The organism is Nonomuraea sp. NPDC050227 (assembly GCF_044459705.1).
In the GTDB taxonomy this organism is placed as follows: domain Bacteria; phylum Actinomycetota; class Actinomycetes; order Streptosporangiales; family Streptosporangiaceae; genus Nonomuraea.
This window is the reverse complement of sequence record NZ_JBITJF010000014.1, coordinates 167337-223671: the sequence shown is the minus strand read 5'-3', so window position 1 is coordinate 223671 and position 56335 is coordinate 167337. Positions and strand designations below refer to the sequence as shown.

Sequence of the window (56335 nt, the reverse complement as noted above, 5' to 3'; positions counted from 1 at the left end):
CTTGGCGTGGGCGACCGCGCCCAGCAGCACGCCGCTGTCGCCCAGCGCGCTGGCCACCACCCGCGGGCGCAGCGGCCCGAGCTCGGCGATGCGGCGCTCCACGGACGCGCCCAGCAGGTCGAGGTTGCGCCCCACTCCCCCGCTCAGCACGATCACCTCCGGATCGAGCACGGCGGCCACGGCCACCAGCAACCCGCCGATGCGCCGGCCCTCGGCCTCCACGACCGACCTGGCCGCCACGTTCCCCTCGGCGGCGGCGGCGAAGACCTCCCTCGCCGTCTCCAGCTCCAGCCCCGCCGCCCGGGCGGCGCGCACCACACCGGGCGCGGAGGTGGCCGCCTCGGTGGCCCCGTGCGTGAAGGGGTCGCCGTCGTACGCGGCAGGGGCGGTGGCGGGGGGTTCCTCGGCGGCCGGGATGTAGGAGACCTCGCCCGCCGCCCCCCTCGCCCCGACGTACAGCTCGCCGTTGATCACGATGCCCATGCCGACGCCGGTGCCGATGGACACCAGGGCGAAGTTGACCTTGCCCCGCCCGGCCCCGTGGACGTGCTCGCCGACGGCGGCCAGGTTGATGTCGTTCTCGATGACGAGGTCGACGCCCAGGGCGGCGTGCAACCGGTCGGCCAGGTCAGGCGGGCCGGGCAGGTTGGGGGCGAAGTCGAGGCCGCCGCGCACGGGGTCGTACACACCGGGTGAGCCCACCACCGCGCAGGTGATCGAGCGCCACTCGACCTCGGCCTCGCGGGCCGCCGCCCCGGCCAGCTCGCCGACCAGCTCGGCCAGCTCGGCCGAGGTGCGGGCGGTGTTGCGGCCGTCGGTACGCCCCGCGAACGCGCCGCACAGGTCGGCCACGGCCACCCTGATCCAGTCGCGGCCGATGTCGATGCCGGCGACGTGGGTCGAGGCGGCGTTCACGTCGTAGAGCGAGGAGACCGGGCCGGGCCGTCCGGACACCTCGCCCACCAGGTGGACCAGGCCGTCCTCGGCCAGCCCCGCCAGGGCGGCCGAGACCGTGGGCTTGGACAGGCCGGTGCTCTTGGCCAGGTCGGCGCGCGAGGCGGGGCCGTGCTCGTGCAGCTGGTCGAGCAGACGGCGCTCGTTGAGCACCCGCAGCAGCCGTGGATTCGCCAGGTCGCGTCGCATGTCCGGCCTCCCTCCGAGGTGCACTCTAGCCAACACGCCTGATAGTAAACTACCTTTCTTACCAAGCGGGGGCGGGCATCTTCTGAGAGGACGAAGTGCGATGCACCGAGCTTGGCGACTCATCCCCGCGGCGGCGGTCCTGCTGGCCGCCGCCTGCGGGAACAGCACCACCACCGGCACGACGGCCACTCAGGCCGACGGGCCGCGGCAGGGCGGGACGATCGCTCTGTTCCTGCCTGAATCCAAGACCACCCGGTACGAAGCCTTCGACCGCCCGCTGTTCGAGGCCAAGGTCAAGGCGTTGTGCCCCGCCTGCAAGGTGATCTACGGCAACGCCGAGCAGGACGCGGCCAAACAACAACAACAGGTCGAGGCCGCGCTCACCCAGGACGCCGACGTGCTCGTCCTGGACGCCGTGGACGCCAACGCGGTCGCGCCCCTGGTCAACCAGGCCAGGCAGAAGAAGGTCCCGGTGGTCGCCTACGACCGGCTGATCTCGGGGATCGACTACGCCTACTACGTCTCGTTCAACAACGTACGGGTGGGCGAGATGCAGGGTCAGGCGCTGCTCGACGCCATGAACGCCAAGGGCACCACGGCCAAGGGCCAGATCGTGATGATCCACGGCTCGCCCACCGACCCAAGCTCGGCCGACTACAAGAAGGGCGCCAAGAGCGTCCTGGACGGCAGGGTCAAGGTCGGCAGGGAGTTCGACACCCCCGACTGGAGCCCCGACAAGGCACAGCAGCAGATGGAGCAGGCGATCACCGCCATCGGCCGGGACCAGATCGTCGGCGTGCTGTCGGCCAACGACGGCATGGCGGGCGGCGCCATCGCGGCCATGAAGCGCGCCGGCTACAAGGAGCTGCCGCCCATCACCGGTCAGGACGCCGAGCTGGCCGCCGTGCAGCGCATCCTCACCGGCGAGCAGTACATGACCATCTACCTGGACATCAGGAGAGAGGCGGAGAAGGCCGCCGAGCTGGCCGTCGCCCTGACCAAGGGCGAGCAGCCCGCCGCCACCTCCAAGGTGAACAACGGCACGGCCGACATCCCGGCCTTTCTCCTCGACCCCATCGCGGTCACCGCCGACAAGATCAAGGACACCATCGTGAAGGACGGGTTCTACAAGGCCGACCAGATCTGCACGGCCGAGGTCAAGGCCGCCTGCGCGAAGGCGGGCATCGAGTAGATGATCGCGGCGACCGGGATCTCCAAACGGTACGGAGCGGTGCGGGCGCTCGACGGGGCAGGGCTGGAGCTGCGTCCCGGCGAGGTCGTGGCGCTCATGGGCGACAACGGCGCGGGCAAGTCGACGCTGGTCAAGACCATCTCCGGCGCGGTCGTGCCGGACGAGGGCCAGATCACGGTGGACGGCGCGCCGGTGCGCGTCGCCACCCCGCACGACGCGCAGGCGCTCGGCATCTCGACCGTCTACCAGGATCTCGCGCTCTGCGAGAACCTCGACGTCGTGGCCAACCTGTTCCTCGGCGCCGAACGCCGCCGCTGGTCGGTGCTGCGCCACCTGAGCATGGAACGCGCGACCCGCGACCTGCTCGCCCAGCTCGACGTGCGCATCGGCGACATCAGGGTGCCGGTGTCGACCTTGTCGGGCGGCCAGCGGCAGTCGGTGGCCATCGCCAGGGCGCTGCTCGGCGAACCCCGGCTGGTCATCCTGGACGAGCCGACCGCCGCGCTCGGCGTCGAGCAGACGGCCCAGGTGCTGGCGCTGATCCGGCGGTTGCGCGAGCGCGGGCTCGCGGTGCTGGTCATCTCGCACAACCTCGCCGACGTGCGCGAGGTGAGCGACCGGGTGGTGGTGCTGCGTCTCGGACGCAACGCCGGTGAGTTCCGTACGGCCGAGGCCTCCCGCGAGGAGATCGTGGCCGCGATCACAGGAGCGGGCGAATGACGGCGATGCCGATCACGGTGACCGGACGGCTGCGCCAGGGAGAGGCCGGCGCCTGGCCGGTGGTCGGCGGTCTGGTGGCGATCACGATCGTGTTCAGCACGCTCAACGAACGTTTCCTGTCACCCGAGAACCTCACCAACCTGGCACTCCAGATGGCCGCCACGGGCACGATCGCGCTCGGCGTCATCATGGTGCTGCTGCTCGGCGAGATCGACCTGTCGGCCGGCTCGGTCAGCGGCCTGTGCGCCACGATCATGACGATCGCGCACGTCAAGCAGGGGTGGAACGCCCTGCTGGCCATCCTGCTCGCGCTGGCGGCCGGCGCGGCGATCGGGCTGCTGCACGGGCTCATGCTGACCAAGCTGCGCATGCCGTCGTTCGTGGTCACGCTGGCCGGGCTGATGGGCTGGCTCGGGCTGCTGCTCTACCTGCTGCGCCAGGGCGGGACGATCAACCTGCCGTTCAACGGGTTCATCTCGGGGCTGAGCGACACCTGGCTGCCGGGATGGCTGTCCTGGGCACTGGTGATCGGGCTGGCCGGCGGTCACGCCGCGATCGCCACGCTGGCCAGGCGGGCACGGCTGGCCGCCGGGCTGCCCGTGGCGCCGGCCTGGCAGGTCCCCGTGACGGCGGGCGGGCTGGCGGTCGTGCTCGGCGCGGCGGTGGCGGTCATGTCGGCCGACCGCGGCGTGCCGCTGCTGCTGGTGCTCTTCGGCGCACTGGTGGTCCTGCTCGACCTGGTCCTGCGGCACACCGCGTTCGGCCGCCACCTGTACGCCGTCGGCGGCAACGCCGAGGCCGCCAGGCGGGCGGGCATCAACGTGACCAGGATCAGGATCCTGGCGTTCGTGCTGGCCTCGACGCTGGCGGCGGCGGGCGGCGTGCTGGCCGCCAGCCGGCTGTCGGCGGTCAACCAGGGGTCGGGCGGCAGCGACATCCTGCTCATGGCCATCGCCACGGCGGTCATCGGCGGCACGTCCCTGTTCGGCGGACGCGGACGGGCCTACGCCGCGCTGCTCGGGGTGCTGGTCATCCAGTCGATCACCAACGGCATGTACCTGCTGAGCGTGGACTCCTCCGTCCGGTTCATGGTGACGGCCGGCGTGCTGGCCCTGGCGGTGGCGATCGACTCGCTGGCCCGCAGGGGCGCCGCGCGGTGAGCCGGGTCCTGGGCATCGACGTCGGCGGGACCAAGGTCGCGATCGGGGTCTCGGGCTCCGACGGGCCCGTGGTCGCCGGCCGCACCCGGCTGGAGACCGGCCCGGACACGCTCGTCCGGGCCCTCGCCGCGGCCCGCGCCCTGGACGGGCGGCCGGCCGCGGTCGGCTTCTCCACCTGCGGGGTGATCAGGGACGGCGTGGTGCGCCTGGCGCCGAACGTCCCCGGCTGGGAGGGGCTGGAGCTGCCCAGGCTGCTGCGCGAGGAGTTCGGCGCGACGCCGGTGGCCATCGACAACGACGTGAACGCGGCGGCGGCGGCCGAGCTGCGGTGGGGCGCGCTGCGCGGCGTCTCCACGGGCGTCTATCTCAACCTCGGCACCGGCCTGGCGGCGGCCCTGGTGGTCGGCGGCCGGGTGGTGCCCGGCGCGCACGGCGCGGCGGGCGAGATCGGCTACCTCCAGGTCACGCCGGGGCAGGCGGCCTTCGCCGACGGGCGGGTGCCGCTGGAGGAACTCGTCTCCGGCGCCGGGCTGGCGGCCAGGGGCGGCGCGCTGCTCGGCCGCGCGACCACGGCGGAGGAGGTGCTCGCCGCGCGTTCCGGGCCGCTGGCGGAGCTGGTGGCGCAGGCGTTGTCGGTGCTGACCATGACCGTGGCGAACCTGTGCGTCACCCTCGACCCCGAGGTGCTGGTCGTGGGCGGCGGCATGATGGGCGCGGCCGGGCTGATCGTGCCCAGGCTGGCCGGGGAGGTGCGGCGCGCCGTGCCGTTCCCGCCGGAGATCCGGCCCGGCCGGTTCACGGACGACGCGCCGCTGCTCGGCGCGCTCGCCCTGGCCCACGCCGCGGCGCGGGCCTGAGGGCGGCGCTACCGGGCGGAGTTCTGGGGGGCGCCGCCGTTGTCCCTGCGGTCGAGGGCGGTCTGCAGGGCCTCGGCGGCCTCGTTCTCGTTCTCTTCGGTACGGTTCCAGGCGTACATCTCGTACATGTCGCTCATCTCGTTTCGCTGGCGCGTTCCAGAAAAGGGGGCGTCGGACCCCGGTCGCGAATCCGACCGGGCCTGCTCTCGCGGGTCCGGGTCACGGACCGGGCGAAGGGAAGGGACTGACCGGCCGACGGCATCACCACTCACCGCGGCGGGTCGTCGGCCTGCCCTAACAGGCCCCGCCGCGGCAGGTAATGAGTACGAGAACCTGGCGCATTTCCATCCACGGTACCCGGCGGCTGTTTCGCTGTCTCGTTGGATGTCCTACTATCTCGCATTCTGAGACAAGAAAAGGCCGCCACCCGGAACGGTCCAGGTGACGGCCTTCCCCCGGATCGGGGGCTCAGTCCTCAGGTCGCGAGGTCAGTCCTCCAGGTCGACCGAACGGCCGCTCTCGGCGCCGATCTCGGCCGCGATCTGGTCGATCACGGCGGCCGGGATGGCCGAGTCGACGGTCAGCGCGATGAGCGCCTTGCCGCCCTTGACGTCGCGGGCCACCTGCATCGAGGCGATGTTCACGCCGGCCTCGCCGAGCAGCCGGCCGACCACGCCGACGACGCCGGGACGGTCGGTGTAGGCGAAGAACGACAGGTGGGCCGTCGGCTCGATCTCCATCTCGTAGCCGTTGACCTCGACGATCTTGGTGATCTGCCGGGGGCCGGACAGCGTGCCGGAGACCGAGATCTGGCGGCCGTCGGCGAGCACGCCGCGCACGGTCACCACGTTGCGCCAGTCGGGGCTCTCGGAGCTGGTCACCAGCTCCACGCTGATGCCCCGCTCCTTGGCCAGCAGCGGCGCGTTGACGTACGTGACCTGCTCCTCGATCACGTCGGCGAACACGCCCTTGAGCGCGGCCAGCTCGATGACCCGCACGTCCTGGGAGGCGATCTCGCCGCGGACCTCGACGTCGAGCTTGGTGGCGACCTCGCCGGCCAGGGCGGTGAACACCCGGCCCAGCTTCTCGGCCAGCGGCAGGCCCGGCTTGACGTCCTCGGCCACCGCGCCGCCCTGCACGTTGACCGCGTCGGGCACGAACTCGCCCGCCAGCGCCAGCTTCACGCTCCGCGCGACCTGCGTGCCGGCCTTCTCCTGGGCCTCGTGCGTGGAGGCGCCCAGGTGCGGCGTGGCGACGACCTGGTCCAGCTCGAACAGGGGGCTGTCGGTGCACGGCTCCTTGGCGAAGACGTCGAGGCCGGCGCCCGCGACGCGGCCCTCCTTGATCGCCGAGTAGAGCGCGGCCTCGTCCACGATGCCGCCGCGGGCCACGTTGATGATCCGCACGGACGGCTTGACCTCGTGCAGCTCCTTGTCGCCGATGAGCCCGAGGGTCTCCTTCGACTTCGGCAGGTGCACGGTGATGAAATCGGCCTGCTTGAGCACCTCTTCGAGGCTGAGCAGCTTGACGCCCATCTGCGCGGCGCGGGCCGGCGGCAGGTAGGGGTCGTAGGCGATCAGCTCGACGCCGAACGGCTGGAGCCGCTGGGCCACGAGCTGGCCGATCTTGCCGAGGCCGAGGATGCCGACGACCTTCTCGTCCAGCTCGACGCCGGTGTACTTGGAGCGCTTCCACTCGCCGTTCTTCAGCGCGGCGTGGGCCTGGGCGGTGTTGCGAGCGCTGGCCAGGATGAGCGCGATGGTCTGCTCGGCGGCGCTGGTGATGTTGGAGGTCGGCGCGTTGACGACCATGACACCGGCCTTGGTGGCGGCCTCGACGTCGACGTTGTCGAGGCCGACGCCGGCGCGGGCGACCACGCGCAGCTTCGGCGCGGCGGCGATGGCCTCGGCGTCGACCTGCGTGGCGGAGCGCACGATCAGGGCGTCCACGTCGGCGAGGGCGGGCAGAAGCTGGGAACGGTCCGCTCCGTCGGTGTGGCGGACCTCGAAATCGGCGCCGAGCACGGCGAGGCCGGCCTCGGACAGCTCCTCTGCGACCAGAACGACGGGCTTGTTCACAGGCGTGGATCCTTAGGGGCATGCGGCGGGCTGGAGGGACACGTCGCTGGGCCCCTCGGATCCCTCAGAGTCTATCCGCGCTTGTGAACGCGTTCACGAGGGACCCACGATTTGAGACGGCCCCGCTCGGCGTCGCGACGCCCTGGACGCGGCTCCGGTACCCAGGCGGCAGCAAAGTCATCCACTCTGCACACATCTTTGTCTTGATCGGGGGATTTATTGGCCATTAGCCTGATAAGCCGTGGCCGACTACCTATGGTTCGTCATATGAGCATCGGGAATCCTGCGCTTGCCGACGTGCTCGCACAGCATGGCATGCCTCATCGCCTGCTGGCGGCCCTCGCCGACGGTGGAGTCCTGGTGGCAGTGCGACCAGATCGATCGGTCGTCCTTGGGACGACCCAGGCGGGTGACCGGGTTCTGCTCGGGTACACCAGCCCTGCTACCTACGCCAGGCACCGCGGCAGCCATTCCCTGTCGGTGTGCGACGCCGACACCATCCTGGACATCCAGCGCGTCACCGGCGTGCCGGAGATCGTGATCGACGCCGCGGGCCCCGCAGCCGCGGCCGTGCCCATCGACGATCTCCAGCGCTTCCTCACCGGCACGCGTTCGGGGCCCACACCCGTGCTGTCGGGGGCGGCGCCCGCCGCCTACGCGACCGGCGCCATGGCCACCGTCTCGCGCGTGCCCGCGCTGGCGCAGGTGGCCCCGCCCACCCCGCAGGCGCCCGCGCTGCCATGGGTTCCCGCGCCCCGGCCCCACCTGTCGGGGCCGATGCAGCAGGTGGACCCCGGCTACCGCCGGTGCACGCACCCGATCCTGCCGGCGCTGCGACAGGCCATCGCGCAACTGCTGGGCGACTTCCCGCTCGTGCACCACGTGTGGATCTCCGAGGCCGGCACCGCGTCCGGGGCGACCGGGATCATGCTGCACGTCAAGGTGCACATGTCGGCCGCCGAGGACGTCGTCCGCGACCTGCACCGCCTGGTACGCGCCCGCCTGCCGCAGTTCGCGGCCAGCGGCGCGCCGATCCTCATGGCCAGGGTCGCCGACGCGCGCAGCGAGCGCCGGATGATCGAGATCGGCGCGCACGTGGTCTGCGCCAACGTGCGCGAGTAGCCGACGCGGGCGAGTAGTCGGCAGGGCCCGGGAAACTGGGCCCTACCGAACAAGCCCTCGCTCGGCTTGAATGGGCCTCATGATCACATCGCCGGTGAGCGCGCCCACGGTCTCCAGGGGCGTGCGCCTCGGCTACGGCGTGGGCTCGTTCTGCACGGCCACGGTCAGCGCCGTGCCCGGCCTGCTCCTGCTGTACTACATGACCAACTTCCTGGCCGTGCCCGCGTGGCTGGCCGGGGTGGTGGTCACCGCGCCCAAGGTCTGGGACCTGATCATCAACCCGCTGGTCGGCCGCTGGTCGGACCGGACCGTCTCGCGGATGGGGCCGCGCCGCCCCTGGCTGCTGGCCGGGTCGCTGACGCTGCCCGTCGCGTTCTTCCTCGTCTTCGCCGGGCCGCCGCTGACCGGGGTCCCGGCCGCCCTGTACGTCGGGCTCTGCTTCATGGCGACGGCGACCGCGTACGCGCTGTACGAGGTGCCGTACAAGGCCATGCCCGGCGAGATGACCGACGACTACCACGAGCGCACCTCGCTGCTGCAGTGGCGGATGGTCTTCATCGGCGCGGCCACCGCGATCAGCGGCGTGCTGGCCCCGATGATCGCCACTGGTCAGGGCGACGAGGGCACGCTCGGCAGCTACCGGCTGATGGGCCTGACGATCGCCCTCATCCTGCTGGCCTCGATGCTCGGCTCGTTCTTCGGCACCGCCCGCGCCCCCATGACCGGCGCGCCGGAGGCCGACCACGGCGGGTGGCGCGAGCAGCTCGCGGCGATCAGGGGCAACCGGGCGTTCCTGTGGCTGACCGTCATGGCCTGCCTGCAGATGCTCGCCGTCAGCATGATGCTGGCCGCGGCGCCGTACTTCGCGTCGTACACGCTGGGGTCGCCGAAGAGCACGCAGACGCTCTTCGCCGCGCTGGTCGGGCCGATGCTGCTGACCATGCCGCTGTGGGTGTGGCTGGCCCGGCGCTTCGACAAGCGCGGCGCGATGATCCTGGCCGCGCTGCTGTTCGGCGGCGGCACGGCGGCGGCCATGGCGACCCCGCTGTTCGGCCCCCTGTACGCCCACCTGACCATCCTGCTCGTCGGCATCGGCATCGCCGGGGTCGAGCTCATGCTGTTCTCGATGCTGGCCGACGTGGTCGCCGCCGACGCCGCCGAGTCGGGCAAGCGGCGGGCCGGCGTGCTGACCGGGCTGTGGACGGCCATCGAGAGCGGCGTCAGCTCGTTCGGGGCGCTGATCTTCGGGGTCATCCTGTCGATCGGCGGGTTCGTCGAGTCCGACGCGAGCACGCCCGTCCAGCAGCCGGACAGCGCCGTGACCGCGGTCCTGGTCGGGCAGACCGCGGTCCCGGCGCTGATCATCTTCCTGTCCGTGCTGGTGACGCTGCGGTACCGGCTCAGGCCACCCGACGGGCCAGCACCAGGCGTGTCCGGGTGAGCAGCCCGGCCACCAGGGCCGCCACCAGCGGCAGGCCCAGCACGACCACGGCCAGGAACGACCAGGGGACGTCGATCGCGCCCGGCCCCGCCAGCAGCGCGTTCATGCCGGAGGCGCCGGTCCTGGTCATCGGCCAGGTCAGCGCGACACCGGCCACCGCGCCGGCGACGAGGCCGGTCGCCGCGCCCAGGCCCGCGATGTAGGCGGCCTGGGCGGCCACCACCAGCCTGCGCACCCGGGGCGCGGCGCCGACCGCCGACAGGTTGTTCAGGTCGGGGCGCATGTCGGCCGCCGCCAGCCCGGTGGCCGCGAACGTGCCCCCGAGCACGAGGACCAGCGCCGCGCCGAGCAGCACCAGCAGGGCGACGGCGCGGTCCTCCGCCCTCCCCCGCTCGACGTGGAGGTACAGGTTGCCGTTCACCTCACCCCGCAGGTCGGCCTCCATGCGCCGTTCGTCCTGCGGCGGGGACGCGGTGTAGAGCACCCGCTCGACCGTGCCGAGGCCGGCCTTGGCCAGCGCCTGCGGCGGGATCACGGCGCCCGCCTGCCGGGGGTCGGCGCCGCTCGACACCACGGCCGGGATCCGGACCCGCTTCCGCTCCTTGATGGTGTCGGAGCCCCAGTCGCTCACGGTCAGCTCGATCGTGCCGTCGCGCACCACGTCCGTGCTGAACGCCACGGCCTTGCCCGCCGCCAGCGCGGCGGCCGCCTGCGGGTCCCGGCGCTTCTGGAGGAAGGCGAGCAGGTCCGCGCCGCCGATCGGCGGCTGGTCGTAGAGCCGCTGCGCGCATGCCGGCTCGCACGTCCGCGGCACGGTCAACCAGAGGTCCCTGCCCTTGGCGTCCGTCGCCTCGTGCCCGGTGACGATGTCGGTGCCGGGGAAGCGGGCGCGGACGGCGTCCTTCAGCCGGGCCCACGTCGGGCCGTCCATCTTCGTGGCGCCGCCGATCACCGTGGTGCCCAGCGGGAACACCGTGACGTTCTGCTCCTCCTGCTGGGTGTACGCGCTGCTGCTGCCGATGCCGAGCGCGACCGCCCCCATGGTCGCCGCCATGACGGCGGCGGTGGCCGACGCCGTACGGACGCGGTGGCGCGCGGCGTCGCGCACGGACAGGCGCAGCGGGAGCGGCAGCCGGGCGGCGATCCGCGAGGTGGCCTGGACCAGCCACGGCGTCAACGCCACCATGCCGAACACGAACGGCACGAAGGCCGCGATCATCGTCACCTGACCCCTGGTCATGGCGTATCCGATCGCGCCCAGCCCGGCCGTCACCAGCACGATCCCGAGCACGGGACGCCGGGCCCGCCCGCGGGCCTCGGCGGCCCGGCCGGCCAGCACCTGCGCGGTGTTCTGCCGGCTCGCCTGCACCGCGGGCACGATCGCCGCGATCAGCCCGCTGACCAGGCCGAGCGCCGCCACGCCGAGCACCGGCAGCCACGGCACGTCGGCCGGCCCGTGCGACCAGTCCAGTTCCCTGGCCGCGATCGACTCGCCGAGCAGGCCGGGACCGATGCCCAGGACGACCCCGAGCACGGCCGCCGCACCGCCGAGCACCAGGCCGTCGGCCAGCACGATCATGCGCAGGTGCCGGGGCGACCCGCCCTGTGCGGAGATCACCGCCAGCTCCCTGCGCCGCCGCCGCAGCCCCACCGCGAACGCCGGCCCGGCCAGCAGCACGGTCTCCATGACGACGAACACGATCACCACGCCGAGCTGGACCAGGTCGCGGGTGTCATTCGGGTTCCCGCGGGAGCCGTCGTCCTTGTGGGCGTCGAGCACCGCGCGGGAGGTGACGCCGAGGCCCGCGTCATTGAGCTGCGACACCTTCGACCGCATGACCGGACCGGCGGTGTCGACCAGCCAGCCGCTGCTGTTGCCGTCGTTCTGGTGGACGAGCACCCCTTCGGGCAGGGCCAGCAGTTCCAGGATGCCGGGCCGGTTGGGGTTCTCGGCGACGCCGACCACCTTCACGGTGCGGTCCGGCCGCCGCACGGTGAGCGTGTCGCCCACCCGGACGCCCAGGTCGGCCATCTTCGGCGAGATCGCCACCTCGCCGGGCGCGGCGGCGTAGCGGCCCTGCTTCAGGGTGCGCATCCCGGCCGTCATGGGGTCGCGCAGATCGATCTCCACGACGTCCGCCTGGTTGAAGCCGTCGGGCAGCCGGACGTTGGCCGGGCTCGTCTGGAAGCGCAGCAGGCGGCCGGGGAGCAGCGTGTTGATCTCCGCGGGGGTCCACGGCCGCTGTGAGGTGCCGCTCTTCGGCTGGTACGCGGAGTCGCCGCTGTAGTCCTGCCGGACCGGGGTGCGGTACGGGAAGGTGAGCAGGCGGGCGTCGGCCGCCCCTAAGTGCGTGACCGCCCGCTCCTTCGGGGTGACGCTGGTCGTGGCGGCGCCGGTGAGCACCGCCGTGATCACCAGGACGGGCAGGCCGATCATCACCATGATCAGGGCGCTGCGGCCCTTGAAGCGCGACGCGTCCCTGCGGGAGATGCGCAGGGCGGCGAGGAAGGCGCTCATCGCGAGCTCTCCATCCGCACCGCCGACGCCTCGGCGATCAGGCCGTCCCGCAGGTAGACCACCCGGTCCGCCCAGGCCGCGTAGCGCGGCTCGTGGGTGACCAGCAGCACCGCCGCGCCCTCGTCGCAGCGGTTGCGCAGCAGGTGCAGGATCTCGTCGCCGGTGGCCGTGTCGAGCGCGCCGGTCGGCTCGTCGGCCAGCAGCAGCCGCCGTTCGCCGACCAGCGCCCTGGCGATGGCCACGCGCTGGCGCTGGCCGCCGGACAGCTCCTCGGGAAACCGGTCGGCGATCTGGTCGACGCCCACGTCGGCCAGGACGGCCAGCGCCTCCCGGCGGGCCTGGCCGGCGCGCACGCCGTCCAGTTCCCTGGGCAGCATCACGTTCTCGGCGGCCGTCAGGGACGGGATCAGGTTGAGGTCCTGGAAGACGTACCCGACGCTGCCGCGTCGCAGCGCGGCCAGGTCACGGACCCCGGCCAGGTCGCGGCCCTCGATCAGGACCGTGCCCGACGTGGGCCGGTCGAGGCCGCCGGCCAGGTTGAGCAGCGTCGACTTCCCCGAGCCCGACGGGCCCATGACCGCGACGAGCTCCCCTTGTGCCACCTCCAGGCTCACGCCGCGCAGGGCGTGCACCTGGCCGTGCTCGCGGGTCACGTCCCGCAGCTCCACCACAGTCATTGGTTCTTCTCCTTGACAACGGCCTCGCAGTGGTCGAGCCAGCGCTGCTCGGCCTCGGCCTTGAAGATCATCGATTCCAGGACGAGCCGCTGGGCGAGGCCGTCACCGGCGGCCCTCTTGGCCCTGGTCAGGTCCTGGAGCGTGCGCATGGTCGCCATTCGCTGGGCCAGGATGACCGCGCCCACGTCCACGTCGGTGGCGGCGACGGCCATCGCGATCTTGATGGCGAGTTCGTCCCGAGGCCGGTCGGAGTGGTCGACGGGGGTGCTGAACCATCGCTCCAGTTCCTCCCGACCGGCCTCGGTGATCGTGTAGACGGCCCTGCCCTGCTCGTCGGCTCCACCCGGCGCCACCAGGCCGTCACGTTCCAGGCGGGCGAGCGTCGTGTAGACCTGGCCGATGTTGAGCGGCCAGGTCGCCCCCGTCGACGCCTCGAACTCCACCCGGAGCTGATAGCCGTAACGCGGTGCGCTGCTCAGCAGGGCGAGCAGTCCGTGTCTGATCGACATGGATACTGAGTATGCATACTGAGTATGGCCATCGCAACTGATCCGCGTATTCTGGACACGGAACGCCGTTCAGGCCGATACTCGGGACATGAGCTCCACCCAGCCGCCGTTCCGCGCCTCCGACGGGGAACGCGACCGCGCGATCGACGAGCTCAAGCACCGGGCCGTGGAGGGCCGGATCTCCCATGACACCTTCGTCGGCCGGGTCGACCAGGCGCTGCGGGCGCGCAACCAGCACGAGCTCGACGAACTGGTCGCCGACCTGCCGCGCCGGCCCACGATCAGGCAGCGGCTGACGGACGCGGTCTCGTCGGTGTCGGAACTCACCACCCGGTTGCAGGCGGCCTGGCGGCGGCCGCGGCTGCCCCGGCTGGCGTTGCCGGACGACGACCGGCTGCGTTACGTCGTGGGCCGGGGGTCGGCCTGCGACCTCGTCCTGTCGGACCTGACGGTGTCGCGCGTGCACGCCGAGCTGCGGCGGGAGGGCGACGGCGGCTGGCTGCTGGTCGATCTCGGCTCGCTCAACGGCACCCGGCTCAACGGGTGGCGGCTGGTGGGGCCCGTCCGGGTCAAGTCGGGCGACGAGATCTCCTTCGGCGACTGCGGCTTCCTCCTCGCCTCCGGCCAACCTTCCGCCTGACCCCCGCCCCTTCTCCGGGCCCCGCGCCGAGCCGGCTTCAGAAATACGGATATTTGCGGATTACACGGCGACTGCGCTGATTCATGCTCACATGCGATCCCCCAGTCCCTTGGAGACCACATGCGGCGCACCTCAGCCTCCCTCCTCGCGGGCACGCTCGTCGCGGCACTCGCGTGGGCGTCCGGCCCCTCCACACCGGCGGTCGCCCTCGACCCCTCGCCCGGCGTGGCCGACCTGACCCAGGACATCAACCAGATCCTCGGCGACTCCCGGCTCACGATCGCCAGGGCGGGCGTCGTCGTGAAGAGCGCCGCGAACGGCGAGCAGCTCTACGCCACCGACGCCGGCAAGCTGCTGACCCCGGCGTCCAACACCAAGCTGTTCACCTCGGCGGCGGCGGTGGAGACGCTCGGCCTGGACTACCGCTTCCCGACCACCGTGCTGAACGCCGGCCGCAAGGTCGGCTCTGTGCTCACCGGCGACCTCGTGCTGCGCGGCACCGGCGACCCGACCATGCTCGCCGAGGACTACGACGCGCTGGCGGCCAAGGTCGCGGCGGCCGGCGTCAAGGTCGTCACGGGCAAGCTGATCGCCGACGACACCTGGTTCGACGGCCAGCGGCTCGGCACCGACTGGGCCTGGGACGACGAGACCGCCTACTACGCGGCGCCGATCTCCGCGCTGACCGCCTCCCCCGACCGCGACTACGACGCCGGCTCGGTGATCGTCTCGGTCGAGGCGGACGGCGGCCAGGTCAAGGTCTCGACGACCCCGGCGACCGACTACCTGAAGATCGTCAACAAGGCCACCGCAGGCGCCGAGACCGACGTCCTCATCGAGCGGCAGCACGGCACGCGGACGGTCGTGATCACCGGCACGGTCGCCGACCCGTACCAGGAGTGGGTCGCGGTGGACGACCCCACGGCCTACGTGTCCTCGCTGTTCCGCAAGGCGCTGGCCGCGCACGGCGTACGGGTGCTCGGCCCGACGGCGACGGGCGCGGCTCCCGCCGGGGCGGCCGAGCTGGCCAGGCACGACTCGATGCCTCTGAGCGAGCTGCTGGTGCCGTTCCTGAAGCTGAGCAACAACATGCACGCCGAGATTCTCACCAAGGCCATGGGCCGCAAGGCCGCGAACCAGGGCACCTGGTCGGCCGGGCTGAAGGTCGCCACGGACTTCGCGAAGGCCAACGGCGTCCAGGTGATCAACATGCGGGACGGCTCGGGCCTGTCGCGCCGCGACGGCTTCTCGCCGGGCTCGATCGTCCAGCTCCTGACCGCCGTACGGACCAAGCCGTGGTTCAGCACCTGGTACGAGGCCCTGCCCATCGCCGGCAACGCCGACCGTCTCACCGGCGGCACGCTGCGCAGCCGGATGCGGAACACCCCCGCGGCGAACAACGTGCACGCCAAGACGGGCTCGCTGACCGGCGTGACCTCGCTGTCCGGCTACGTGACCAGCGCCGAGGGCGAGCCGCTGATCTTCTCGATCATGCTGAACCAGTACCTGTCCGGCTCGCCGAAGGACATCGAGGACAAGATCGCCGTACGGCTCGCGCAGTTCTCGCGGGCGACGGCGACCGACGTCACCGCCCAGCTCAAGGCCGCCGACCAGGGCACGGCGGGCGACCTGGAGTGCTCGTGGCTGAAGCCGGCCCAGTGCTGACGAACCGGTGAACGCCCCCGGCGACCTCCCCGCGGGGGCGGACCGGCGGAGCTGCCCCTTCGACCGGCGGCGCTGACCCTTCGACGAGCGGCGGCCTCCGGATGCCCGGTGGGCCGCCGCGGTTCACCCGGCTCGACAGGATGGTCATCACGATCCGATCACCTGGAGCTCCAGATATAGTCCGCATTTTCACTACATTGCCGACATGGGCGCGCCAGAATGCGGATTCAACGCCGTGGCGAACCCCTGACCCCGGGAGCGCCGGGCCGTCGCCGGCCCCCACCCCCAAGCCGGTCGTCCCACCGCATGCCCGGCACGCTCCCCTCCCGGCGGGCCCGCGCCGCACGTCCCCCCGCACACCGGACCGCGGCCGGGCCCGCCCCCTCCGGCAGAGCGTCGCCCGAACCTTCGGCTTTTCCGCGCCGGGAGCTGGAAAAGGGCACGACAAAGGGGCCCGCCCCGGTGGACAGGCCCCTTAGTCGTGCAGTTCAGCCGCTGAGGAATTACTTCAGCTGACGGCGCACTTCGTGTCTTTGCTCTTGATGCCGAGGATCTGGCTCAGGATGTCGCCGGTCTCGAGGACGAGCACGCCGCTGGTGCTGTTGTCGACCTCGCCACGGGCGAAGATGTTCTCGTCACCGCAGACGAAGAGAACCCGGCCCGGGTCCTCGTCGGAGTGAGGGACGAAGGCCATGTGAGGGGTCGCCGCTAGAGCGGAGCCGCCGACCATGACCATCCCGCCGACGAGCCCGGCCAGGATGAGCCCTTGTCTGAACATATCGATTCTCCTTGATACCTATCGACTACTCTCCGTAGCTATCGGGAGGAGATTTGCCCTAGGCCCTCTTTCAACAAACGCCGCTATTTCTGTCTTTACCTGCGCAAATACGCGGCTTGGGGGAAGGGGTGACACAGCTCGCCCTTCTTGACCGATCGGTGTACGCGGCAGAGGAATATCCGGTCCGGCCGTGACCGCGCGCTGACGGGAGGCGTCAGGGGAGGGTGAGAACCACCGGGCCGTCCGCGGTGATGGCCACCGTATGCTCGACGTGGGCACTCCTGCTGCCGTCGCCGGAGCACACCGACCACCCGTCCTCGGCCATGACGTACTCGTCGTCGCCGCCCGCCATCAGGCTCGGCTCGATCGCGATCACCAATCCGGGGCGCAGCCGCAGGCCGCGTCCGGGGCGGGCCTCGTTGGGCACGAACGGCGACTCGTGCATGGCCCGGCCGATGCCATGGCCGCCGAAGTCGTTCTGCATGCCGTAGCCGGCGCCGCGGCCGACCAGCGACATCGCGTGCCCGATGTCGCCCATCCGGCCGCCCGGCACGGCGGCCGCGATGCCCGCCGCCAGCGTCTCCTCGGCCACCCGGATGAGCTTGAGGTCCTCGGCGCGGCCGGGTCCGACGGTGAAGGTGACCGCGCCGTCGGCATGCCAGCCGTCGACGTGCGCGCCGAAGTCCACGCTCAGCACGTCGCCCTCGCGCAGCCGGTACGGCGTGGGCAACCCGTGCAGCATGACCCCGTTCACGGACGTGCACACCACCCCCGGGTACGGCATGGCCCCGAACGACGGGTGGTAGCCGAGGAACGACGACCGCGCCCCGGCCTCGTGCATGACCTCGCGGGCCACCTCGTCGAGCTGCAGCAGCGACACCCCGGCGGCGGCCCGCTCCTTGACGGCGGCGTGCACGTTGGCCACGACACGGCCCGCCTCCCGCATGGCGTCGATCTCCCCGGCGGTCTTCAGCGTGATCACAGCGGCCTCCCAGCCCTCGGCGCGATAACTATACCGGTATTATTATCACGCTTCCCGGGAGCTCGCAGCTGTCCCGCCACCCCGTTGACTAATCACCCAGAGTAATCGTTATAGTGCTCAGAGTATGCGTTTCGGACGGTGCTCCATGCTCGCTCTGGCGCTCGCGGCAGGGGCCGTCGACGCGCTGAGCTTTCTCGCGCTCGGACAGGTGTTCACCGCGAACATGACCGGCAACGTCGTCCTGCTCGGCCTGGCGCTCGGCACCGGCGACACCTCGCACGTCATCCGCTCGGGAATCGCCCTGACCACGTTCTGCCTGGGTTTGGCGATCGGCTTCACCCTGCTGGGCGGCGCCACCCCCCCAGGACGCGCTCCCCCGCGCGAGCGGGAGCCCCCGGAGGGGCCGGCGGGAGGGCCGGCGGGGGCGCCGATCGGGGTGCCCGTGCGGCCGCTGGTGGTGCTGCTCGCGGAGCTGGCGCTGCTGGTGGTGGTGGCGGCCGGATGGGCGGCCCGCGTGCTGCCGCATCCGGCGCTGATCGCCGCCTCGGGGACGGCGATGGGCCTGCAGAGCGCGGTCACGCGCTGGGCGGGCGGCCCCGGGCTGTCCACGACCTACGTCACGGGCACGCTGACCAGCCTGGCGGGCCGGGCGGTCGGCCCGCGTTCGGGGGTGCTGCGCCCGCTGGGTGTGGTGCTCTGCGTGGTCTCGGGCGCCGTCGTCGCGGCCTCGGCGCTGCGCGTGCACGCCGCCGTCACCCCGTTCATCGCCCCGGCCACGGTCGCGGCGGCCACCGCCGCCTGGGCCCTCACCGCGACCCACCGCGCAAAACCGCGCCAACGCGGCCGGTCAGCCCTGTAGCGGGAAAGCGGGCGCTTTGCGGCAGGTGAGCGCCGCACCCCGGAGGGGGCGCGCCTGGCGACAGGTCAGACCGGATGACCCCAGGTGGCGGGTTTGCGGTAGGTCAGGAGGTAGCGCCAGAAGAGCAGCCGGCGCAGGGAGAAGCCGGGCAGCAGGGACGCCGCTTCCCGCCGTACCTCCGCGAAGGACATGTCCGGCGGCCGCACCGGCGCGGGCACGGACCCGGCACGCGCCCCGCCCACGCGCTCCCCCGCCGCCACCACCACCCGGGCCGCCGCGTTCACCGGTATGGCGGCCAGGCTCCACGCGAAGTCGGCGGCCGTCCGCTCCGCGTAGCACCCGAGGACGGCCAGCACCCCGCCGGGCGCCAGCGCGTCCCGGAAGGCGGCCACGGTCCCGAACGGCATGTGGTGCAGGCTGGCCAGGCAGGAGATGTAGTCGTAGCGCCCCGCGGGCAGCTCCATGCGCGTGACGTCGGCGCACAGGAACCGCACCCCGCTCACCGGCGCCGACGAGGCGGCCTCGATCACCTCGGGCGCCGGGTCGACCGCGTCGACCTCGATCCCGAGGCCCGCCAGCCGCCGCGCGAACCGCCCGGTGCCGCAGCCGACGTCCAGCGCCGTCCGGGCCCCCTCGGGCACGAGCCGTGCCATCGCCGGGTGGTAGTGATCGTTGTGATCGAAAGGCATCCCGGCATCATGCCATCGCCTCGCCGGAGAACCCCCGAGAACGGGCGAAAAGCATCGCCCGCCCGCTGACCGTGCAGCGGGCGGGCGACGTACGGCGAAAGGTCAGCCCTTCAGCCAGCTCATCATCGGACGCAGCTTCGCGCCCGTCTTCTCGATCGGGTTCTCGGCCAGCTCCTCGCGGTGACGCGTGAACTCCTTCTGGCCGCCGTCGAACTCCTCGACGAGCTGCCGGGCGAAGGTGCCGTCCTGGATCTCGCCGAGGATGCGGCGCATCTCCTGGCGGGTCTCGTCGGTGATGACGCGCGGGCCGCGGGTGTAGCCGCCGTACTCGGCGGTGTCGGAGACCGACCAGTACATCTTGGAGATGCCGCCCTCGTACATGAGGTCGACGATGAGCTTCATCTCGTGGAGGCACTCGAAGTAGGCGACCTCGGGCTGGTAGCCGGCCTCGATGAGGGTCTCGAAGCCCGCCTTGATCAGCTCGGAGACGCCGCCGCACAGCACGGCCTGCTCGCCGAACAGGTCGGTCTCGGTCTCCTCGGTGAAGGTGGTGCGCAGCGCGCCGGCGCGGGTGCCGCCGATGCCCTTGGCGTACGACAGCGCCAGGTCGAGGGCCTTGCCGGAGGCGTCCTTCTCGACCGCGACCAGACACGGGACGCCGCGGCCGGCCTCGAACTGGCGGCGGACCAGGTGGCCCGGGCCCTTCGGGGCGACCATGCAGACGTCGACGCCCTCGGGCGCCTCGATGAGGCCGTAGCGGATGTTGAGGCCGTGGCCGAAGAAGAGCGCGTCGCCCTCGACGAGGTTGGGGGCGACGTGCTCGGCGTACAGGTGGCGCTGGATGTGGTCCGGCGCGAGGATCATGGTGAGGTTGGCCTCCTCCACCGCCTCGGCCGGGGTGACGACCCGCAGCCCGTCGTTCTCCGCCTTCTCGCGGCTCTTGGAGCCCTCGGGAAGGCCGACGCGCACGTCGACGCCGGAGTCACGCAGGGAGAGCGCGTGGGCGTGGCCCTGGCTGCCGTACCCCAGCACGGCCACGTGACGCCCCTGGATGATCGACAGGTCGGCCTGGTCGTCGTAGTAGATCTCGGTCACTTGAATAAAACCTTTCAGGCGGTACGGTCCAGTGCCCTGAGGGACCGGTCTGTGATGGAACGGGCGCCGCGGCCGATGGCCACCATGCCCGACTGAACGAGTTCTTTGATCCCGAACGGCTCAAGGACCTTGACGAAGGCCTCAAGCTTGTCGGGAGTGCCGGTGACCTCTATGGTCACCGCGTCGGCCGCGACGTCCACGCAGCGGGCACGGAAGAGGTTGACGAGTTCGAGGACGTGCGACCGGTTCTCGGCGTCCGCCTTGACCTTGATCAGCATGAGTTCGCGCTGGACCGACTGTGACGGGTCCAGTTCGACGATCTTCAGGACGTTGACCAGCTTGTTGAGCTGCTTGGTGACCTGTTCAAGGGGCAGCTCCTCCACGCTCACCACGATCGTGATGCGCGAGATGTCGTCGTGCTCGGTGGGCCCGACGGCGAGCGAGTCGATGTTGAACCCCCGCCTGCTGAACAGCGCGGAGACCCGAGCGAGAACACCCGGCTTGTTCTCGACAAGCACCGACAGCGTGTGTCTACTCATCCTCGTTCTCCCACTTCGGCGCCATGTCACGGGCGATCTTGATGTCGTCGTTGCTGGTGCCGGCCGCGACCATGGGCCAGACCATGGCGTCCTGGTGGACGACGAAGTCGATCACGACCGGCACGTCGTTGATCTCCATGGCCTTCCTGATGGTCGCGTCGACGTCCTCGGCGCGCTCACACCTGAGGCCCACACAACCATAGGCCTCCGCCAGCTTGACGAAGTCGGGGATGCGACGCGCGGTCTGCAGGTTGGTGTTGGAGTACCGCTCCTCGTAGAAGAGCGTCTGCCACTGGCGGACCATGCCGAGGTTGCCGTTGTTGATGACGGCGATCTTGACCGGCACGCCCTCCAGGGCGCAGGTGGCCAGCTCCTGGTTGGTCATCTGGAAGCAGCCGTCGCCGTCGATGGCCCACACCGTGGCCTCCGGCCGGCCCATCTTCGCGCCCATGGCGGCCGGGACGGCGAAGCCCATCGTGCCGAGGCCGCCGGAGTTGATGAACGTCCCGGGGTTCTCGTAGTCGATGAACTGCGCGGCCCACATCTGGTGCTGGCCGACCCCGGAGACGTAGTAGGCGTCGGGCCCGGCGATGGCGCTCAGCCGCTCCATCACGTACTGGGGGGCCAGTGTGCCGTCCTCGAAGGTCTCGTAGCCCAGCGGGTAGGTCTCCTTGTAGCCGTTCAGGACGGTCCACCAGTCGGTGTAGTCGCCCTTCTGGCCGGAGGCCTGGATCGCGCCGACGAGGTCGCTGATGACCTCCTTGCAGTCGCCCACGATGGGGACGTCGGCGTGCCGGTTCTTGGAGATCTCGGCGGGGTCGATGTCGGCGTGCACGACCTTGGCCTGCGGCGCGAACGAGGCCAGGTTGCCGGTGACCCGGTCGTCGAAGCGCACGCCCAGCCCGATGATCAGGTCGGATCTCTGCAGCGCGCCCACGGCCGAGACGCTACCGTGCATGCCCGGCATGCCCATGTGCTGGGGGTGGCTGTCCGGGAACGTGCCACGGGCCATCAGGGTGGTGACGACCGGGATGCCGGTCAGCTCGGCGAGCTGCAGCAGCTCGGCCGACGCGCCGGCCTTGTGCACGCCGCCGCCGACGTACAGAACCGGCCGCTGGGACTCGGCGATCAGCTTGGCCGCCTCGCGGATCTGCTTGGAGTGCGGCCTGGTGACCGGGCGGTAGCCCGGCAGCTGCATGACAGGCGGCCAGCTGAAGGTGGTCTGGGCCTGCAACGCGTCCTTGGAGATGTCCACCAGCACCGGCCCCGGACGGCCGGTCGAGGCGATGTGGAAGGCCTCCATGATCGTGCGCGGGATGTCCGCGGGATCGGTGATCAAGAAGTTGTGCTTCGTGATCGGCATGGTGATGCCGGAGATGTCGGCTTCCTGGAACGCGTCCGTGCCGATCATCGGTGCGGCGACCTGGCCGGTGATCGCCACGATCGGCACCGAGTCCATGAAGGCGTCGGCGATCGGCGTCACCAGGTTCGTGGCCCCGGGACCGCTGGTCGCCATGCAGACCCCGACCTTGCCGGTGGCCTGCGCGTAACCCTCGGCCGCGTGGCCGGCGCCCTGCTCGTGCCGTACAAGCACGTGCCGGACCTTGGTCGAGTCGTAAAGGGGATCGTAGGCGGGCAGAATCGCGCCGCCCGGGATCCCGAACACGGTGTCGACTCCCACGTGCTCCAGCGCCCTCACCAGGGCCTGTGCACCTGTCATCCGTTCGGTCATCGGCTCGTTCCTTGCGTGGCTACTCACTTAAGGACATAAAAAATGCCCCTTCCCACCGGCGGGGGTGGGACTGGGGCGGCGCGCAGGTCGGAGTGCTTCGCTATCGGCCTGCGCGCCGGCGAAGTACTACGAGAATCTCACTGCGAAGCATGCCTTACACCATAGCCGCTCAGAACGCCCCGATGTCAACTTGGCGGGACGCGAGTCTCACACGGTGAGACTCGTCCGCATGAGACTGTCCACGCCGCGGGCCGCCATGGGACGCGCCACCAGGAAACCCTGCCCCCGGGTGCAGCCCATCTCGCGCAGCAGCTCCAGCTGCTCGGGCCGTTCGATGCCCTCGGCCACCACGGTGAGCCCGAGGTCGTGGCCGAGCCGCACGATCGTACGGGTGAGCAGGGTCAGCGTGTCGTCCCTGCCCAGGCCGGACACGAACGACGGGTCGATCTTGATCATGTCGACCGGGAGCTGCCGGAGGAAGGCCAGCGAGGCGTAACCGGTGCCGAAGTCGTCGATCGCCAGCCGCACGCCCAGCGCGCGCAGCTCCGACAGCCGCCTGATGGTCTCCTCGGCGTCCTCGACGAGCATCTCCTCGATCACCTCAAGGGTGAGCGCGGAGGCGGGCAGGCCGCTCTCGGCCAGCGCCTGCTCGACGGTCTCGACGAAGCGGGGCGCGGTGATCTGCCGCGCCGACAGGTTGAGCGACAGCCCGATGTCCCAGGACGAGGCCCGCCAGGACGCCACCTCGCGGCACGCCTCGCGCAGGATCCACTCGCTCAGCGGCACGATCAGCCCGGTGTCCTCGGCCGGGCCGAGGAACTGCTCCGGCGGCACGAACACCGAGCCGCGCCACCACCGCACCAGCGCCTCGACCGCGGTCACCCGGGACGTGGCCAGGTCGACCACGGGCTGGTACTCGATGGCGAACTGCTGCTCGATGAGCGCCCGCTGCAGGTCGGCGGCCAGCTCCAGGCGGCGCACCACGTCGGCGTGCATCTGGGCGGCGAACACCTCGACCCGCCGCCCGCCCAGCTCCTTGGAACGCGCCATCGCCACATCGGCGTTGCGCATGAGGTCGCCGGCGGGCAGGCCGTCCTCGGTGAAGGCCACGCCCACGCTCGCGGTCAGCGCCACGTCGCGGTCGGCGACCCGGAACGGCTCCTGGGAGACCGCGCGCACCAGGCGCTCGGCCATGTCCACGGCCATCTGGGCGTCGCCGCCGGTCTCCACGAGCACGGCGAACTCGTCGCCGCCCCACCGGGCCAGCGTGTCGTCGGCGCGTACGGCCCCGCGCAGCCGGCGGGCGGCCTGGCCGAGCAGGTAGTCGCCGCTGGCGTGCCCCACCGAGTCGTTGACCGAGGTGAACCCGTCGAGGTCGAGGAAGATCACCGCGACGTTGCCGGACGTGCGGCCGGCCAGCACCTCGCGGGTGCGCTCCTCGAAGTAGGCGCGGTTGGGCAGCCCGGTGACGCCGTCGTGGAAGGTCAGGTGGGCGACCTGGTTGCGCAGGGCCTCCTCGTCGCTGACGTCGCGGGTGGTGACGAGCATGAGGTCGTCGCCGCCGATGTGGCGGGTGGCGACCGACTCGGTGGGCCGCCAGGTGCCGTCGGCGGCGCGCACCCGGCAGGCGATCAAGCAGGCGCCCGGCGCGGCGCCCTCCTCGTCGGTGGTCATGGCGCGCATCGCGGCCTGGATGCCCGGGACGTCCTCAGGGTGGATGTAGTCGAAGATCGAACCGCCGACCAGCTCCTCGGGCGGGTAGCCGTAGGTGACCTCGACGCCGGCGCCGATCTCGTGGACGACGCCCTCGTAGTCGCACAGCAGCACCACGTCGCCGGTGCTCTCGGCCAGCTCCCTGAGCTGCCGCTCGCCCAGCGAGACCAGGCCGCGCAGCCGGATGGACGCCGCCGAGAGCACGAACAGGCGTACCAGCAGGAGCAGCACCACGGAGACCGCGACCACCACGACGCCGGTCACCGGCTGCGCGGCCCGGGCTCCGGCCAGGTGGGCGAGCAGCGTGCAGGCGGCCACGGCGACGAGCGCGAGCGGCATCATCGCGACCACGTTGCGCACGACGGGACCGCCGACCGGCCGCGCCCGCGGCCCCCAGGGCACGGCGGCCAGCAGCAGCAGCGCGACGGGCACGAGCATGACGGTCCACATGGGCGGCGGGTCGCCGGCCAGGCGGGCCATGGCGGCCGACAGGCCGCCGACGGTCATGGTGGCCAGCACGCCCACCCCGGCCAGGCCGAGCAGCCAGGAGCCGGCCCGGCTGGTGAGCACCGAGGGGATCACCCCGCAGGTGACAAGCAACGCGATCATCGGCGGCACCATGGCGAACGTGAACGTGGGCGCGTCGCCCGCGTCCTCGTAGTAGTGGCGCAGCGCCACCACCCAGCCGATGAGGAAGAGCGAGGCCGCGCACAGGTACGCGTCCGTGAGATGCCGTAACACGACCTTGGCCGGGAACCGGCGGTCGGCGGCGATCAGCGCGCCGCCCGCGATGATCACGGTGCCGAGCAGGACGAACAGGTCGGCGAAGCTGACGACGAAGCTGGTGGCGACCGCGCGGAGCGCCACGCCGGCGAGCCACACGACGGCGCCGCCGCCCATCCAGCGCGCGGCCATCGCCATCGAGCGATGTTCGGCCGACCTGACCGAGGCCACCAGCAGCGAGGCGGCGGCGACCAGTGCCGCCACGCCTCCCGCCACGGCGCCGGTCAGCACGGCCGGCCCGCCCGCGAGGAGCGCGGCGGCGAACGCCACCACTCCGGCCGCCCCTGCGGCGGCCAGCGGCGCCCGTGGATCACGCCAGCGGATCACAGTCGTTGCCCATCCTGTCTTGAACCCTGCACCAGTGACCGCCGAAGCCCGGCGCTCACATCGCCAGTGTGTGCGGTCGCGGATGCGCGGGTGGTGACAACGCCGATGTCGTCACCGATCTGATAACCACACAGACCAATTTCCGCCAAGAGTTCCTTGACAGCGAGTCAGGAACTCCCTGCAGACGCCACCGTACGCACGAAAGGTCACGGACCAGCCACGTTCCGGGATCCTCTCAATACGAGTCGGTAATGACGTTGATCAACTCTTCACCTGCGAGGTAGCGCCCGAGCTGCTCGCGGATCAGCCGGAGCGTGCGCCGCACGGAGGCGGGGGTGCTGCCCGCGATGTGCGGCGTGATCAGCACGCCCGGAGCGCTCCAAAGGGGGTGGCCCTGCGGCAGCGGCTCGGGCGCGGTGACGTCGAGCGCGGCGCGTAGCCTACCGGTTTTGAGCTCGGCGATCAGGGCTTCGGTGTCGACCACGCCGCCCCTGGCCGCGTTGACCAGGACGGCGCCGTCCTTCATGCGGGCCAGGAAGGCGGCGTCGACCATGCCGGCGGTGTCGGGCGTGGCGGGCACGAGCAGGACCACGACGTCGGCCGACGGCAGCAGCGCGGGCAGCTCCTCCATCGCGTGCACGCCCTCGCGCGCGCTCCTGGCCACCCGGACGACCTCGACCTCGAAGCCACTCAGCCGCCGCTCGACCGCCGCGCCGATGGACCCGTGGCCGACGATGAGCACGGTGGAGTCGGCCAGCACGCCGGTGTGGTGGTAGGTCCACTCGCCGCGGCGCTGGGCGTCGGTGAATCCGGGGAACTCCCTGAGCACCGCGATCATCGCGCCGACCGCCCACTCGGCGGTGCCGGCGTCGTGCACGCCGCGGGCGTTGCACAGCACCACCCCTTCGGGCAGGTGCGGCCGGTACGGCTCCACCCCCGCGGTGACGGTCTGCACCAGCCGCAGCGAGCGCATCCGCGCCAGCGTCCCCGGCACGTCGGGCACCACGACCAGCGGCGGGATCCAGACCTCGACGTCCTCGATGCCGTCCGGCATGGCCGAACCATCGTAGACAGCGCATTCGACGCCTGAAATGTCAGACAGGACATCCGCCGCCGCTTCGGACGGAACCCAGATCTTCATGCCGAGAACCTTACGACCCGCGGGGAAGTATGGAACACATGAGGAAGCTCTGGACGATCGTGCTCCTGGCCGCGCTCCCCGCCTGCTCGGCCGGCGGCGAGGCGCCGACGGCCGAGGACCCGGCGGCCTCGGTCCCGGCGGCCTCCACCCCGACGGCCTCCATCCCGACGACCGGGGCCCCGACGGCCAAGGCTCCGACGGCCAGGGCGCCCCGCGCCCCCAAGGACGTGGCGACCGGTCTGGCCGTGCCGTGGGCGATCGCGTTCCTGCCCGGCGGCGACGCCCTGGTCACCGAGCGGGACACGGCCAGGCTGCTGCGCGTCACCCGCGCGGGCAAGGTCGCCGAGGTCGCCCGGATCGGCGACGCGCGGCCCGGCGGCGAGGGCGGCCTGCTGGGCGTGGCGGTCAAGGACCGGCAGGTCTTCCTCTACTACACCGCCGAGCAGGACAACCGGATCGTCCGCTACCGGCTCGGCGACGACGGCCTCGGCGACGAGCGGCTCCTCGTGCGAGGCATCCCCAAGGGCGGCATCCACAACGGCGGCCGGCTCGCCTTCGGCCCCGACGGCTACCTGTACGCCACCACCGGCGAGACCGGCGACCGCGGTCTGGCCCAGCGGCGCGACTCGCTCGGCGGCAAGATCCTGCGCATGACCGTGGACGGCGCCCCCGCCCCCGGCAACCCGTTCGGCACGCTCGTCTACAGCTACGGCCACCGCAACGTCCAGGGCCTGGCCTGGGACACCGCGGGCCGCCTGTACGCCTCCGAGTTCGGCGCCGACACCTACGACGAGATCAACCTGGTCCGGCCGGGCGCCAACTACGGCTGGCCGGTGGTCGAGGGCAAGGGGAAGGACGCCCGGTTCGTCAACCCCATCGTCACCTGGTCCACCGGCGAGGCGTCGCCGTCCGGCATGGCGTACGCGGACGGCGCGCTGTGGGTAGGCACGCTGCGCGGCCAGCGGCTGTGGCAGGTGCCGCTGGCCCGGGACGGCTCGCCGGGCGCGCCGGTGGCCCACTACACCGGCCGCTACGGCAGGCTGCGCGCGGTCACCGCGGCGCCCGGCGGCGGCCTGTGGGTGAGCACCAGCAACAAGGACGGCCGGGGCTCACCGCGTCCGGGCGACGACCGCATCCTGGCGGTCGCCACGTCCTAGCCGGCCGCGCCGCAGGTGAGCGCGGTCTGCGGCCGGTACTTGGTGACCAGCTTCTTGTCCTTCTTCACGATCTCGCCGTCCTTGTGGAAGACGCGGGTGACGTCGATCGTGAAGCCCTGCTGGCCGGTGGTCGGCACGCAGCCCGGCTCGCTGCTGGTCGCCCGGCCGAACGGCTTGAAGTCGCGCCGCTCGGACTCGACCGCCTCGACCTTGTCGTAACGCTTGGTGCTCCACAGGGTGACGCTGACCGTCGTGGCGGTGGTGGCGGTCTTGATCAGCACGCCGTACTCGGAGTCGTTGCGCCACTTGAGGTCGCGGTCGGGGTAGAGCAGCGCCACGTCGCGCCCGGCCGGGTAGGAGGGCGCGTAGTAGTCCATGGGCTCGTGCTCGACCAGGTCGAAGCCGCCGAGGAAGGCCGCGTTGTACATGGTGGTGGCGAACTGGGAGACGCCGCCGCCGACGATGTCGACCATCCGGCCGCCGACGATCTGACCGGCCCGGACGTAGCCGTCCTCGACCGTGCGCTCGCCGGTCGCCTCGTTGAGCGAGAGCGTCTCGCCCGGCTTGACCAGCCTGCCGTCCAGTTCCTGGGCCATGCGGCGGATGTTGGTGACGCGCGGCGGGCAGCAGTCGAAGGACGTGCTGAACGTGCCGACGTTCTCCTTGATGCCGAGGCCGCGGATCTGGCTCGTGGTGACCTCCGGGGTGACCACGCCGAGCTTGACCTCCACGGCCCGCGGGCCCGCGGAGGCGAGCAGCTTCTCGACGTCGCGGGCCAGCAGCTTGGCGTTCACGCCCCGGCCCTTGCGGGCGGGCACCAGCACCGGCTTGTCGCCGACGATCTGGTACGTCGCGTCGCGCGGCTGCTGGGTGGCGTCCACGAGGCCGTTCTCCACCGGCGCGAGCGCGGCCTCCGCGTCGAACTGGGGGACGAGCGCGCCGTCGCCGCCCGGCACGTAGGTCAGGTGGGCGGCGATCATGGCGGGGGTGAGCTGGGCCTGCTTGCCGGCGAGGGTCAGCGTGACGGGCGCGGAGACGGCCTTCCTGGCCGCGGCCAGGGCCGACTCGACGCTCTCGGCCGAGGTGGCGGGCTTGGCCGGGCGCATGGAGAGCACCACGGCGCCGCCGCCGCGCAGGAACGCCTCGCCGATCCGGCGCACGGCGTCGTCGCGGTCGAGGAGCACGCCGTCCTCGGGCATGCGGGCCTTGGGCTCCAGCCCCGAGAAGGTCACCCTGCCCTCGCGGGCCTGCTTGTCCACGCCTTCGGCCAGGCCCTCGACGGTCCTGGTGAGCTGGGAGGAGTCGATGGTGATCTTCGGCGGGACGTCGGTGGTGCCGGTCAGGCCGCGCCAGACCTCGACCGGGCCGGGGAAGCCGCTGGGGGCCTGCCCGATGGTGCCGACCACGTCGAGTTCGAGACCGGCCTCGTCGGGCTGGACGGTGTCCTTCTTGCCGTTGATGTTCACCGTGACCGGCCGGCTGAGCCTGGGGCCCAGCTCGGTGCGCAGCTTGTCGGCCGCCTGGGTGACGGTCAGGCCGCCGATCTCCACGCCGCCCACCCGGGTGCCGCGCAGCACGGCCCCCGACATCATCACGGCCGGCACCACGTACGCCAGCGTGGCCAGGACGAGCACCAGCACCAGCACCCCGGGCAGCAGGCGGCGCCGGCGGACGGGCTCCGGCTCGAAGGCGGCCGGCCGGTCGCCGCTCCCCCCGAACACGGGGGCGGGCCCGGCGGGGTCCTTGTCCTTCATCGGCCACGGCTGCGCGGGAGGCGCCTTCGGTGGCAGCGCGCCGCCGGTCTGACCGCCGGGCGCGCTCGGGCCTGGGGCCGGCCGGGGCTCCTGCTGGTCCTGCGGGCCGAAGATGTCACGGGACACGCCCGGAGGTAATCCTTCGATCCGCGGCTTCTTGGAGACACCCGACGTGGGCATCGGCACCGAGGCGAACGGGTCCGTCGGTGATTCGATCGGTCCGGCGTTTCGCACGCCTCAATCTCCTCCCGGTCCGCAGCCAAGTCTCAGGCAACAGTAAGGCACGAGTATCCGACTATGTCACCAGAAACGAATACGGAAGTGTGTCAACCTAGCCACCGGTAGCGATGTTCCGGTCGCCCGGCGGTGCCGTACCTGGGGTGGAGCTCGGCCCGGCCGGACGCGCACAGGTGCTCCAGGTACCGCCGCGCGCTCACCCTCGACAGGCCCGTGAGCTCGGCCGTCTCGGCCGCCGACAGGTCGCGCCCGGCCTCGCGCAGCGCCTGCGCCACCAGCGCGCAGGTGGCCGCCGACAGGCCCTTGGGCACCGGGACGGGCTGCTTGGGCGCGCCGAACAGCCGGTCCACGTCGTCCTGGCGGGCCTGGGGGCCGATGGCGGTGAGCCGCCTGCGGGTGTCGGCGTACTGGCGCAGGCGTTCGGTGAGCGCGGCGGCGGTGAACGGCTTGATCAGGTAGTTGACCGCCCCGCCGCGCATGGCCTCCCTGACCGTGGCGACGTCGCGGGCGGCGCTGATCATCAGGACGTCCACGTCGTCGATGGCCTTGAGCACCTCCAGGCCGGACATGTCGGGCAAGTAGATGTCGAGCAGGACCAGATCGGGCCGGAGCTCGGCCACGGCGGCGAGCGCGTCGGCCCCGGTGTGCGCCACGGCGACGACCTCGAAGCCGGGCACGCGCGAGACGTAGCCGCCGTGGATCCGGGCGACCATGAAGTCGTCGTCCACCACCAGGACCCGTACGTCGTTCACGCGTGGGCCTCGGCGGGCAGCAGGGCGGTGAAGACGGCGCCGCCGGCGTTGCGCACCCGGACCCAGCCGCCCCGGCGCAGGCACGCCTGCCGGGTCAGCGCCAGGCCCAGGCCACGCGGCCCCGACAGGGCGGCCTTCGTCGTGAACCCCTCCCTGAAGACCTCCTCCACCAGCTCTGGGGTGATGCCGGGGCCCGAGTCGCCGACGCGGACGTGCAGCCCTTCGGCGTCGGCCACGACCGAGACCTCGATCGTGCCGCCCGCGCCGTCGAGCGCGTCGATCGCGTTGGCCACCAGGTTCCCGACCACCAGGACGGCGTCCTGCGGGTCGCCGAGCGCGCCCTCCGGCACGGCGGAGTCCTCGGCCAGCACCAGCCGCGCCCCGCGCTCGGCCGCCTCGGCCGACTTGGCCAGCAGCAGCGCGGCCAGCGTGGGGTCCTGGACGCGTTCGCGCAGGCCGGTGGCGTACGCGCCGGCCGTGGTGCGGGTGATGAAGCCGATCGCGGCCTCGTGCTCGCCGAGCTCCAGCAGGCCGACGACGGTGTGCATGCGGTTGGCGAACTCGTGGGCCTGGGCCCGCAGGGCCTCGGTCGCGCTGCTGGTGTCGTCCAGCTCGCGGGCCAGGCGGACCAGCTCGGTGCGGTCGCGCAGGGTGACGACCCAGCCGCGGTGCCGGCCGCGGACCGCGACCGGGGTCCTGTTGAGCACCAGCACGCGCTCGCCGTGCAGCACCACGCGGTCCTCGCCCGGGTCGGCGCCGGTCAGCACGTCGCGCATGCGCTCGGAGACCGGCATGCGGGTCACGTCGGTCCCGAGGTCGCCGAGCAGGTCGCGGGCGGCGTCGTTGACCAGCGTGACCCGCCCGGCCAGGTCGAGGGCCAGCACGCCCTCCTTCACGCCGTGCAGCACGCCCTCGCGCTGCTCCAGCAGCGCGGCGATCTCGCGCGGCTCCAGCCCGAACGTCTGCCTGCGCACCCGGGCGGTGATCAGCGCGGCCAGCGCCAGGCCGGCCAGCAGCACGGCCAGCGCGGTCCAGATCAGCGGCGGCAGCGCGCCGCCGAGCTGGCCGGTGACCGTGGTCTGGAGCACGCCGACCGACACCAGGCCGATGACGTTGCCGTATTCGTCGCGGATGGGGGTCTTGCCGCGGACCGTGGTGCCGATCGTGCCCGTCTCGGTGCCGACCCAGCTGCGGCCCGTACGCAGGACCGCGGTGCCGTCGGTGGACAGCCGCTTGCCGATCAGGGCGGCGTTGGGATGGGCGTAGCGCTTCTGCTCGGCGTTGGCGATGGCCACGTAGTCGGCTCCGGTCTCGTGCTGGACGCTGAGCGCCAGCGGTTGCAGCACCGACTCCGGGTTCTCCAGCCTGAAGGCGTCGCGCACCTGCGGAAGGGCGGCCACCGACTGGGCGATGGCCAGGGCGCGCTGCTGGTGCAGCGCGTCGAGCTGCTCCCTCGTGTGCCCCGCCCACACGCCTGCCGTGCCGCCGACGGCGAGCAGCACGATCACCATCTGGAGCACGAACAACTGGGTGCCGAGGGGGGCGTCGGTAACCCTGCGCACGCCCACATGGAAACAAAGCCAGGTCACGGCCAGGTCGCGACCAATACGACCACTATGACGGCAACCGCCCAAAGCCTCGACCGGGCAGGGAACGGGCATCACCATCGCAGGCCAACGACTGTGCGAATCCCCCCCTTGGAGTGATCATGCGCTTGCGCGTATTCGCCGCCGCCCTGGCGGCACTCTCCGTCGCCGCCCTGTCCGGCTGCGGCGAGACCGGCGCCTCCGGCGGCGACGGCTCCCTGCGGATCATGGCCCCCGCGGCGGCCGGCGGCGGCTGGGACCAGACCGCCCGCACGGCCGAGCAGGCGCTCAAGACGGCCGACCCCAAGCGCAAGGTCGAGGTCTACAACGTGCCGGGCGCGGGCGGCACGATCGGCCTGGCCCAGCTCGCCGGCGAGAAGGGCAACGGCAACCTGCTGATGACCATGGGCCTGGTCATGGTCGGCGCGATCGAGCAGAACAAGTCGAAGGTCACCCTGGCCGAGACCACCCCCATCGCCAAGCTGACCGAGGAGTACGAGATCGTCGTGGTCCCGGCCGACTCCCCGTTCAAGACGCTGGCCGACCTGGTCGCCGCGTGGAAGGCCGACCCGGCGAAGGTCTCCGTCGCGGGCGGCTCGGCGGGCGGCACCGACCACATCGTGGCCGGGCTGATGGCCAAGGCCGCGGGCGTGGACCCCAAGCAGGTCAACTACATCGCCCACTCCGGCGGCGGCGAGGCGCTCAACGCGCTGCTGGGCAGCAAGGTCAGCGCGGGCATCTCGGGCGTCGGCGAGTTCGCCGAGCACGTGAAGTCCGGCAAGCTGCGGGCGCTGGCCGTCAGCAGCGGCTCGCGCGTCGCCGGCCTCGACGCGCCGACGCTGAAGGAGGGCGGCCTGGACGTCGAGCTGGCCAACTGGCGCGGCTTCGTCGCCCCCGGCGGCCTGGACGACGCCGCCAAGAAGTCCCTCACCGACCTGGTCACCAAGATGCACGACTCCCAGCCCTGGAAGGACGCCGTCGCCAAGAACGGCTGGATCGACTCCTTCCAGACCGGGCAGCAGTTCGCCGACTACCTGAAGTCCGAGGAGACCAAGGTCAAGGGCATCATCGCCGAAATGGGGCTCGTGTCCTGATGGCTCGCCGGTGGCGGCCCGAACTCGGGCTGGCGGTCGTGGTGCTCGGGCTGGGCGTGTTCGTGATGGTCGGCACGCTCGACGTCTCGGCCGCGGCCTCCCAGCTCGGCCTCGGGCCGCGCTTCTTCCCCATGCTGGTCGGCGCGGCCATGGTGCTGATCGGCCTGTTGTACGTGATCGACGTGCTGCGCGGCGGCGCCGGCGACCCCGAGGAGAGCGAGGACGTGGACGCGGACGCGCCCACCGACTGGCGCAGCGTCGGCCTGGTCAGCGGCGTCTTCCTGGCCTTCGCCGCGCTCCTCGACGTGCTCGGCTGGGTCATCGGCGCGAGCCTGCTGTTCTTCGGCCTGTCGGTCGTGCTCGGGGCCGAGCACAAGCTGCGGGCCGCCGTGGTGGCCGTGGTGCTCGGCGTGACGACGTACCTGCTGTTCGTCAAGGGCCTCGGCGTCTCGCTGCCGGCCGGCCCGCTCGGCGGGGTGATCTGAGATGGGCTCGCTCCAGCTCCTCATGGACGGCTTCGCCGCCGCCCTCACCCCCGTCAACCTGCTGTACGCCCTGATCGGCGTCACCCTCGGCACCCTGGTCGGCGTGCTGCCCGGCATCGGGCCCGCGATGACCGTGGCGCTGCTGCTGCCGATCACCTTCACCGTGCCGCCGGCCAGCGCGTTCATCATGTTCGCCGGCATCTACTACGGCGGCATGTACGGCGGCTCGACCACCTCCATCCTGCTCAACACGCCCGGCGAGTCGTCCTCCATGATCACCGCCCTGGAGGGCAACAAGATGGCCAGGCGCGGACGGGCGGCGCAGGCCCTGGCCACGGCGGCCGTCGGGTCGTTCGTGGCGGGCACGATCGCCACCGCGCTGCTGGTGGTGGCCGCGCCCGCCGTGGTGAGCTTCGCGATCTCGTTCGGCCCCGAGGACTACTTCGCGCTGGCGATCCTGGCCTTCACCGCCGTGTCGTCGGTGTTGTCCCGCTCGGTCGTGCGCGGGCTGGCCTCCCTGGGGCTGGGGCTGGTCATCGGGCTGATCGGCATCGACCAGCAGACCGGTCAGGCGCGGCTCACGCTGGGCGTCCCGCAGCTGCTCGACGGCATCGACGTGGTGATCGTCGCGGTCGGCCTGTTCGCGGTCGGCGAGGCCCTGTACGTGGCCTCCCGGCTGCGGCACGCCGCGCCCGAGGTGGTGCCCGTGGGCCGGGCGTGGATGGGGCGCGCCGACTGGCGGCGCTCGTGGTTGCCGTGGCTGCGCGGGACCGCGCTCGGCTTCCCGTTCGGCGCGCTGCCCGGCGGGGGCGCGGAGATCCCCACGTTCCTGTCGTACGCGGCCGAGAAGCGCCTGGCCAAGGGCGTGGCCAAGGAGGAGTACGGCAAGGGCGCCATCGAGGGCGTCGCGGGCCCGGAGGCGGCCAACAACGCCTCGGCCGCCGGGACCCTGGTCCCGCTGCTCACTCTGGGCCTGCCCACCTCGGCCACGGCCGCCATCCTGCTGGCCGCCTTCCAGCAGTACGGCCTGCAGCCCGGCCCGCAGCTCTTCGACCACAACCCGGCCCTGGTGTGGGCGATGATCGCCTCGCTGTTCGTCGGCAACACGATGCTGCTGGTGCTGAACCTGCCGCTGGCTCCCCTGTGGGCCCGCGTCCTGCGCATCCCCCGGCCGTACCTGTACGCCGGGATCGTGCTGTTCGCCGCGCTCGGCGTCTACGCCCTGAACGGCACCGTCGTGGACCTGTTCGTCCTGTACGTGCTCGGCCTGCTCGGGTTCTCCATGCGCCGCTTCGGCCTGCCCGTCGCGCCCGCGGTGATCGGCATGATCCTCGGGCCGATGGCCGAGATCCAGCTCCGTCGCGCGCTCGCCATCGGCGCGGGCGACGTCAGCGTGCTGGTACGCAGCCCGATCGCGGCCGTGCTCCTCGTCCTGGCCCTGCTCGCGCTGCTCACACCGGTGTTTCGGCGGCTGATGGCACGCCGGGGCGTCGATGCGGTCACACCCGTGTCACGCGAGGACTGACCGGCCCGCCCGCCGGGAACGTCGCCCGGTGGTTCTTGGGACCCGCCTTCCGACGGCTGCACGCGCGGAAGGCACGGCGCCCGCGAGCGCCCCCTCGGTGGCCCCGCCGATATGTCCGGATCGGCGGGCCCACCGGGGGCCCGCCGACAGCTCGGTGGTGGCGGGGCCACCGAGGGCCCCGCCGCTGTGCACGGACCCGCGAAACCATCACGGGTCCTGCGGATGTGCACAGCCGCGGAACCACCAAGGGCCCCGCGGATGTGAACGGATCCGCGGGACCACCAAGGGCCCCGCGGATGTGCCGGACTACTCCGAGACGCCCAGCTTCTCCAGGATGAGCTGCCGGGCGCGGGCCGCGTCGGCCTTGCCGCGGCTGGCCTTCATCACGCCGCCCACCAGCGCACCGGCGGCGGCGACCTTCCCGGACCGCACCTTCTCGGCCGCGTCCGCGTTGTCGGCCAGCACCTGGTCGATGATCGCCGACAGCTCGCCCTCGTCGTTGACGATCTGCAGGCCGCGCGCCTCGACCACCTCGTCGGGCGTGCCCTCACCGGCCAGCACGCCTTCGAGCACCTCCCGGGCGAGCTTGTCGTTGAGCGCGCCCGAGGCCACCAGCTCGGTGACCCTGGCGATCTGGGCCGGCGTGATGGGCAGCTCGGCCAGCGCGACGCCGCTCTCGTTGGCGCGCCGCGCCAGCTCGCCCATCCACCACTTGCGCGCGTCGGCCGCCGGGGCGCCGGCCGCGACCGTGGCCTCGACCAGGTCGATCGCGTCGGCGTTGTGCATGGCCTGCATGTCGAGGTCGGACAGACCCCACTCGGCCTGCAGCCGCTTGCGCTTGACCGACGGCAGCTCGGGCAGCGCCGCCTTCAGCTCGGCCACCCACGCCGGGTCGGGCTCGATCGGCACCAGGTCGGGCTCCGGGAAGTACCGGTAGTCCTGGGCCTCCTCCTTGGACCGCCCGGACGTGGTGGTGCCGGTGTCCTCGTGGAAGTGCCGCGTCTCCTGGATGATCTTGCCGCCCTCGGCGAGGACCCCCGCCTGGCGCTCGATCTCGCTGCGCACCGCCCGCTCGACGCTGCGCAGCGAGTTGACGTTCTTGGTCTCGGTGCGGGTGCCCCACTCCGACGACCCGCGCGGCATGAGCGAGACGTTGACGTCGCAGCGCAGCGAGCCCTCCTCCATGCGCACGTCGGACACGCCGAGCGAGCGCATGATCTCGCGCAGCTCGGTGACGTACGCCTTGGCCACCTCCGGCGCGAGCCGGTCGGTGCCCGGGATGGGCTTGGTGACGATCTCCACCAGCGGGATGCCCGCGCGGTTGTAGTCGACGATCGAGTAGTCGGCCCCGTGGATGCGGCCGGTCGCGCCGCCCACGTGGGTGGACTTGCCGGTGTCCTCCTCCAGGTGCACGCGCTCGATCTCGATGCGCACGGTCTCGCCGTTGACCTCGACGTCGACGTAGCCGTCGAAGCAGAGCGGCTCGTCGTACTGGGAGATCTGGTAGTTCTTCGGCATGTCCGGATAGAAGTAGTTCTTCCGGGCGAAGCGGCACCATTCGGCGATCGAGCAGTTCAGCGCCAGGCCGATGCGGATCGTCGACTCGATGGCCATGGCGTTGGCCACGGGCAGCGAGCCGGGCAGCGCCAGGCAGGTCGGGCAGACCTGGGTGTTGGCCGGGGCGCCGAAGGTGGTCTTGCAACCGCAGAACATCTTCGACTTGGTGCCGAGCTCGACGTGCGTCTCCAGCCCGAGCACCGGCTCGAACCTGTCGAGCGCTTCGTCATAGACCATGGTCATAGCGACGGGGCCTCCTTCAGCAGCGGGCCGCCCCAGCGGCTCTCCAGGGCCTTCTCGACGGCGGCGCCGACGCGGTAACAACGGTCGTCGGCCAGAACCGGGGCCATGATCTGCAGGCCGACCGGCAGGTTGTCCTCGTCGGCCAGGCCGCACGGCACCGAGATGGCCGCGTTGCCCGCGAGGTTGGACGGGATGGTGCACAGGTCGGCGAGGTACATCGCCATCGGGTCGTCGGTGCGCTCGCCCAGCCGGAACGCCGTGGTCGGCGTGGTCGGCGAGACCAGCACGTCGACCTGCTCGTAGGCCGCCTCGAACTCGCGCGAGATGACCGTGCGCACCTTCTGCGCCTGGCCGTAGTAGGCGTCGTAGTAGCCGCTGGACAGCGCGTACGTGCCCAGCATGATGCGCCGCTTGACCTCGGGGCCGAACCCGGCCGCCCTGGTCAGCGCCATGACCTCCTCGGCGCTGCGGGTGCCGTCGTCGCCGACGCGCAGGCCGTAACGCATGGCGTCGAAGCGGGCCAGGTTGGACGAGCACTCCGACGGCGCGATCAGGTAGTACGCCGGCAGCGCGGTCGTGAACGACGGGCAGGACACCTCGACGACCGTGGCGCCCAGCGACTCCAGCAGCTTGACGACCTCGTGGTAGCGGGCCAGCACGCCCGGCTGGTAGCCCTCGCCGGCGAACTCCTTGACCACGCCGATGCGCATGCCGGACACGTCGGGATTCCTGGCCGCCTCGACGACGCTCGGGACCGGCGCGTCGACCGACGTGGAGTCCATCGGGTCGTGCCCGGAGAACGCCTCCTGCAGCAGCGCCGCGTCGAGCACGTTCCGCGCGAACGGCCCCGGCGTGTCGAGCGAGCTCGCGAACGCGATCAGCCCGTACCGGGACGAACCGCCATAGGTGGGCTTCATGCCCACGATGCCGGTGACGGCGGCGGGCTGCCGGATCGAGCCGCCGGTGTCGGTGCCCGTGGACAGCGGCGCCTCGTACGCGGCGACGGCCGCGCTGGACCCGCCGGACGAGCCGCCCGGGATCCTGTCCAGGTCCCACGGGTTGCGGGTGGGGTGGTAGGCGGAGTTCTCCGTGGAGGAGCCCATGGCGAACTCGTCGAGGTTCGTCTTGCCGAGGATGACCAGCCCGGCCTCGCGCAGGCGCGCGGTCACGGTCGCGTCGTACGGCGGCCGCCACCCTTCGAGGATCTTGGACCCGGCCGTGGTCGGCATGTCGCGGGTGGCGAAGATGTCCTTGTGCGCGACCGGCACCCCGGCCAGCGGCCCGAGCTTCTCGCCCGCCCGCAGCCGGGCGTCGACCGCCCGCGCCTGCTCAAGGGTGGTCTCCCGGTCGACGTGCAGGAACGCCTGGACCTTGGGCTCCACCTCGGCCATGCGGTCGAGGTGCGCCTCGGCCACCTCGGCGGCCGACACCTCGCCCGCGGCGATCATCGCGCCCAGCTCGGCGGCGGTCTTGCGGATCAGACTCATGCCTCCTCCCCGAGGATGCGCGGCACACGGAAGCGGTCGTCCTCGACGGCGGGAGCGCCGGAAAGGGCCTGCTCCGGCGTCAGGGACTGTCGCACCTCGTCGGCACGGAAGACATTGGTCAGCGGAAGCGCGTGCGACGAAGGCGGCACGTCCTCGGCGGCGACCTCGGCCACCTTCGCGACCGACTCGATGATGGCATCGAGCTGGGTGGCGTAGTGGTCGAGCTCGTCGTCGGTGAGCGCCAGCCTGGACAACCGGGCCAGGTGCGCGACCTCGTCGCGGGTTATGGCGGACATGAGTCGTTGAACCCGTTTCGTGGATGGAGTTTGGGACACTGCCATCCTAGGGGGCTTGACGCCGCAGGCCCGAACCCTTAACCCGGCGGAAACACACTCATCCGTAGAGCTGGTCCAGGCCGATCGCCAGCACGTCGCTCTCCTGGGCCAGCCCGGCCTCGAATCCGGCTCCGCTGTAGCAGACCAGCTTGGCGTCCCGCACGTCGAATCCCTTGGCGTCGAGCAGGTCGCGTGCCCTCCTGAGCCGGGCAACGTGCCGGGGCCCCATGACCTTGCCCCATTTCACCTCGCCCAGCGACAACACCCGCCTGCGCTCGCCGCGCATCGCCGGCGCGAAGACCGCGACGTCGATCTGGATCTGCTCGTGCCGTACGGGATCGACGACGGTTCCGGCGCCGATCTCGCCGGGCGAGTTTCCCAGGACATCGAGTTCCAGCAGGTGGAACTGACGGCACAGCTCCTCGAAGTGCGGGCCGAGCACCTGGTCGCTGAAGCCGGCCCGGCCGTCCTGCCACACGAACTCGGCCCGGCCGCTCTCCAGCGGCCCCCACTGGGGTCGCATCACGACCTCGTAGAAGTGGATGAGCGGCTCGCACACGCGGTAGACCGACCGCGAGGAGCGGAAGACGTCCACCTCCCTGCGCAGCAGGTTGCTGTCCTCCAGCACGTTGAGGTGATGGCCGATGTCGGACGCCTTGCGCCCCACATAGCTCGCGATGCCGCCCCGGGTGCCGTTCCCGGTGGCCACGGCCGCCAGCACGGACTTGTACATGGCGCTGTCCCGCACCTCCGCCTCCTCTTCGAGGAGATAGCGGGCCTCCTTGAAGAGCGGGGTCAAGGGCGAGAGCACCGTGCGCTGCACCCAGGCGTCGAAGTCCGCCAAGCCCTCCGGCCTGTCGTCGTTGGCCAGGGGCAGATACGCGGGGGTCCCGCCGGTGATCGCGTGCACCTTCACGGCCAACTGCGGATCGGTGATCTCCCAGTACCGTGCGGCGAGGCGGTAGTCGAACGGCCGGACCACGAGTTCCATGGAAGCCCGCCCCCTCAACGGCGCGTTGCCTGCCAGGAGCTGGCCCATCACGGACATCGCCGAGCCGCACAACAACAGGGACGCCGGCACTTCGTCGAAGACGGCCCGGTCGATGGCCTGCTGGATGATCGAGGGCAGGGCCGGCGACGCCTTGCTGAGGTAGGGGAACTCGTCGATCACCATGAGAGCGCGGCGCTCGGCGCTGACGGCGAACAGCTGGCCGATCGCCTCGTCCCAGGTCGTGAAACGGAACGGCGCCGAAGCCCCCACGTACCGGGCCAGAGCGGCGGCGAAGAGGTTGAGCGACTCCGTCGGGGTGCCCTCCGTCGCGCCGAAATAGAAGCCGCCCGTCTTGCGCGCGAGCGACTCGACCAGGAACGTCTTGCCCTGGCGGCGCCTGCCGCTGACGACGCCGAGCCGGGGCCGGGGCCGGGGGCCGGAACGCTCGACGAAGGCGGTCAGAGCCTCCCACTCGAAGTCGCGCGCGAAGATCCGTTCAGGCTTCGGGATCAAGACGCCCCCAGAGACATCGAAGTACACTTCGACGAAGTGTACTTCGACGAAGTCGACTCCTGTAATCGGTCAGGCCGTCTGGGTGACCTCGGACTGGTAGCCGAACTCGATGGCCGGCGCCACCTCGCAGCGGCCCCTGAGCCAGGCGGTGGCCTCGGCGGCCGGCATGGGCTGGCAGAACAGCCAGCCCTGGCCCAGGTCGCAGCCCATCTCGGCCAGCCGCAGCGCGACGTCGTCGGACTCCACGCCCTCGGCGACCGAGCGCAGGCCGAGCGAGCGCACCAGGTCGACGATCGAGCGGACGATGCGGTCGTCGTCCTCGGACTCGGCGATGCGGCGGACGAACGAGGCGTCGATCTTGACCTCGGAGACCGCCAGGCGCTGGAGCCTGATCAGCGAGGAGTAGCCGGTGCCGAAGTCGTCGAGGGACAGCGGGACGCCGAGCGTGGCCAGCGCCTTGATGGTCTCCTGGGTGTAGGCCTGGTCGCCGGTCAGGATGCGCTCGGTGACCTCAAGCTGGATGGCGGCGGGCGGCAGGCCGTACCGGGTCAGGCCGACCTCCAGCTGCTCGGGCAGCGCCGCGTCGAGCAGGTCGCGGGCGGAGATGTTGACCGAGATCTGCACCTGCAGGCCGGTGTGCCACCAGCGGGCGGCCTGCTCCAGCGCGGCCTCGATGACGTATTCGGTGAGCTGGCGCATCAGGTACGTCTGCTCGGCCAGCGGGACGAAGTCGGACGGCGGGATCGGCCCGTGCACCGGATGGCACCAGCGCAACAGGGCCTCCACCCCGGTCACCGCGCCGCCGGCCAGGCTGACCTTGGGCTGGTAGTGCAGCTGCAGCTCGCGGTTGTCGATGGCGCGGCGCAGATCGCCCAGCAGGTTGAGCCGTTCAGGCGAGTTGCGGTCTTTGTCGGGCTGGTAGAGCTCTACCCCGGTACGCCCTTCCTTGGCCAGGTACATGGCCACGTCGGCGCGTTGCAGCAGCAGCTCGAAGTCGGGGGCGTGGTCGGGGAAGAGCGCGATCCCGACCGAGCCGTCGAGGTCGAAGCTCATGCCCTCCAGGCGTACGGGCTCGGTCAGGGCGGCCCGCAGCCTGGCGGCCACCTCCCTGGCGGCGTTGGCGTCCCGGATCGAGGGCAGCAGGACGGCGAACTCGTCGCCGCCGAGCCTGGCCACCACGTCGCCCGGACGCACGGAGTGGGTCAGCCGGTGGGCCACCATCTGCAGCAGGCGGTCGCCCACCGGATGGCCCATCGTGTCGTTGACCTCCTTGAACCGGTCGAGGTCGAGGAGGAACAGCCCGACCCGCTCGTCCTGGCGGGACTCGGCCAGCGCCTCCTCCGTGCTGACGATGAGCATCTTGCGGTTGGGCAGGCCGGTCAGCTCGTCGTGCAGGGCCTGGTGGTCGCGGCGCATGGACAGCGTGGCGGTGAAGTAGACGGCGGCGAGGGGGGCGACGAAGAGCGGCACGAGGCCGGGCGAATGGTCCATCACCACGACGACCAGCGGCGCGAGGCCCAGCAGCGCGGTGTAGACGAGCCCCTGCGGCCCGGCGGTGACCCGCAGCACGCGGACGATCGAACGCCGCTCGTGCAGGGCGACCGCCCCGGACACGAGCGCGGCCCTGGTGGCGAAGTAGGCCACCCCGGCCAGCGCGATCGCCGGCAGGTCGGCCCCGCTGGGCGTCCACGGCACGGCCGGGCCCGGCACGACGCCGAACAGCCCGAGCACCACGGCCGCGGCGGTGAGCGCGAGGGTGGACTGGGCGACGTTGAACATGACCCGGTGCCACGCCTTGCGCGTCACGACGCCGTTCATGGCGATCGCGACGGCCTGCATGAGCACGGCGGTGGACAGCCCGAAGTGCAGCAGCACCGCGAAGGTGAACATGGTCGACGGATACGTGCCGCCGACCGCGGTCGCCGAGGACACCATGACGGGCCGCAGCTCGCCCAGCATCACCAGCACCGCCAGCACCCAGAACAACGGGGTACGGGCGAGCTCCGCCAGCGCGACCGGATCCAGCCTGAGCATGGCCACGACCAGCGCGGTGAAGCCGATCACGGTGATGCCCGCGAGGAACGCCCAGAGCGGCGTGCCGACGCGTGGACCGGTGTCACGGGTGTCGGTTGGGTCAGTCATCGGTAACAGAACCCCCATTAGGTCACTATGGGAGGGTACGACCTTCACCCCACTTCGCGAAACCAAGCGCGTACGTTCCGTCACTTCTCCTTTCCGACATATACCCAAAAACCACTATGGGTAGCGCGGCCATCGACAGTCCGTACACGACTCTGATCCCCAGCTCGCCGGGCGCGCATCCACGGGGCCACCGAACACCAGCCCCGCCGCAAGGGCGAGCCGGGCTCCCGCTACGTCTCCTCGACGACCGCCACGCGCGCCGCGGCCTCCGGGCCCTCCTTCAGCAGCAGCTCGAACCCCTGCTCATCGAGGATCGGCACCTTCAGGCTGACCGCCTTGTCATACTTCGACCCGGCGTTCTCCCCCGCCACCAGGAACGACGTCTTCTTCGACACCGATCCGGCCACCTTCCCGCCACGGCTGGTCAGCGCCTCGGACGCGGTGTCGCGGGTGTACGCCTCCAGCGTCCCGGTGACCACGAACGTCAGCCCCTCCAGGATCTGGGGCTCCGTCTTCTCCGGAGCGGGGCCGTCGTCCATCCGCACCCCGGCCCGCCGCCACCGCTCGACGATCTCCCGGTGCCAGTCGACCTCGAACCACTCCCGGATCGTCGCCGCCACCCGCGGCCCGATGCCCTTGACCGAGGCCAGCTCCTCCTCAGAGGCGTTCATGATGGCGTCGATCGACCGCATGGAGTCGGCGAGGTCACGCGCCGTCGGCGGCCCGACGTGCCGGATCGACAGCGCGACCAGCACCTGCGCGAGCGGCGCCGACTTGGCGCGGGCGAGCTCGTCGACCAGCGTGCGGGCGGCCTGGCTGGGCCCGCCGTCGAGGTTGGAGAACAGGGAGACGACCTTCTGCTCGCCGGTCTCGGGGTCGAGCTTGGGCAGGCCGGTGTCCTGGTCGCGGACGACCGACCGGATGGGCATGAGCTGCTCGATCGTCAGGTCGAACAGGTCGGCCTCGGTGCGCAGGACGGGCTCCTGCGGCGGCACCGGCTGGGTGAGCGCGGTCGCCGCCACGTAACCCAGCCCGTCGATGTCGAGCGCGCGCCGGCCGGCCGCGAAGTAGAGGCGCTCGCGGATCTGGGCGGGGCAGCTGCGGGCGTTGGGGCAGCGCAGGTCGGCGTCGCCCTCCTTCTCGTAGGCCAGCTCGGTGCCGCACTCGGGGCAGTGGGTCGGCATGACGAACTCCCGCTCGGAGCCGTCGCGCAACGCCGTGACCGCCCCGACGATCTCGGGGATGACGTCGCCCGCCTTGCGCAGCACCACGGTGTCGCCGATCAGCACGCCCTTCTTGATCACCGTGGCCGCGTTGTGCAGGGTGGCCCGCTCGACGGTCGAGCCCGCGACCACGATGGGCTCCATCACCGCGTACGGCGTGACCCTGCCGGTGCGGCCCACCCCCACCTGGATGTCGAGCAGCTTGGTGTTGACCTCCTCCGGCGGGTATTTGTAGGCGATCGCCCAGCGCGGGGCCCGTGAGGTGGACCCGAGCTCCCGCTGCGTGCGGAAGTCGTCGACCTTGACCACGACCCCGTCGATCTCATAAGCCGGATCGTGCCGGTGCACCCGGTAGTGCTCGATGAACTCGTCGACCTCGGTGAGGCCGGGCACCACCTGGAACAGGTCGCTGACCGGCAGCCCGAACTCCCGCAGCCGCTCGTAGACCTCCGACTGGGCGCGCGGCACGGCCGAGCCCTCCCAGACGCCGATACCGTGGACGAGCATGCGCAGCGGGCGCTGGGCGGTGACGCGCGCGTCCTTCTGCCGCAGCGTGCCCGCCGCCGAGTTGCGCGGGTTGGCGAACGGCGGCTTGCCCTGCTCCACGAGCTGCTCGTTGAGCTGCTTGAAGCCCTCGACCGGGATGTAGACCTCGCCGCGCACCTCGACCAGACTCGGGACGCCCTCGCCCTTGAGCCGGTGGGGCACCCCCTTGATCGTGCGCACGTTGGCCGTGACGTCGTCGCCGACCCGGCCGTCGCCCCGGGTCGCGCCGCGCTCCAGCTTGCCGTCGCGGTAGACGAGCGCGATGGCCAGCCCGTCGATCTTCAGCTCGCACAGGTAGGGCCCCGGGTCGCGCTCGGCCAGCCGCTCGACGCGGGCCATCCAGGCGGCCATGTCGGCCTGGTTGAAGGCGTTGTCGAGGCTCTCCATGCGGTTGAGGTGGCTGACCTTGGCGAAGTCGCCCGAGACCGGCGCGCCCACCTTCTGGGTGGGCGAGTCGGGCGTCTGCAGCTCGGGATGGGCCTGCTCCAGCGTGAGCAGCTCGCGGAACCACTCGTCGAACTGCGCGTCGCTGGCCGTGGGCTGGTCGAGCACGTAGTAGCGCCAGCGCGCGTCCTCGACCAGCTCGCTCAGCTCCGCATGCCGCTTGAGCGCGGCCACGGGCACGCCCCCGACCTCGGTGTCACGCTCGCTCACGCTGAGTCTCCTTCCACGTCGGACACGCTGAGGAAACGCTACCGCCGGGCCCCGACAGGAACGACTCCGCCGGTCATCCGCCCTGGGCCCAGACGCCTTCCCAGACCGAGCAGTTACCGGTGATCTTCCTTGCCGTGCCCCGGCAGACCCTGCCCTCGACGGAGAGCATGTAGCCGGTCTTGAGCGAGAACTCCAGCGGCTTGGTGCCCGAGCAGTTGCGGTACGTCTTGCGCCCCTCGCCGCCGCCGTCCTTGACCCAGCGCAGCTGCAGCCACGAGCACCCGGTACGGCCGGGGAAGTCGTACAGCCCGCCGCTGACCACGAACCCCGGCCGGTCGAGCAGGACCTTGCCCTTGGCCTTCCCGGCCCGGTCGGCGGAGTAGATGGGCCCCCAGCTCCAGATCTCCGGGTTGGCCGAGGCCCCGGCGGGGACGGCGATCGAGGCGGACGCGATCAGCATGGCGGCACCGACGGCCAGAGCGCGAGCAATCATGGCAAGGACGCTACTCAGCCGCCTTGCATCCCGCTTGCCGGATCGTCCTTGAGCACCTGGGCGGCCTTCCTGCACGCCGCCAGGGCCGCCCGCGCGTAGCGGGGCGAGGCTCCGGCCAGGCCGCAGGCGGGCGTCAGCGTGACCTTGGCGGCCAGCCCGTCGGGCGCGAACCCGAGCCGCCGCCACAGCTCCACCGCGGGCCTGGCGACCACCCCGGTGTCCGGCAGCGCGACGTCCCTGCCCGGCACGACGCCGAGCAGCAGGCCGGCCCCGCCCTCGAAGAGCTCGCCGAGCTGGTCGTCGTCCCTGCGGCGCAGCAGCGACGCGTCGACCGACACCGCGCGCACGCCGGCCCGCCGCAGCAGCGCGTAGGGCACCCCGGGCGCGCAGCAGTGGACCACCGCGCCGGGGAACAGCCGCAGCGACTCCTCCACCCGCCACTCCTCGACCGCCGCCAGCCGCCCGAACCCGGACGCGGTCGGGACCGTGCCCGCCAGCACGCCCGGCAGCCCCGGCTCGTCGAGCTGCAGCACGATCTCGGTGACCCCCGGCAGCCGCCGCCGCACCTCGGCGCAGTGGTCGGCGACCCCCTGGGCCAGCGACGCGACCAGGTCGCGCACGGCTCCGGCGTCGGAGAGCATCTTGTCGCCGTACTTCAGCTCAAGGGACCCGGCCAGCGTCCACGGCCCGCACACCTGCAGCTTGAGCGGCCCGGAGTAGTCGTGCGCGACCTCCTCCAGCCCGTCGAGGTCGCGGCGCAGGTGATCGACGGCCCGCTGATGGTCGCGGCCCGGCCGGTCGGCCAGCCGCCACCCGGACGGCTGCACCTCGACCGGCAGGTCGATCAGCAGCCCGGCCGTCCTGCCGACCATGTCGGCGCCGACCCCGCGGGCCGGCAGCTCCGGCAGGTACGGCAGTCCGGGCAACTCGCCGAACACGACACGGATCGCCTCAAGATGATCCTCACCCGGATGTGACCCGACCCCGGTGGCTTCCCACGTAGACATGGGCACAAGCGTAGGCTCTGCCGAATGGAGCTCACCAAACTCACGCACGCCTGCGTACGCCTTGAGAAGAACGGCAAGGTCCTGGTCATCGATCCGGGCACCTTCTCGCAGGAGCCGGTGCTCGACGGGGTCGACGCGGTCCTGATCACCCACCAGCACTTCGACCACTTCGACATCGAGAAGCTGAAGGCCGCTCCCGCCGGGGTCGAGGTCTGGACGTGCGAGGGCGTCGCGGCCCAGCTGACCGACGTGCCGGTCAAGGTCCAGGTGGTCCGGCACGGCGACGCCTTCGACGCGGCGGGCTTCCGGGTGAAGGCGTTCGGCGAGTGGCACAGCAAGAACCACCCCGATGCGCCCGTCGTACAGAATGTCGGTTTCATGCTCGACGACGAGGTGTTCTACCCCGGCGACGCGCTCACCTTGCCCGGCGTCGAGGTGCCCACCCTCCTCGCGCCGACCAACGCCCCTTGGATGAAGCTCAGCGAGATGGTCGAGTACCTGCGCACGGTGCGCCCGGCCCGCGCGTTCTCCACGCACGACGGCCTGCTCAACGACATCGGCCTGTCGCTGGTGGACACCTACCTGGAGCTGGAGTCGGACAAGCAGAGCGCCGACATGCGCCGGCTCAAGGTCGGCGAGTCGGTGACGCTTCCCTAGGCGGCCGAGACGATGGTGGCCGAGCCGATGACCGTGTCGCCGGAGTAGAGCACGGCCGCCTGGCCCGCCGCGACGCCGGTGGCCGGGCGGTCGAGGTCGATGCGCAGGCCGCCGCCCGCCTCCTCCTCGAAGCGGCAGCCGTAGACCTCGCCGTGGGCCCTGAGCTGCACGGTCAGGTCGTCGAGGCGGGACGGGCCGTTCCAGACCGGGCGGACGCACGAGATCGAGGTGACCTCCAGCGCCGAGCGCGGGCCGACCGTGACCGTGTTGGAGACCGGCTCGATCGACAACACGTAGCGCGGCCTGCCGTCGGCGGCCGGACGGTCGATGCGCAGGCCCTTGCGCTGGCCGACCGTGAAGCCGTGGGCGCCCTGGTGGGTGCCCACCACCGCGCCCTCCTGGTCGACGATCGGGCCCTCCTCGGCGCCGAGCCGGCCGGCCAGGAAACCGCGGGTGTCCCCGTCGGCGATGAAGCAGATGTCGTGGCTGTCGGGCTTGTCGGCGACGGTCAGGCCGCGCCGGGCGGCCTCCTCGCGCACCTCGGCCTTGGTGGAGCCGCCGAGCGGGAAGATCGCGTGGCTGAGCTGCTCACGGGTGAGCACCCCCAGCACGTACGACTGGTCCTTGCCCTGGTCGACGCTCCTGGACAGCACGCCGTCGGACAGCTTGGCGTGGTGGCCGGTGGCGACGGCGTCGAAGCCGAGGGCGAGCGCCCGGTCGAGCACCGCCTCGAACTTGATCTTCTCGTTGCACCGCAGGCACGGATTGGGGGTGCGGCCCGCGGCGTACTCGGCCACGAAGTCCTCCACCACGTCGCGCTGGAACCTCTCGGCCATGTCCCAGATGTAGAACGGGATGCCGATCACGTCGGCGGCCCGCCGCGCGTCGCGGGAGTCCTCGATCGTGCAGCAACCCCGCGCGCCCGTGCGGTGGGATTGGGGGTTGGCCGACAGGGCCAGATGCACACCAGTGACGTCGTGACCGGCCTCGGCGATCCGGGCGGCGGCCACGGCGGAATCGACGCCGCCCGACATGGCGGCAAGCACACGCAGTCCCATGACCGTTCCAGCGTACTGTCCGGCGGGGAGTGCGCGGCCATCGGCTCCGTCTGGGAGGATTCAGCGCATGCGACTGTTCGGGCGCAAGGACGAAGAGGAAGAGGCCGGCCGGCCCGGCGACGGCGTGGCCGCGTTCTGGGCGTGGTGGCAGGAGGCCAGGCCGCGGCTCGACTCGCTGGTGGCGGCGGGCACCGCCGACGGCATCGAGGAGCTGGTCGCCCCCGCCGTGGCCGCGATCGACCCCGGCCTGGTCTGGGAGGTGGCGCCCGGCAGGAACGCCGCGCACGCCCTGGTGGTGACCGCGGCCGGCGACGCCGAGCTGCGCTCGCTCGCCCACCGCTGGGCCAGGGCCGCGCCGCCGGCCGACCTGCTGTGGGAGTTCCATCCGTCCCGGCAGGCCAACCCGCAGGCGCTGGAGCTGACGCTCGACGTGGGCGGGTTCGAGTTCGCGCTCGACAAGCTGGTCTTCGGGCTGCGCGTGCCGCGCAACCAGCCGCGTGTCGACGTGACCGCCCACCACCCGATCTTCGGCGAGCTCGACGAGGAGACCCGTCTGGAGGCGACGCTGCTCGCCCTCGACTGGCTGCTGGGCGAGGACGACGTCGCCAGGTGGGTGGGCGAGATCACACCCGCCACGTTCCAGCCGATCGACGCGGTCGCCGCCGTCCACCTGCCCGCGGTGGTCGCCGACCTGGCCTCGGGTCATGAGGGCGAGGAGTGGCTGCTGCTCGAAGGGCAGACCGGTGAGGGAGCGCCGCTGGTGGCCACCGCGCGCTTCCCGCTGCGGCCCGTCGACCACCCGCTGCTCGACCAGCACATCGAGATCACGCTTCCGTACGCCCACCGCGACGCCGACGGCCTGCCCGCCGGCGATTCGCTGAAGGCGTTGAGCGACTTCGAGGAGCGCCTGGCCGCCCGCCTGCTCCAACTGCGCGACGACGCCCTGCTGGCCGCGCACCTGAGCGCCGCCGGCCATCGGGTCGTCCACGTCTACGCCGACCCGGCCTCCGACGCGGCGATCCACGCCAAGGAGCTGATCGCGAGCTGGCAGGAGGGCGAGCCGCGGGTCGACGTGGGCCACGACCCCGCCTGGGCCGCGGTCTCCCCCTTCCTCAGCTGAGCCCGGCCCTGCGGGCCCGCTCGACGGCCGCGGGCAGCACCTCGATCAGGCGGTCGACGTCGGCGGCGGTCGAGGTGTGGCCCAGGGTGAACCTGAGCGAGCCGCGCGCGGCCGCCGCGTCGGCGCCCATCGCGAGCAGCACGTGCGAGGGCTGCGCCACGCCCGCCGAGCAGGCCGAGCCGGTCGAGCACTCCACGCCCTTGGCGTCGAGCAGCATGAGCAGCGCGTCGCCCTCGCAGCCGGGGAAGGAGAAGTGGGCGTTGCCGGGCAGCCGGCCGGTCGGGTCGCCGTTGAGCACGACGTCGGGGACGGCCTGGCGGACGCGCTGGATGAGCTCGTCGCGCAGCGCCGTCAGGCGGCGGCCCAGGGCCTCCTGCTCCTTCACGGCGGTCTGCACGGCGGCGGCCAGGCCCGCGATGGCGGGCGCGTCGAGGGTGCCGGAGCGCACGTCGCGCTCCTGACCTCCGCCGTGCTGCACCGACACCGGGGTCAGCCCCCTGGTCAGCAGCAGCGCGCCCACGCCCATCGGGCCGCCGACCTTGTGGCCGGTCAGTGTGAGGGCGTCGGCGCCGGAGTCGGCGAACGACACCGGGAGCTGCCCGATCGCCTGCACCGCGTCGGTGTGGAACGGGACGCCGTGATCGTGGGCGACGGCCGCCAGCACGTGGACCGGCTGGACCGTGCCCACCTCGTTGTTGGCCCACATGACGCTGATCATGGCGACGTCGTCGGGGTCGCGCTCGATGGCGGCGCGCAGCGTGTCGGGATGGACCCGGCCGTGTTCGTCGACGTCGAGCAGCTCGACCTCGGCGCCCTGGCTCTCGGCCAGCCACGCGGCCGGGTCGAGCGCGGCGTGGTGCTCGACGGAGCTGAGCAGGATGCGCCGCCGGGGCCTGCGCGCCCAGTAGAGGCCCTTGATGGCGAGGTTGTCGGCCTCGGTGCCGCCCGAGGTGAACACGACCTCGCTCGGCCGGGCCCCCAGGGCGTCGGCGATGCTCTCGCGGGACTCCTCGACGACCCTGCGCACCTGACGGCCCGCGGCGTGCAGCGACGAGGCGTTGCCGACGCGTTTGAGTTGCTCCGTCATGGCCTCGATCGCTTCGGGCAGCATGGGCGTGGTCGCCGCATGATCAAGATAGGCCGACGGTCGTGTCACCAGATCAGGGTATCTCGTTTGCCACTGTACCGTCCGGACGGTACAGTTGAGGCATGCGAAGGGACGAGCTGTTGGACGCGGCGGAAGACCTCCTGTGCGACCAGGGGTCGGCCGCGCTGACGCTGTCCGCCGTGGCCGACCGGGCCGGGGTGAGCAAAGGCGGTCTTCTTTACCACTTCGGCACCAAAGAGGCCCTGATCAAGGGCATGGTCGAACGGCTGATCGAAGAGTTCGACGACCTGATGGCCGCGCAGCCGGACGGCACGTACACCGAGCGGTACCTCGGCGCCACGCTGATCGCCGTGCGCTCGGGGCGGCTGCGACGATGGGCGGTCGTGACGGGCGCGTCGGGGAACCTCTTCCTGCTCGCGCCGCTGCGAGAGGCGATGTCGCGATGGCACCGGGAGGGGCTGGGCGACGAGCCCGACCCGCTGGCCGCGCAGATCGTGCGGCTGGCGTGCGAAGGGTTGTGGGACGTGGCCAGCCATGACCCGCAGCTCAACTCGGAGGCGGACCTGCGTGCCCTCGAAGCCCGGCTGAGAGCGCTGCTCAAACCCGGCTGAACCGGCTGGCTCCGGTGTGTCGGGAGTCACCATGGCCCCGGGAATGTGCCGGGGTCACTCGTGGTTCAGGTGTCGGAGCTTCGATCACGGAGCTTTCCGCGGTGCTCCGCGGTTCCTGTGCTGGACCGGAACGGATGGGAGGGCGGTCTCGCGATGACGATCCCGTGCTCCCACGACCCCTGTCCCGCGGTCTTCGCCCGCTTCCCGTCCAGACCGAGCGCCCCGGCGGCGCCCGCCGTCCCCGTCAGACCGGTCCGTACGGGCTGGGCAGGCCGGACGCGCAGGCCCCCGTCAGGCAGACGGTAGGCCGGAGGGCGCGGGCGGCGGCCGAGCGGCGAGAGCCGACCGGCCTGGCCGTCAGCCCGGCAGGGCCGGCCGTCCGGTCATGACGCGGGCCACGATCGAGCGCCCGGGTCGCTCACCGAGCAGCACGAGCTGACCCCGACCGGCGCCGCCCGGCCACCCGCTGCACCGACACCACCCGCTCGACACCCAACCGCGCCCTCAACCGCGCCTCGGCCCGCCCAAGGGCCCCGACCGCCTCAACCCACCCAAGGGCCGAGGCCGGTCGGCTACCTCGGCCCGTCCAGCAGCCCATCAACAGCTTGAGTCGCCCTGCCCCCGCACAGCCGGGCACGCGGGCCGGACGCGTGGCGGTTGGTGGTTCTGTCCCTTCGAGTGTTCATCCCCCCGGTTTTCCTGGGCGCTCCCCTACGGGAGCGCCTGATTTGTGGCGAAATAACGAGTTTCTGAGAGGTGTGCCTTATGACCCGCGACCTGAGGACGGCCCGCTACGGGGCGATCCTCACCTTCGTCCTCGGCGGCCTGATGGTGGGCACGATGACCGTGCGCATCCCCGCCCTGACCGACAAACTCGGCCTGTCCGAGTCCACGGTCGGCGCGGTGCTCCTCGCATGGGGCCTCGGGGCCCTCGTGACCATGCAGTCCATGCGACGGATCATGGCCCGCGCGGGCAGCAGGGCGGTTCTGCGGATCGGCGCCCCACTCACCGCGGTCGGCCTGCTGGCCGTCGCCTTCGCCCCGAACCTGCCCCTCCTGATCGTGGCCGCCACGTTCTTCGGCATGGCCTTCGGCACCGTGGACGTCGCCATGAACGCCCAGGGCTCCACCGTCGAGCAGGCGTACGGCCGCCCGCTGATGAACGGCATGCACGCCGGCTGGTGCGTGGGCGCCATCTCGGCGGGCGCGCTGGGCAGCCTGTCGATCGCCGCCGGCCTGTCGTTCACCGCCAACCTGGCGCTGGTCGCCCTGGTCTCGCTGCCGGTCGCGCTGCTGATCGGCCGTACGTACCTGCCGGAGGCCCCGGCGACGGAGGCGGCGCGCACGGCCCGGCACCGCATGCCGGCGATCGTCTACCTGCTCGGCGCGATCATGTTCTTCGCCTTCATGGTCGAGGGCGTGGTCGCCGACTGGAACGGCCTGTACATGCGCAATGAGCTCGGCGCGCCCGAGGCGCTGGCCGCGCTCGGCTACCCGGTGTTCGAGGCCGGCATGCTGCTGGCCAGGCTCACCGGTGACCGGCTGCGCTCCCGGTTCGGGGTGCGCGGCATGCTGGGCGTGTCCGGCGTGGCCACGGCCGGGTTCTTCACGGTCGTGCTGATGGCTCCGGCGGCGCTGGTGGCGGTGCTGGCGATGTTCTTCGTCGGGCTCGGCGTGGCGACGATCGCGCCGCTGACGCTGTCCCTGGCGGGCACCGCGACCGACGCACCCGGACCGGCCATCGCCCAGGCGGGCGCCATGGGCTACGCGGGCCTGCTGCTCGGCCCGGTGGTGATCGGCTTCCTGTCGGACGCCACCTCGCTGCGCGGCGCGCTCGGCATCGCGGTCCTCCTGGGCGTGCTGATCGCCGTGGCGTCGCGGTTCCTGCCCAGACGGGAGGCGCCGGTGTTCGCAGCCGTTCCGGTGCGGGAGCCGGTGAAGGTCGCCGCGTAGGACATTTGTCATGCCAAGCCTCGTACATCCATCCATGTCCGATTCGTGGAGGGCGTGCGAGGCTTAGGCGGTGTTCAAGCCATATGTCACCGCCGTCGTCCTCGTCGGCACGGCGGTTCCGAGCCTGCTGCAGTTCGCCGTCCCGGGGCTGGAGGCGGGGTGGATGCGCGATCCGGCCGCGATCTCCGGCGGCGAATGGTGGCGGCTGGGGACGGCGCTCGTCGTCCAGGACGGCGGCGTGTTCGGCACCCTGTTCAACCTGGCGTTCCTCGCGGTGCTCGGCTACGTCGCCGAGCGCGCGCTCGGCCCCGGGCGCTGGCTCCTGCTGTACGCCGCGGGCGCGGTCGCGGGCGAGGCCGCCGGCTACCTCATGAACGACCCCGGCGCCGGCAACTCGGTCGCCCTCTGCGGCCTGGCCGGCGGCCTCGCCGTGGCCGCCGCCGGCCCCCTGGAACGCTCGCTGGGCGCGTTCTACGCGGTCCTGTCGGGCGCCTGGACCCTGTCGGCGTCCGGGACGGTCGGCGTGGTGCTCATGGTCGTCCTGGCCGGGGCCGGCTTCCAGCTCGTGGCGCAGCGCGACCGGGTCCCCGCCCCGCTGTTCCCCGCGGTCGCCGCGGCGGCCGCCGTCGTCCTGTGCGCACTGCTGGACCTGCACGGCTTCGCCCTGCTGGCAGGCGTCCTGGCCGGATGGGCGCTGAAGGCGGCCGGCGCCCGGACCGCGCCCGCCGCGTCCGCCTGAGACGGCGGAGGCGGCGCCGCACGTCGTGCGGCGCCGCCTCCGACCGGCGCTGAGCGCGCCGGTGATCCCTGACGCTACTTGCGCTTGCTGATCTCTTCGGTGAGCTGCGGGACGACCTGGTGCAGGTCACCCACGACCCCGTAGTCGGCGAGCTCGAAGATCGGCGCCTCGGGGTCCTTGTTGATCGCGACGATGGTCTTCGCGGTCTGCATGCCGGCCCTGTGCTGGATGGCGCCGGAGATCCCGGCCGCGATGTAGAGCTGCGGCGAGACCGTCTTGCCCGTCTGGCCCACCTGGAACTGGTGGGGGTACCAGCCGGCGTCCGTGGCGGCGCGCGAGGCGCCGACGGCCGCGCCCAGCGTGTCGGCCAGGCCCTCGATGACGGAGAAGTTCTCGGCGGAGCCCACGCCCCGGCCGCCGGAGACCACGATCGCGGCCTCGGTCAGCTCGGGCCTGGCGCCCTTCTCCTGCTTGACGCGCTCGACGATGCGGGCGGCCTTGGCCGCCTCGCTCAGCGCGACCGACACCTCCTCGACGGCGCCGGCGCCCGCGGCGGCCTGCGGGGCCGTCGAGTTCGGGCGTACGGCGACGATCGGGGTGCCTTTGCGCACCTTGGAGTGCACGTTGACGCCGCCACCGAAGATCGACTGGTCGGCCACGAAGCCCTCGGACAGGCCCACGGCGTCGGTGATGACGCCGGAGTCGGTCTTGACGGCCAGCCGACCGGCGACCTCCTTGCCCTCGGCCGTGGCGGCCACGAGCACCGCGGCGGGCGACTTCTCGGCGACGAGCTGGGCCAGCAGCTCGGCCTTGGGCGCCACCACGTGGTCGACGATGTCGGCGGAGCCGGCGTTGTAGATCGTCTCGGCGCCGTACTCGGCCAGCTTGGCCTTGGCGGCGTCGCCGAGGCCGGGGCCGGCCCAGACGGCGGCGGGCGTGCCGAGCGAGCGGGCCAGGGTCAGCAGTTCGAGCGTGACCTTCTTGACCTCGCCGTCGACCTGCTCCACGAGAACGAGAATCTCCGACATATCAGTAAAACCCCCGTTCTCAGATGAACTTCTTGGAGGCGAGGAAGTCGGCGGCCTTCGAGCCTCCGTCGCCCTCGTCCTTGACGATCGTGCCGGCGGCGCGCGGCGGCGCGGCGGCGAAGTCGACCACCTCGGACCAGGCCGCGCCCAGGCCGACCTGGGCGGCGTCGATCTCGGCGTCGGCGATGGCCAGCGTCTCGACCGGCTTCTTCTTGGCCGCCATGATGCCCTTGAAGGACGGGTAACGCGGCTCGTTGATCTTCTCGACCACGGACACGACGGCCGGCAGCGAGGCCTGGACCTTGTCGAAGCCGTAGTCGGTGATGCGCTGGACGCTGATCGAGGAGCCCTCGATCTCGACCTTGTTGGCCAGGGTGAGCTGGGCCGTGCCCAGGCGCTCGGCCAGCATCGCGGCCAGCACGCCGGTGCGGGCGTCGGTCGACTCCGAGCCCAGGACGACCAGGTCGAACCCGATCTTCTTGAGCACCTGGGCCATCGCGTACGAGGTGGACAGCGCGTCGGAGCCGTGCAGCGCGTCGTCGCTCAGGTGGACCGCCTTGTCGGCGCCCATCGCCAGGGCCTTGCGGATGGTCTCGGTGGCCTTGCCCGGGCCCATGGTGAGCACGGTGACCTCGCCACCATGCGCCTCCTTGAGCTTCAGCGCCTCCTCGACCGCGTACTCGTCAAGCTCGTTGACCACGCCGTCGACGGCGTCACGATCGAGCGTGTTGTCATCGGACCGCAGCTTGCGCTCGGTCGCCGTATCGGGGACCTGCTTCACGCAGACGACGATGTTCATGGCCGGTGGCCGACCTCCCGTGTTCGCGTGCGCCCACCGCGTCGCTGCGATAGGCGCCGAATGCAATGCTGACCAGACTGCCAGGTTCCCGACGGGCTCCTGACACGGGGTGGGTCAGAGTCGTGCCCTGGCTCCCGCGGTCATGTTACCCGTGGGTAGCTTACGCGCAAACCGGCGGTTCCCGCGTCAAGCCCCTACCCTTCCCACCATACCGAACTTTATTCGGTACGTTCCGATCGCCCCCCGAGGGAAATCAGGCGGACAACAGGAACACGATGCCCACCACCAGGGCCGTACCCGCGAACAGGGCCAGGGTGAACGTGCTGAACACCGCGGCGAGCCCGAAGCACAGCCCCACCGCCCCCGCCACGCTCACCAGGTCGGCCACCATCCGGCCGCGCCGGTACGGCCCGCGCGAGAGCAGCGCCACCCCCGCGTCGCTCACCACCGCCAGCACGTAGGCGGCCAGCAGGAACAGCGCCACCTCGGGCAGCGGCTCGCGGGCCGCCGCCGCCAGCAGCGACACGAACAGGCCCGAGCCGATCAGCCACCGCCTGCGCACCTTCTCCCGGTGCCGCGCCCTGGACTCCTCGACCGGCCTGCGACGGCCGTCGCCCGGCCGCCACTCTCTCGTGCTCATGTCGTCGGCCGGTCGGGGACGCGCCACCGGGGCCGAGGGACGGGGGCCGGTCTGCCGTACGTGCGGGACGGGGGCGACGCCCAGCCGGGCGCAGACCTGCGCGGCCGTGGGCCGCGCGGCGGGGTCGGTGGACAGGCACTCGCGTAACAGCGGCGCCAGCCAGTCAGGCACGCCCTCCAGGTCGGGCGGGTGGTGCACGACCCGGTAGGCCACCGCCGAGGCCGGCCCCTGCCCGTACGGCTGCCGCCCGGTCGCGGCGTAGGCGAGCGTCGCGCCGAAGGAGAACACGTCGGCCTCGACGCCCGCGCTGCCGCCTTCGAGGATCTCCGGCGCCAGGTAGCCGGGCGTGCCGACCACGGCGCCCGACGCGGTGACCGACAACGAGTCGAGCGCGCTGGCGATGCCGAAGTCGATGACGACCGGGCCGTCCTCGCTCATCATCACGTTGGCCGGCTTGAGGTCGCGGTGGACCACCCCGGAC

Annotated in this window: 48 protein-coding genes (2 of these 48 only partly in view); 18 read left to right on the top strand and 30 right to left on the bottom strand. The window is 71.9% G+C overall.

The window, feature by feature from the left end; translation table 11 throughout:
* Nucleotides 1–1143, bottom strand: the 5' portion of a protein-coding gene (locus ACIBK9_RS42415) for an ROK family protein (RefSeq protein ID WP_397164570.1). The gene continues 42 nt to the left of window position 1, outside the view; 1143 of the gene's 1185 nt are visible here — the first part of the coding sequence; its start codon is at nucleotides 1141–1143; the stop codon falls past the left edge of the window.
* 100 nt (nucleotides 1144–1243) lie between these two features.
* Here ACIBK9_RS42415 and ACIBK9_RS42410 point away from each other — a divergent pair, with 100 nt between their 5' ends.
* Genes ACIBK9_RS42410 through ACIBK9_RS42395 form a run of 4 tightly spaced genes read left to right on the top strand, consistent with a single transcriptional unit; the run spans nucleotide 1244 to nucleotide 5072 of the window.
* Complete coding sequence (locus ACIBK9_RS42410) at nucleotides 1244–2335, top strand: sugar ABC transporter substrate-binding protein (protein WP_358288620.1); 1092 nt, start codon at nucleotides 1244–1246, stop codon at nucleotides 2333–2335.
* Nucleotides 2336–3055, top strand: coding sequence for an ATP-binding cassette domain-containing protein (locus ACIBK9_RS42405; RefSeq protein WP_352352201.1), 720 nt, complete (start codon nucleotides 2336–2338; stop codon nucleotides 3053–3055).
* Nucleotides 3052–4215 carry a sugar ABC transporter permease gene (locus ACIBK9_RS42400; protein ID WP_358288623.1) on the top strand — a complete coding sequence of 388 codons (1164 nt, stop codon included), beginning with the start codon at nucleotides 3052–3054 and terminating at the stop codon, nucleotides 4213–4215. Before ACIBK9_RS42405 ends, ACIBK9_RS42400 begins: the two co-directional genes overlap by 4 nt.
* Nucleotides 4212–5072, top strand: a complete 861-nt coding sequence (locus tag ACIBK9_RS42395) for an ROK family protein (protein ID WP_358288625.1) — start codon at nucleotides 4212–4214, stop codon at nucleotides 5070–5072. Before ACIBK9_RS42400 ends, ACIBK9_RS42395 begins: the two co-directional genes overlap by 4 nt.
* Nucleotides 5073–5080: 8 nt before the next feature.
* On the opposite strand, the gene ACIBK9_RS42390 is transcribed toward ACIBK9_RS42395, so the two are convergent.
* Complete coding sequence (locus tag ACIBK9_RS42390; protein WP_352318996.1) at nucleotides 5081–5209, bottom strand: hypothetical protein; 129 nt, start codon at nucleotides 5207–5209, stop codon at nucleotides 5081–5083.
* A 351-nt stretch (nucleotides 5210–5560) separates the two neighbouring features.
* Nucleotides 5561–7150 (bottom strand): phosphoglycerate dehydrogenase, encoded by a 1590-nt coding sequence (gene serA / locus ACIBK9_RS42385; RefSeq protein WP_352318994.1) that lies wholly within the window; start codon nucleotides 7148–7150, stop codon nucleotides 5561–5563.
* A gap of 297 nt (nucleotides 7151–7447) precedes the next feature.
* On the opposite strand from serA, the gene ACIBK9_RS42380 reads away from it, so the two are divergent.
* Together ACIBK9_RS42380 and ACIBK9_RS42375 are read left to right on the top strand one after the other, a co-directional pair.
* Nucleotides 7448–8272: a hypothetical protein gene (locus tag ACIBK9_RS42380; RefSeq protein ID WP_358288628.1), complete on the top strand. Its 825-nt coding sequence runs from the start codon at nucleotides 7448–7450 to the stop codon at nucleotides 8270–8272.
* A 79-nt stretch (nucleotides 8273–8351) separates the two neighbouring features.
* Nucleotides 8352–9713, top strand: coding sequence for an MFS transporter (locus tag ACIBK9_RS42375; protein ID WP_397164567.1), 1362 nt, complete (start codon nucleotides 8352–8354; stop codon nucleotides 9711–9713).
* Here ACIBK9_RS42375 and ACIBK9_RS42370 read toward each other — a convergent pair.
* The 3 genes from ACIBK9_RS42370 to ACIBK9_RS42360 are packed head-to-tail and all read right to left on the bottom strand — an operon-like array spanning nucleotide 9673 to nucleotide 13417.
* Nucleotides 9673–12231 carry an FtsX-like permease family protein gene (locus ACIBK9_RS42370; RefSeq protein WP_397164565.1) on the bottom strand — a complete coding sequence of 853 codons (2559 nt, stop codon included), beginning with the start codon at nucleotides 12229–12231 and terminating at the stop codon, nucleotides 9673–9675. The genes ACIBK9_RS42375 and ACIBK9_RS42370 overlap by 41 nt on opposite strands.
* On the bottom strand, nucleotides 12228–12908 hold the full coding sequence (locus ACIBK9_RS42365) for an ABC transporter ATP-binding protein (RefSeq protein ID WP_358288637.1): 681 nt from the start codon (nucleotides 12906–12908) through the stop codon (nucleotides 12228–12230). Before ACIBK9_RS42365 ends, ACIBK9_RS42370 begins: the two co-directional genes overlap by 4 nt.
* Nucleotides 12905–13417 carry a helix-turn-helix transcriptional regulator gene (locus ACIBK9_RS42360; protein WP_352318985.1) on the bottom strand — a complete coding sequence of 171 codons (513 nt, stop codon included), beginning with the start codon at nucleotides 13415–13417 and terminating at the stop codon, nucleotides 12905–12907. The genes ACIBK9_RS42365 and ACIBK9_RS42360 overlap by 4 nt, the downstream gene beginning before the upstream one ends.
* A gap of 88 nt (nucleotides 13418–13505) precedes the next feature.
* On the opposite strand from ACIBK9_RS42360, the gene ACIBK9_RS42355 reads away from it, so the two are divergent.
* Nucleotides 13506–14057 carry a DUF1707 and FHA domain-containing protein gene (locus ACIBK9_RS42355; RefSeq protein WP_358288640.1) on the top strand — a complete coding sequence of 184 codons (552 nt, stop codon included), beginning with the start codon at nucleotides 13506–13508 and terminating at the stop codon, nucleotides 14055–14057.
* A 120-nt stretch (nucleotides 14058–14177) separates the two neighbouring features.
* Nucleotides 14178–15722, top strand: a complete 1545-nt coding sequence (dacB, locus tag ACIBK9_RS42350; RefSeq protein WP_397164563.1) for a D-alanyl-D-alanine carboxypeptidase/D-alanyl-D-alanine-endopeptidase — start codon at nucleotides 14178–14180, stop codon at nucleotides 15720–15722.
* Between the two features lie 508 nt (nucleotides 15723–16230).
* On the opposite strand, the gene ACIBK9_RS42345 is transcribed toward dacB, so the two are convergent.
* Together ACIBK9_RS42345 and map are read right to left on the bottom strand one after the other, a co-directional pair.
* Nucleotides 16231–16500, bottom strand: coding sequence for a hypothetical protein (locus ACIBK9_RS42345; RefSeq protein ID WP_352318980.1), 270 nt, complete (start codon nucleotides 16498–16500; stop codon nucleotides 16231–16233).
* 214 nt (nucleotides 16501–16714) lie between these two features.
* The gene (map, locus tag ACIBK9_RS42340; RefSeq protein WP_397164561.1) at nucleotides 16715–17482 is read right to left on the bottom strand and encodes a type I methionyl aminopeptidase; all 768 of its coding nucleotides are present in this window, start codon (nucleotides 17480–17482) and stop codon (nucleotides 16715–16717) included.
* 124 nt (nucleotides 17483–17606) lie between these two features.
* Here map and ACIBK9_RS42335 point away from each other — a divergent pair, with 124 nt between their 5' ends.
* Nucleotides 17607–18341 (top strand): YoaK family protein, encoded by a 735-nt coding sequence (locus tag ACIBK9_RS42335; protein ID WP_397164560.1) that lies wholly within the window; start codon nucleotides 17607–17609, stop codon nucleotides 18339–18341.
* 65 nt (nucleotides 18342–18406) lie between these two features.
* Here the strand turns inward: ACIBK9_RS42335 and ACIBK9_RS42330 are convergent, their stop codons facing one another.
* From ACIBK9_RS42330 to ACIBK9_RS42305, 6 genes are all read right to left on the bottom strand, one after another.
* The gene (locus ACIBK9_RS42330; RefSeq protein ID WP_397164558.1) at nucleotides 18407–19030 is read right to left on the bottom strand and encodes a class I SAM-dependent methyltransferase; all 624 of its coding nucleotides are present in this window, start codon (nucleotides 19028–19030) and stop codon (nucleotides 18407–18409) included.
* Nucleotides 19031–19132: 102 nt separating this feature from the next.
* Entirely contained in the window at nucleotides 19133–20116 is a 984-nt protein-coding gene (gene ilvC, locus ACIBK9_RS42325) for a ketol-acid reductoisomerase (RefSeq protein ID WP_352319077.1), read from the bottom strand.
* Nucleotides 20117–20139: 23 nt separating this feature from the next.
* Nucleotides 20140–20664: an acetolactate synthase small subunit gene (gene ilvN, locus ACIBK9_RS42320; protein ID WP_352318972.1), complete on the bottom strand. Its 525-nt coding sequence runs from the start codon at nucleotides 20662–20664 to the stop codon at nucleotides 20140–20142.
* Nucleotides 20657–22396, bottom strand: coding sequence for an acetolactate synthase large subunit (locus ACIBK9_RS42315; RefSeq protein ID WP_358288656.1), 1740 nt, complete (start codon nucleotides 22394–22396; stop codon nucleotides 20657–20659). The genes ilvN and ACIBK9_RS42315 overlap by 8 nt, the downstream gene beginning before the upstream one ends.
* Before the next feature lie 207 nt (nucleotides 22397–22603).
* Complete coding sequence (locus ACIBK9_RS42310; RefSeq protein WP_358288659.1) at nucleotides 22604–25219, bottom strand: sensor domain-containing phosphodiesterase; 2616 nt, start codon at nucleotides 25217–25219, stop codon at nucleotides 22604–22606.
* A 235-nt stretch (nucleotides 25220–25454) separates the two neighbouring features.
* Nucleotides 25455–26273: a 2-hydroxyacid dehydrogenase gene (locus ACIBK9_RS42305; protein WP_397164555.1), complete on the bottom strand. Its 819-nt coding sequence runs from the start codon at nucleotides 26271–26273 to the stop codon at nucleotides 25455–25457.
* A 125-nt stretch (nucleotides 26274–26398) separates the two neighbouring features.
* On the opposite strand from ACIBK9_RS42305, the gene ACIBK9_RS42300 reads away from it, so the two are divergent.
* Nucleotides 26399–27517 (top strand): PQQ-dependent sugar dehydrogenase, encoded by a 1119-nt coding sequence (locus ACIBK9_RS42300; protein ID WP_397164553.1) that lies wholly within the window; start codon nucleotides 26399–26401, stop codon nucleotides 27515–27517.
* Here ACIBK9_RS42300 and ACIBK9_RS42295 read toward each other — a convergent pair.
* The 3 genes from ACIBK9_RS42295 to ACIBK9_RS42285 all read right to left on the bottom strand — a co-directional run bounded on the left by ACIBK9_RS42295 (nucleotide 27514) and on the right by ACIBK9_RS42285 (nucleotide 31822).
* Complete coding sequence (locus ACIBK9_RS42295) at nucleotides 27514–29397, bottom strand: VanW family protein (protein ID WP_397164552.1); 1884 nt, start codon at nucleotides 29395–29397, stop codon at nucleotides 27514–27516. The genes ACIBK9_RS42300 and ACIBK9_RS42295 overlap by 4 nt on opposite strands.
* A 200-nt stretch (nucleotides 29398–29597) precedes the next feature.
* Entirely contained in the window at nucleotides 29598–30260 is a 663-nt protein-coding gene (locus ACIBK9_RS42290) for a response regulator (RefSeq protein ID WP_358288670.1), read from the bottom strand.
* Nucleotides 30257–31822, bottom strand: coding sequence for a sensor histidine kinase (locus ACIBK9_RS42285; protein WP_358288672.1), 1566 nt, complete (start codon nucleotides 31820–31822; stop codon nucleotides 30257–30259). The genes ACIBK9_RS42290 and ACIBK9_RS42285 overlap by 4 nt, the downstream gene beginning before the upstream one ends.
* A gap of 146 nt (nucleotides 31823–31968) precedes the next feature.
* Between ACIBK9_RS42285 and ACIBK9_RS42280 the strand changes: the two genes are divergently transcribed.
* The 3 genes from ACIBK9_RS42280 to ACIBK9_RS42270 are packed head-to-tail and all read left to right on the top strand — an operon-like array spanning nucleotide 31969 to nucleotide 34950.
* Nucleotides 31969–32940, top strand: coding sequence for a tripartite tricarboxylate transporter substrate binding protein (locus ACIBK9_RS42280; protein WP_397164550.1), 972 nt, complete (start codon nucleotides 31969–31971; stop codon nucleotides 32938–32940).
* On the top strand, nucleotides 32940–33425 hold the full coding sequence (locus ACIBK9_RS42275; RefSeq protein ID WP_397164548.1) for a tripartite tricarboxylate transporter TctB family protein: 486 nt from the start codon (nucleotides 32940–32942) through the stop codon (nucleotides 33423–33425). The genes ACIBK9_RS42280 and ACIBK9_RS42275 overlap by 1 nt, the downstream gene beginning before the upstream one ends.
* Before the next feature lies 1 nt (nucleotide 33426).
* Complete coding sequence (locus ACIBK9_RS42270; RefSeq protein ID WP_397164546.1) at nucleotides 33427–34950, top strand: tripartite tricarboxylate transporter permease; 1524 nt, start codon at nucleotides 33427–33429, stop codon at nucleotides 34948–34950.
* A 306-nt stretch (nucleotides 34951–35256) separates the two neighbouring features.
* On the opposite strand, the gene gatB is transcribed toward ACIBK9_RS42270, so the two are convergent.
* From gatB to ACIBK9_RS42230, 8 genes are all read right to left on the bottom strand, one after another.
* The gene (gatB, locus tag ACIBK9_RS42265) at nucleotides 35257–36744 is read right to left on the bottom strand and encodes an Asp-tRNA(Asn)/Glu-tRNA(Gln) amidotransferase subunit GatB (protein WP_397164714.1); all 1488 of its coding nucleotides are present in this window, start codon (nucleotides 36742–36744) and stop codon (nucleotides 35257–35259) included.
* A gap of 2 nt (nucleotides 36745–36746) precedes the next feature.
* Complete coding sequence (gene gatA / locus ACIBK9_RS42260; RefSeq protein ID WP_352318951.1) at nucleotides 36747–38237, bottom strand: Asp-tRNA(Asn)/Glu-tRNA(Gln) amidotransferase subunit GatA; 1491 nt, start codon at nucleotides 38235–38237, stop codon at nucleotides 36747–36749.
* A complete protein-coding gene (gatC, locus tag ACIBK9_RS42255; protein WP_101787882.1) occupies nucleotides 38234–38533 on the bottom strand; it encodes an Asp-tRNA(Asn)/Glu-tRNA(Gln) amidotransferase subunit GatC in 300 nt (99 codons plus the stop codon). The genes gatA and gatC overlap by 4 nt, the downstream gene beginning before the upstream one ends.
* Before the next feature lie 97 nt (nucleotides 38534–38630).
* A complete protein-coding gene (locus tag ACIBK9_RS42250) occupies nucleotides 38631–40076 on the bottom strand; it encodes an ATP-binding protein (protein WP_397164544.1) in 1446 nt (481 codons plus the stop codon).
* A gap of 69 nt (nucleotides 40077–40145) precedes the next feature.
* Complete coding sequence (locus tag ACIBK9_RS42245; RefSeq protein WP_397164543.1) at nucleotides 40146–42218, bottom strand: putative bifunctional diguanylate cyclase/phosphodiesterase; 2073 nt, start codon at nucleotides 42216–42218, stop codon at nucleotides 40146–40148.
* Nucleotides 42219–42448: 230 nt separating this feature from the next.
* A complete protein-coding gene (gene ligA / locus ACIBK9_RS42240) occupies nucleotides 42449–44641 on the bottom strand; it encodes an NAD-dependent DNA ligase LigA (RefSeq protein ID WP_387671096.1) in 2193 nt (730 codons plus the stop codon).
* Between the two features lie 73 nt (nucleotides 44642–44714).
* A complete protein-coding gene (locus ACIBK9_RS42235) occupies nucleotides 44715–45134 on the bottom strand; it encodes a hypothetical protein (RefSeq protein WP_397164541.1) in 420 nt (139 codons plus the stop codon).
* Between the two features lie 14 nt (nucleotides 45135–45148).
* Nucleotides 45149–46141: a methionine synthase gene (locus ACIBK9_RS42230; RefSeq protein WP_397164539.1), complete on the bottom strand. Its 993-nt coding sequence runs from the start codon at nucleotides 46139–46141 to the stop codon at nucleotides 45149–45151.
* 24 nt (nucleotides 46142–46165) lie between these two features.
* On the opposite strand from ACIBK9_RS42230, the gene ACIBK9_RS42225 reads away from it, so the two are divergent.
* Nucleotides 46166–46798: an MBL fold metallo-hydrolase gene (locus ACIBK9_RS42225; RefSeq protein ID WP_397164538.1), complete on the top strand. Its 633-nt coding sequence runs from the start codon at nucleotides 46166–46168 to the stop codon at nucleotides 46796–46798.
* On the opposite strand, the gene mnmA is transcribed toward ACIBK9_RS42225, so the two are convergent.
* On the bottom strand, nucleotides 46795–47856 hold the full coding sequence (gene mnmA / locus ACIBK9_RS42220) for a tRNA 2-thiouridine(34) synthase MnmA (protein ID WP_352318938.1): 1062 nt from the start codon (nucleotides 47854–47856) through the stop codon (nucleotides 46795–46797). The two genes, ACIBK9_RS42225 and mnmA, sit on opposite strands and share 4 nt — an antisense overlap.
* A 67-nt stretch (nucleotides 47857–47923) precedes the next feature.
* Between mnmA and ACIBK9_RS42215 the strand changes: the two genes are divergently transcribed.
* A complete protein-coding gene (locus ACIBK9_RS42215) occupies nucleotides 47924–48976 on the top strand; it encodes a DUF695 domain-containing protein (protein ID WP_397164536.1) in 1053 nt (350 codons plus the stop codon).
* On the opposite strand, the gene ACIBK9_RS42210 is transcribed toward ACIBK9_RS42215, so the two are convergent.
* Nucleotides 48969–50132 (bottom strand): cysteine desulfurase family protein, encoded by a 1164-nt coding sequence (locus tag ACIBK9_RS42210; protein ID WP_397164534.1) that lies wholly within the window; start codon nucleotides 50130–50132, stop codon nucleotides 48969–48971. The genes ACIBK9_RS42215 and ACIBK9_RS42210 overlap by 8 nt on opposite strands.
* Nucleotides 50133–50185: 53 nt before the next feature.
* Here ACIBK9_RS42210 and ACIBK9_RS42205 point away from each other — a divergent pair, with 53 nt between their 5' ends.
* The 3 genes from ACIBK9_RS42205 (at nucleotide 50186) to ACIBK9_RS42195 (ending at nucleotide 53387) form a co-directional block, all read left to right on the top strand.
* Nucleotides 50186–50695 carry a TetR/AcrR family transcriptional regulator gene (locus tag ACIBK9_RS42205; protein ID WP_352318933.1) on the top strand — a complete coding sequence of 170 codons (510 nt, stop codon included), beginning with the start codon at nucleotides 50186–50188 and terminating at the stop codon, nucleotides 50693–50695.
* Between the two features lie 765 nt (nucleotides 50696–51460).
* Entirely contained in the window at nucleotides 51461–52648 is a 1188-nt protein-coding gene (locus ACIBK9_RS42200; protein ID WP_387671105.1) for an MFS transporter, read from the top strand.
* Between the two features lie 70 nt (nucleotides 52649–52718).
* The gene (locus tag ACIBK9_RS42195) at nucleotides 52719–53387 is read left to right on the top strand and encodes a rhomboid family intramembrane serine protease (RefSeq protein WP_397164533.1); all 669 of its coding nucleotides are present in this window, start codon (nucleotides 52719–52721) and stop codon (nucleotides 53385–53387) included.
* A gap of 74 nt (nucleotides 53388–53461) precedes the next feature.
* On the opposite strand, the gene ACIBK9_RS42190 is transcribed toward ACIBK9_RS42195, so the two are convergent.
* The 3 genes from ACIBK9_RS42190 to ACIBK9_RS42180 form a co-directional block, all read right to left on the bottom strand.
* Complete coding sequence (locus ACIBK9_RS42190) at nucleotides 53462–54415, bottom strand: electron transfer flavoprotein subunit alpha/FixB family protein (protein ID WP_397164531.1); 954 nt, start codon at nucleotides 54413–54415, stop codon at nucleotides 53462–53464.
* A gap of 19 nt (nucleotides 54416–54434) precedes the next feature.
* Nucleotides 54435–55214, bottom strand: a complete 780-nt coding sequence (locus ACIBK9_RS42185; RefSeq protein WP_352329623.1) for an electron transfer flavoprotein subunit beta/FixA family protein — start codon at nucleotides 55212–55214, stop codon at nucleotides 54435–54437.
* A 253-nt stretch (nucleotides 55215–55467) separates the two neighbouring features.
* Nucleotides 55468–56335: the 3' portion of a serine/threonine-protein kinase gene (locus tag ACIBK9_RS42180; protein ID WP_397164529.1), read on the bottom strand. Its footprint extends 353 nt past the window's final position; only the last 868 of its 1221 coding nucleotides appear in the window; its start codon lies off the right edge, out of view; it ends in the stop codon at nucleotides 55468–55470.

Excerpts from the sequence above, each read along its gene's own strand:
- ACIBK9_RS42410 (WP_358288620.1), top strand. The coding sequence starts at position 1,244 with ATGCACCGAGCTTGGCGACTCATCCCCGCGGCGGCGGTCCTGCTGGCC.
- ilvN (WP_352318972.1), bottom strand. The coding sequence starts at position 20,664 with ATGAGTAGACACACGCTGTCGGTGCTTGTCGAGAACAAGCCGGGTGTT.
- gatB (WP_397164714.1), bottom strand. The coding sequence starts at position 36,744 with ATGGTCTATGACGAAGCGCTCGACAGGTTCGAGCCGGTGCTCGGGCTG.
- ACIBK9_RS42335 (WP_397164560.1), top strand. The coding sequence starts at position 17,607 with ATGCGTTTCGGACGGTGCTCCATGCTCGCTCTGGCGCTCGCGGCAGGG.
- mnmA (WP_352318938.1), bottom strand. The coding sequence starts at position 47,856 with ATGGGACTGCGTGTGCTTGCCGCCATGTCGGGCGGCGTCGATTCCGCC.
- ACIBK9_RS42330 (WP_397164558.1), bottom strand. The coding sequence starts at position 19,030 with ATGCCTTTCGATCACAACGATCACTACCACCCGGCGATGGCACGGCTC.
- ACIBK9_RS42355 (WP_358288640.1), top strand. The coding sequence starts at position 13,506 with ATGAGCTCCACCCAGCCGCCGTTCCGCGCCTCCGACGGGGAACGCGAC.
- ACIBK9_RS42390 (WP_352318996.1), bottom strand. The coding sequence starts at position 5,209 with ATGAGCGACATGTACGAGATGTACGCCTGGAACCGTACCGAAGAGAAC.
- ACIBK9_RS42305 (WP_397164555.1), bottom strand. The coding sequence starts at position 26,273 with ATGCCGGACGGCATCGAGGACGTCGAGGTCTGGATCCCGCCGCTGGTC.
- ACIBK9_RS42400 (WP_358288623.1), top strand. The coding sequence starts at position 3,052 with ATGACGGCGATGCCGATCACGGTGACCGGACGGCTGCGCCAGGGAGAG.
- ACIBK9_RS42205 (WP_352318933.1), top strand. The coding sequence starts at position 50,186 with ATGCGAAGGGACGAGCTGTTGGACGCGGCGGAAGACCTCCTGTGCGAC.
- ACIBK9_RS42280 (WP_397164550.1), top strand. The coding sequence starts at position 31,969 with ATGCGCTTGCGCGTATTCGCCGCCGCCCTGGCGGCACTCTCCGTCGCC.
- ACIBK9_RS42225 (WP_397164538.1), top strand. The coding sequence starts at position 46,166 with ATGGAGCTCACCAAACTCACGCACGCCTGCGTACGCCTTGAGAAGAAC.
- ACIBK9_RS42185 (WP_352329623.1), bottom strand. The coding sequence starts at position 55,214 with ATGAACATCGTCGTCTGCGTGAAGCAGGTCCCCGATACGGCGACCGAG.
- ACIBK9_RS42370 (WP_397164565.1), bottom strand. The coding sequence starts at position 12,231 with ATGAGCGCCTTCCTCGCCGCCCTGCGCATCTCCCGCAGGGACGCGTCG.
- ACIBK9_RS42405 (WP_352352201.1), top strand. The coding sequence starts at position 2,336 with ATGATCGCGGCGACCGGGATCTCCAAACGGTACGGAGCGGTGCGGGCG.
- ACIBK9_RS42230 (WP_397164539.1), bottom strand. The coding sequence starts at position 46,141 with ATGTCTACGTGGGAAGCCACCGGGGTCGGGTCACATCCGGGTGAGGAT.
- ACIBK9_RS42245 (WP_397164543.1), bottom strand. The coding sequence starts at position 42,218 with ATGACTGACCCAACCGACACCCGTGACACCGGTCCACGCGTCGGCACG.
- dacB (WP_397164563.1), top strand. The coding sequence starts at position 14,178 with ATGCGGCGCACCTCAGCCTCCCTCCTCGCGGGCACGCTCGTCGCGGCA.
- ACIBK9_RS42375 (WP_397164567.1), top strand. The coding sequence starts at position 8,352 with ATGATCACATCGCCGGTGAGCGCGCCCACGGTCTCCAGGGGCGTGCGC.
- ACIBK9_RS42270 (WP_397164546.1), top strand. The coding sequence starts at position 33,427 with ATGGGCTCGCTCCAGCTCCTCATGGACGGCTTCGCCGCCGCCCTCACC.
- ACIBK9_RS42315 (WP_358288656.1), bottom strand. The coding sequence starts at position 22,396 with ATGACCGAACGGATGACAGGTGCACAGGCCCTGGTGAGGGCGCTGGAG.
- gatC (WP_101787882.1), bottom strand. The coding sequence starts at position 38,533 with ATGTCCGCCATAACCCGCGACGAGGTCGCGCACCTGGCCCGGTTGTCC.
- ACIBK9_RS42200 (WP_387671105.1), top strand. The coding sequence starts at position 51,461 with ATGACCCGCGACCTGAGGACGGCCCGCTACGGGGCGATCCTCACCTTC.
- ACIBK9_RS42275 (WP_397164548.1), top strand. The coding sequence starts at position 32,940 with ATGGCTCGCCGGTGGCGGCCCGAACTCGGGCTGGCGGTCGTGGTGCTC.
- ACIBK9_RS42345 (WP_352318980.1), bottom strand. The coding sequence starts at position 16,500 with ATGTTCAGACAAGGGCTCATCCTGGCCGGGCTCGTCGGCGGGATGGTC.
- gatA (WP_352318951.1), bottom strand. The coding sequence starts at position 38,237 with ATGAGTCTGATCCGCAAGACCGCCGCCGAGCTGGGCGCGATGATCGCC.
- ACIBK9_RS42235 (WP_397164541.1), bottom strand. The coding sequence starts at position 45,134 with ATGATTGCTCGCGCTCTGGCCGTCGGTGCCGCCATGCTGATCGCGTCC.
- ACIBK9_RS42190 (WP_397164531.1), bottom strand. The coding sequence starts at position 54,415 with ATGTCGGAGATTCTCGTTCTCGTGGAGCAGGTCGACGGCGAGGTCAAG.
- ACIBK9_RS42300 (WP_397164553.1), top strand. The coding sequence starts at position 26,399 with ATGAGGAAGCTCTGGACGATCGTGCTCCTGGCCGCGCTCCCCGCCTGC.
- ACIBK9_RS42215 (WP_397164536.1), top strand. The coding sequence starts at position 47,924 with ATGCGACTGTTCGGGCGCAAGGACGAAGAGGAAGAGGCCGGCCGGCCC.
- ACIBK9_RS42360 (WP_352318985.1), bottom strand. The coding sequence starts at position 13,417 with ATGTCGATCAGACACGGACTGCTCGCCCTGCTGAGCAGCGCACCGCGT.
- ACIBK9_RS42365 (WP_358288637.1), bottom strand. The coding sequence starts at position 12,908 with ATGACTGTGGTGGAGCTGCGGGACGTGACCCGCGAGCACGGCCAGGTG.